This window comes from Catenulispora yoronensis (assembly GCF_039531695.1).
Classification (GTDB): domain Bacteria; phylum Actinomycetota; class Actinomycetes; order Streptomycetales; family Catenulisporaceae; genus Catenulispora; species Catenulispora yoronensis.
The window spans coordinates 1-57,671 of record NZ_BAAAQN010000060.1; the positions used below are offsets into that span (position 1 = coordinate 1).

Here is a 57,671-nt window from a genome sequence, read left to right on the forward strand (position 1 = left end):
CCCACAGAACGACATGGCTACGACCCGACTTGCCGGCGTGCACGCCGCCAGCGCCAACCGGGTCCGACCGGCCGCCGGGCTGCCACCCGGCGCGGCGGCCCTGACCCGGGCCAACGGCGCCGCGCTGGCCGCGCACGCCGGCTGCCGCGATCTGTCCGCGCGCGAGATCGAGGTCCTGCGCCTGGTCGCCGACGGCCGGTCCAACAAGGCCATCGGCCAGGCCATGGGCCTGTCCGCGCTGACCGTGAAAAGCCATCTGGCCCGGATCGCGCGCAAGCTCGGCACCGGCGACCGGGCAGGGATGGTCGCGGTCGCGCTGCGCGGCGGGACCATTCACTGACAGCGGTCGTTACTGTAAGGACGTGACGAGTTCCAGTACGCCGGGCGGACCGGCCAGCCCCGAGCCGACAACGACGGGCGCCGAACCGCCCCGCGCCCTGGTCCCGCTGCTGGATCCGCGCGAGGGTCTGCCGGCCGTCACGAACACCGCCGAGGCGCTGGCCGCCGCGGTGGAGCGGCTGGCGGCCGGCACCGGACCGGTCGCCGTCGACGCCGAGCGCGCCAGCGGCTACAAGTACAGCCAGCGGGCCTACCTGGTGCAGATACGCCGCCAGGGCGCCGGCACGTTCCTCATCGACCCGATCGCCTGCCCGGACCTGTCGGCCCTGGCCGGCGACGGTCCGGTGCTGGCCGGTGCCGAGTGGGTGCTGCACGCCGCCAGCCAGGACCTGGTGTGCCTGGCCGAGGTGGGCATGGTCCCGCCGGCCCGCCGCGCCGACGGCACCGGCGGCCTGTTCGACACCGAGCTCGGCGCCCGCCTCGGCGGCCACGAGCGCGTCGGCCTGGGCCCGCTGGTGGCCGAGGTGCTGGGCCTGGAGCTGGAGAAGGGCCACTCGGCCTCGGACTGGTCCACCCGGCCGCTGCCGGACGCCTGGCTGCGCTACGCCGCGCTCGACGTCGAGGTGCTGGTGGAGGTGCGCGACATCCTGGAGGGCGAGCTGCGCACCGCCGGCAAGCTCGACTGGGCCCGGCAGGAGTTCGACGCCGTGGTCGCCGCGCCGCCGCCGAAGCCCCGCGCCGAGCCCTGGCGCCGCACCTCCGGCCTGCACAAAGTGCGCCGCCCGCGGCAGCTGGCCGTGGTGCGCGCGCTGTGGGAGTCCCGCGACGAGCTGGCCCGCCGCCGCGACATGACGCCGACCCGGGTGCTGCCGGACCAGGCCATCATCGACACCGCCCTGACGCTGCCGACCAGCACCGCGCAGCTGCGCACCATCCCCGGCTTCAGCGGCCGGATGCGCTCCGGCGACGTGCCCCGCTACTTCGACGCGCTGACCAAGGCCCGGCAGCTCAAGGAGAGCGAGCTGCCGCGGCCCGGCGCCGCGCCCAGCGACGGGCCGCCGCCGGTGCGCGCCTGGGCGGACAAGGACCCGGCGGCGGCCGACGGGCTGAGCGCGGCGCGCGAGGCGGTCGCGGGCCTGGCCGAGCACTACGTGCTGCCGGTGGAGAACCTGCTCGCGCCGGACTCGCTGCGGCGGCTGTGCTGGTCACCGCCGGTGCCGGAGCCGGACCCCGCGCAGGTGGCGGTGTTCCTGACGGGGACCGGGGCGCGATCCTGGCAGGTCGAGCTGACGGCGCGCACGATCTCCGAGGCGCTGCACAAGGCGGCGACGAACGCGGCGACGAATGCGGCGCAGGGGGTTGAGAACGGGTAGGGCTGCCGGTGGTCTGCTGCTCGGTGGCCTGCTACCCGGTACCTGCTAGCCGGTGCCTGCTACCCGGCGGCCTGCTACCCGGTCGGGCACTTCATGCCGACCGGGACGGTCACGTGGTGGACCACGGGATCGCCGGCGATGGCGACGTCGAGCGGCAGGCACGCGGTGGTGCGGCGGTCGAGGAGGTTGTAGCCGCCGACGTACCAGCAGTCCCAGGTCTTCTCGGCCTCGATGCGGGGCTTGCCGGTATAGGTCACGGCGGTCGCGCCGAGCGGGCCGATGAAGTCCTCGGTGGCGATGCGGGCGTAGGGGAGAGCCGCGGCGCCGATGCTGATGGTGACGCTTGGCTGGTCGGCGTGGACGGCGATGCCGCCTTTGTAGAAGGTGACGCCGTCGTCGCCGGGCTCCGGATTGGGGCCGTACGCCGCCAGGTCGGGCATGGAGGGCAGCACCACCTTGCCGATGGTGATCTGGTCGGCAGAGGGCGGTACGGGTTCCGAGGTGCGGCAGTGGGCCGTGACGAACGGGGGATCGGCCTTCGCCTCCGGTGTCTTGGAGACGTCGGCCTTATGGGCGCCGGAACGCGTGCATCCGGCGACGGCCGGACACACGACCAGGACCGCTGCCAGTCCCAGGGCGAGCGGCGACGTTTTCGAGGCTCTCATGCCCTCCCTACACCGCTGTCGGCTCGGCGGTTCCCTTCACCGTGGCGGTCTTGAGCTCGTCGGTCTTGAGGTCTTCGGCCTTGAGCTCGTCGGCCTTGAGCTCGCCGGTCTTGAGATCTCCGAGTTCCCCGGCCTGCTCCGCGTCGTACGCCTCGCGGTGGGCGCGCACCTGGTCGGCGTTGTCCGCGACCCAGTTGACCAGCTGCAACACCGGCGTCAGCAGGCCGTGCGCCAGCTCCGTGAGCTCGTACTCGACCCGGGGCGGCACCTCGGCGTAGACGGTCCGCGTCACCAGGCCGTCGCGCTGGAGCTGGCGCAGGTTCAGCGTCAGCATCCGCTGCGAGATCCCACCGACCTCGTGCTGGATCGCGCTGAACCGCAGCGGCCCCAGGTGCAGCGCCCCGATGATCATCAGGCTCCACTTGTCGCCGATCCGGCCCAGCAGATCCCGCACCAGCTCGTTCTCTTCGCCACGCTCCTGGCACACCGACGGCGGCCCCAGCGTCTTCACCTCTGTCACCTGCGCTCCTTCCCGATGTTCCCGATGTCCCCGATGTCGCCGACCTGCCCGGCTGACCTGGACAGGCACATCGATGTGCCTGGCAGCACGTGCGTGTGCCTTTTGTAGACCTTCCTATAGTCATCCATCATGTGGTCACGCACAAATAGTAACCAATCCAAAAGGAGCAATCCGGCCATGGCCACGCTGCTGCACATCGACGCCTCCCTCTTCCCCGACGGCGCCAGCGCCTCCCGCGCCGTCACCACCGCCTTCTCCGACGCCTGGCGCGCCGCCCACCCCGAGGGCACCGTCGTCCACCGCGACCTGGCCGCCGCGCCGCTGCCCCACCTCGACGCCACGACCTTCACCGCGGCCGTCACCGACCCCGCCACCCACACCGAGGCCCAGGCCGCCGCCTATGCGGCCCGCGTGGCCCTGGTCGAGGAGGCGGAGAACGCCGACGTCATCCTGATCGCGGCGCCCATGTACAACTTCGGCGTGGCCTCCTCCCTGAAGGCCTGGCTCGACCACATCATCTTCCCGGGGCGCACCCTGGGCGAGGGCACCCAGAGCCTGGCCGGCAAGCGCGTCGTCGTCGTGGCCTCCCGCGGCGGCTCCTACGAGCCCGGCACCCCCCGCGAGGAGATGGAGTTCGTCAAGAACTACCTCGCCGCGGTCCTCGCCGCCCACCTCGGCATCACCCCCGAATTCATCACCATCGAGCTCACCCTCGCCCCCACGACGCCCGCCATGGCCGACCTGATCCCGCTGGCCGACGCCTCCCGCGCCAGCGCCCTGGCCACCGCCGCCGAGAAGGCGCGCGAGCTGGCCGAGGAGCTCGGCGGCAAGCTGCCGGCGGCGGTCTGACCCGAGGCCCGAAGCGCTGCCCCCGCCGCCGAAGTCGGACCGGAGACCCGGCACCGATATCGGATACCTTCGTAGCAGTGGACGAAGGAGGCGGGGGCAGTGCTGCGACGCGGCGACGTGTGGTGGGCCGACTTCGGCGAACGACGCCCCGTCCTCCTCCTGGGCGAGGCCGCCGACGGCCAGTTCCGCTGCGTCCAGATCGTGGAGCCGGCCGGCGTCGACCTGACCGGCATCGGGCTGGAGGTGCCGCTGGGCGCCGAGGACGGCCTGCCGCTGGAAGGCGTCGTGCGTGTCGCGTACGCCCGCCCCGGGTTGGTTCCGTGCACCTGGCTGGCGACCGTCACGGAAGAAGACGTGCTTGAACACGCCGGCACGGTGTCCCAGGCCAAACTCGACCAGGTCGAGGAAATCTTGCGCCTCGGCGAGCTTCCGCCGCCCCGACCTTCCCGCCCCGACCTCCCCTCTCCGCCCCGTGACCCTCCGTACGCCACCCCGTGACCCCCCTCACGCCGCACCACGCTCGCCGATCCTTGTTACCCGCGAGTAGCATGGTCCCCAGAATCGTTCCGCGTGGAGGAGAGCCAACGTGCCTCAGACCCAGAGGGCCGTGCGACAGGTGGTCTTTGTCGACGGCGTCCGCACCCCCTTCGGCAAGGCCGGCCCGAAGGGCGTCTATGCCGAGACCCGGGCGGATGACCTGGTCATCCGCTGCATCCGCGAGTTGCTGCGCCGCAATCCGGGGCTGCCGGCCGAGCGCGTGGACGACGTGGCGATCGCCGCCACCACCCAGATCGGCGACCAGGGCCTGACCCTGGGCCGGGTCGCGGCGCTGCTGGCCGGCCTGCCCAAGACCGTCCCCGGCTACTCGATCGACCGGATGTGCGCCGGCGCGATGACCGCCGTCACCACCACCGCCGGCGGCATCGCCTTCGGCGCCTACGACGTCGTCGTGGCCGGCGGCGTCGAGCACATGGGCCGCCACCCGATGGGCGAGGGCGTGGACCCCAACCCGCGGATCGTCGCCGAGAAGCTCGTCGACCCCTCGGCGCTGGTCATGGGCTCCACCGCGGAGAACCTCCACGACCGCTACCCCGAGCTCACCAAGGAGCGCTGCGACGCCTTCGCCGCCGCCTCCCAGGAGAAGTACGCCAAGGCCCTGGCCGACGGCAAGTTCCACGACGTCCTGGTCCCCATGTCGGCCCGGCACGCCGAGCAGGGCTACAGCCTGGTCACCGCCGACGAGCCGCCGCGCCCCGGCACCACCGTCGAGGACCTCGCCGCGCTGAAGACCCCGTTCCGGGTCCGCGGCCGCGTCACCGCCGGCAACGCCGCCGGCCTCAACGACGGCGCCACCGCCTGCCTCCTGGCCGCCGAGGACGTCGCCGAGGAGCTCGGCCTGCCGGTCCGCATGCGCCTGGTCTCCTACGCCTACGTCGGCGTCGAGCCCGAGGTCATGGGCATCGGCCCGGTCCCGGCCACCGAGAAGGCCCTGGCCAAGGCCGGCCTCACCATCGACGACATCGGCCTGTTCGAGCTGAACGAGGCCTTCGCCGTCCAGGTCGTCGCCTTCCTGGACCACTTCGGCATCGCCGACGACGACCCCCGCGTGAACCCCTACGGCGGCGCCATCGCGATGGGCCACCCCCTGGCCTCCTCCGGCGTGCGCCTGATGACCCAGCTCGCGCAGCACTTCGAGGAGCATCCCGAGGTCCGCTACGGCATCACCAGCATGTGCGTGGGCATCGGCATGGGCGGCACGGTCATCTGGGAGAACCCCCACTGGAACGGAGAGAACAAGTGACTCAGGACCTCACGGCTCTGGCCGCCGATCTCTTCCCCGACGAGGTCGTCACCAACGCCCCCGTCCAGGTCTTCGATCTGCCCGGCGGTTCCGGCCGCTTCGCGCTGATCACCCTGGACAACGGCTTCGACCACACCAAGCCCAACACCTTCGGCCCCGGCGGCCTGGTCCGCCTCGGCGCGGCCCTGGACCAGGTCGAGGCCGCCGCGGCGAACGGCGAGATCGTCGGCGTCGGCGTCACCGGCAAGCCGTTCATCTTCGCCGTCGGCGCCGACCTCAAGGGCGTCGAGGTGGTCCGGAACCGCGAGCAGGCCCTGGCCATCGCCCGGGCCGGCCACGACACCTTCAAGCGGCTGTCCGCGCTGCCGGTCCCGTCCTTCGCCTTCGTCAACGGCGCGGCCATGGGCGGCGGCGTCGAGGTCGCCCTGGCCTGCACCTACCGCACCATCTCCTCCGGCGTCCCGGCGCTGGCCTTCCCCGAGTGCTTCCTGGGCCTGGTGCCCGGCTGGGGCGGCTGCACCCTGCTGCCCAAGCTGATCGGCCCGGACGCCGCGGTCACCGTCATCATCGAGAACGCGCTGTCCCAGAACCGCATGCTCAAGGGCCCCAAGGCCTACGAGCTCGGCATCGCCGACGCCATGTTCGAGCCCGTCGACTTCCTGGAGCAGTCGATCGCCTGGGCCGAGCAGGTCATCGCCGGCGAGACCGCGGTGGAGCGCAAGACCTACTCCGCCGAGGACTACGCCGCCGCCGTCGCCCGCGGCCGCCAGGTCGCCGACTCCAAGGTGCACGGCGCCGCCCCGGCCCCGTACCGCGCGCTGGACATCATCGAGCGGATGGCCACCGGCTCCGACGACGAGGGCTTCGCCCTGGAGGACGCCGCGCTCGCCGATCTGATCATGACCGACGAGCTGCGGGCCGGCCTGTACGCCTTCAACCTCAACCAGAAGCGGGCCAAGAAGCCGTTCGGAGCGCCGGACAAGGCGCTGGCGCGCCCGGTGACGAAGGTCGGCGTGGTCGGCGCGGGCCTGATGGCCTCGCAGTTCGCCCTGCTGTTCGTGCAGCGCCTCCAGGTGCCGGTCGTGATGACCGACATCGACCAGGCGCGGGTGGACAAGGGCGTCGGCTACGTCCACGAGCAGATCGGCTTGCTCCAGCTCAAGGGCCGGCTCGACCAGGACCAGGCGAACCGCCTCAAGGCCCTGGTCTCCGGCTCGCTGACCAAGGACGCCTTCGCCGACGCCGACCTGGTCATCGAGGCCGTCTTCGAGGAGATGTCGGTCAAGCAGCAGGTGTTCGCCGAGGTCGAGGCCGTGGTCCGGGAGGATTGCGTGCTGGCCACCAACACCTCCTCGCTGTCGGTCACCGAGATGGCGTCCAAGCTGCGCCACCCCGAGCGGGTCGTGGGCTTCCACTTCTTCAACCCGGTCGCGGTGCTGCCGCTGCTGGAGATCGTGCGCGCCGAGCAGACCGACGACGCCTCGCTGGCCACCGCCTTCGCGGTCGGCAAGACGCTGCGCAAGTCCTGCGTGCTGGTCAAGGACGCCCCGGCGTTCGTCGTGAACCGGCTGCTGACCCGCTTCCTGGGCGAGGTCACCGCGGCGGTGGACGAGGGCACCCCGATCGAGGTCGCCGACCGCGCCCTGGAGCCGCTGGGCCTGCCGATGTCGCCGTTCGTGTTGCTGGAGCTGGTCGGCCCGGCGGTGGCGCTGCACGTTGCCGAGACCCTGCACGCCGCGTTCCCGGACCGGTACGCCGTCTCCCCGAACCTGGCCAAGCTGGTCGAGGCCGGCAAGAAGGCCATCTACCGCTGGGACACCGGTGTGCCGGTCATCGACCCGGAGGTCCTGGAGCTGTTCCAGCCCGGCGACGCGCCGTCCAGCGAGGAGCAGGTCCGCGACCGCGCGCTGGCGGCGATGGCGCAGGAGATCGACCTGATGCTGACCGAGGGCGTGGTCGGCGAGGCCCAGGACATCGACCTGTGCATGCTGCTCGGCGCCGGCTGGCCGTTCCACCTCGGCGGCATCACGCCGTACCTGGACCGCACCGGCGTGTCCGAGAAGGTGGCCGGCCACCGCTTCCTCGCGCCGGGGGTGGCTTCCCTCCCTGAGTAAGGGTGCTTATTGTGTAGGTCGCCCCTGTCCCCCGCCGGGCAGGGGCACCTCGCGTTCACCGGACCCCGCCGTGAGGTCGCGTGCGAGGGTCCACGCTCTGATATAACGTTCGTGCTCTGCTATAAGCGGCGCGAACAGCAGCTGTTCGGCGGCGGCGCGCACCCGCTCGGCCATCCGGTCGGCCACCCGCCCGCGCAGCGCGGCCGCGGCCCGGCGCGCGGCCGGCCGGCACAACAGGTCCAGCACCGCTCCGGCCGCGATCGCCGCCAGCGTCACCACCAGCGGGAACGGCACCGCGCCGGTGTCCGGCAGGCTGGTGTCCTTCGCCCCGCCGGCCGCCGCCAGCGCGATCGCCCCGCCCGCCCCGACCAGCGCGGCCGTCAGCAGCATCCAGTGCAGCACCTGCACGGCCGTCCACCAGCGCGGCACCAGTCGCGGCCCGACCTCGGTGCCGGACAGCGTGGCGTCCAGCGTGTCGGCGAGCGTCTGCACGCAGCGGTCGCCGATCCGGCGCATCTCCCGCGCCCAGGGCCGCGGCAGCGTCCCCGCGACGCGCTCCACGGCCGTGGCGACGGCGGCCTCGACGTCGTCGTGCTGCACCGGGGGCGGGGCCGGCTCGGCGGCCACCGGGGCCGTCCAGGGGGCGTAGCGGGACTCCTCGTCGCCGCGGGTGCGGGATATCAGGGTCATGACGGCGTGGCGCAGCGGCCAGCCGGTGACGGCGGAGGCGCGGCGGCGGTAGGTGGCCTCCAGCAGGTCGGAGAGGGCGCGCATGCTGGTGCTGTCGCGGATGGCGGCGAGGGTGGCGTTCTTGGCCTGGTCGGTGAGGCCTGGTTCGAGGGCTGTTGTGGTGGTGGTCGTGATGGTTGCTGCTGCGCTGGGCGTGGCGCTCGTTCCTCCGCTTGCTGCGCTGCTTACCGTGCTATTCGCCGCGCTGCGGGGTGCCAGTTCGGCGGCCACGAGCGCGGCGGCCCGATCCACGTCCGCGGCACTGCGGGTCAGCGCCGCCTGCTTGCGCCACACCCGCTCGGCGATCAGGTCCCTGAGTTCCTGGAGACCTTCCCCGGTCCGCGTCGACGTGACGAGCAGCGGCACATCATCGAGCCCTGACTCGCCCAGCAGCCGGCGCAGATCGCCCGCGACCGCCTGCACGTCGTCGGCTCCCAGCTCGTCGCTCTTGTTGAGCACCACCACCAGGGCCTGCTGATGGTGGTCGAGCTGCTTGAGATACCGCTCGTGCCACGAGGCGTCGGCGTACTTCTGCGGATCGGTGACGAACAGCAGCAGGTCCGCCGCGGCCGCCGCCCGATCGGTCTCCTCCCGGTGCGCCCGCACCGCCGAGTCGTGGTCCGGCAGGTCGATCAGCACCAGCGGCGCCAACTCCGGCTCGGCCCGCCGATGCGCGCCGTCGAGCAGCGAGCCCCGCAGAGTCCTGTTGTGCGGCCCCACCCCGATCCGGTCGAGCAGGGCCCCGGCCCCGTCCGCGCGGTCCGGATCCCACACGCAGGCCAGGCCGGTGGTCGTGGTGGGCCGGATGGCCCCCACCGGGGCCAGGTCGAAGCGGATCAGGGCATTGAAAAGCGACGACTTGCCGCTCCCGGTCGCACCGGCGATGGCGGTGACGACGTGATCGGGCGACAGCGCGATGCGCTCGTGGACGCGCAGGAGGATCCGCCCGACCTCCTCGGCGACGGCGGGAGTCAGGCGGTCCTCGGTGTCCTTCAGGAGGCCCTCCAGGGCCGCCAGGCGGGTGGTGAGGGTGCGGGGGTCGGCCGACGCGGCGGCTTGGGAGCGGGGGGACGCGGCGGCCGGCGGTGCCGGAGCCGGCGGGGGGATCGGTGCTGCCGGTGCTGCCGGTGCCGCGTCGCCCTCAAGGCCCTCAGCTACGCCAACTCCCTCAGCTACCTCAAATCCCTCAAGCCCCTTAACTCCCTCATCGCGTTCATCGCGCTCGTCATGCTTGTCGCGCGCATCACGCTCGTCGCGCGCATCACGCTCATCGGGCTCGTCACGCTCGTCACCCGGCAGGTCGATTGCTCCCGCCGGGATCCGCGTGTCGGCCGCCTGTTCGGTGTTGAGATCCATTCCTAGTTTTCCTTGCTGCGTGCGGTGGCCACGGCCGCCCGTGCGTCGTTCAGCGCCTGCATCTCGGCCGGGTCGACGGCGTACGCGGCCAACTGCCGCCGATGCACGTCGGCCGCCTGGTCGAGCAGCCGGGCGTTGCCGTCCTTGAGTCCTGACACGGCGGTGGCCAACAGTCGTTCGGCATCCTCGGCCCCGAACATAGTGCGCAACAGGCCCAGAGCGGCACCAGCGGCCGGCTCCCTGAGCTTGCCGGGATTGTCAGCTTCCGCCGCCGCTCCAGTGCTCGAATTCCCCGCACCGCTGGGACTTTCCAAGGCCCTCGTGCCTCCCGCGCCGCCCACGCCCCCCACCGCTCCCGCGCCACCGGCCAGCGCGGCCACTCCCAGCACCAGCGCCGCACTGCGAATACCCGCCCCCGCCGGGCCGATCGTCCGCGTCGTACGGCGCGACCGGGCCTGATCACGAATCGCGCCCGGCAGACTGTCGAGCCACGCGGCCGCGGCGCGCGCCGGATCGGTCGCCTTCCGGGTGGCCTCGTCCGGCGCCGCCGGCTCCGGCGCCCCGGGCGTCAACTCCCACTGATCCGCCGTCTTGCGCGCGGCCCGCTCCAACGCGGCCCGATACGCACGCGCGACCGTCTCCACCAACGCGGCCCGCAACGGCGCGGTCGCGGCATCATGCCCGGCCTGGTTGTGGAACCGAGCACTCCAGTCCCCGCCCTTGCCCGCCTTCCCCGCCGCCGCCTCGGCCCCGAACAGAGCACTGACCCGCCCGGACCCCAACACCTCCTGCCACCGGATCCGCACCTCACCCCCGAACAACTCCCCCCCATCCACCAACCCCCGAAACCTCACCCGTTCAGCGGTATGCACCCTCTCCAAACCCTGATGCAATACCTCAAGAGCCAACCGCTGCCCCTCCCAAGCACCGGCCACCTCCGCACAAAGCCTGTCCACGACATCAAGCCGCCCGGCCACCCCGAGCCGCCCGATGCGTACCCTCCCCGCGGTGTCCGCCCCCGCATCCCTGAGCCACCCCCACAACCCGGCCACCACCCCGCCGGGCAACAACCCCCCACCCCCCGCCGGCCCCCCCGCACGCCCCAGCCCGCCGTCCCCATAACCAACCTCCTCCACCACGAACAAAGGAGCCGCCCCCAACCCATTCACCCGCAACAACTCCGCAAACGCCCCCCCGACCTCCGCCACCACCCCCGGCACCACCCGCCCCAACACCACCGCCACCGGCACCCCCCGCCCCCCAACCCCCCGCAAAACCCGCCACACAGCAGCATCCGCATACCGCTCCGCACTGACCACCGCCACCACCAGATCCGCCGCACCCACCACCCCCGCCGGATCACTGTCCACCGTGTCCAGAATCGCCACACCACGAGGGAGGGAGGGGGAGGGGAGGGGAGAAGAAAGCAGAGGCGCAAGCGCCCCCGGAATCCGATCAGCGAGCGACGCCGCACGGCCGACGCCGGCGAGCGACGCCGTCGGGCTGCCGCTGCCGCCAACGTTGCCGCTGTCGCCAACGCTGCCGCTGTCGCCAACGCTGCCGCTGCCGCTGTCGCCAACGCCAACGCCAACGCTGCCGCCGCTGCTGTCGCCAACGCCAACGCCAACGCCAACGCTGCCGCCGCTGCTGTCGCCAACGCCAACGCCAACGCCAACGCCAACGCTGCCGCCGCTGCTGTCGCCAACGCCAACGCCAACGCCAACGCCAACGCTGCCGCCGCTGCTGTCGCCAACGCCAACGCCAACGCTGTCGCTGTCGCTGTCGTCAACGCCAACGCTTTCGCTGCCGCGCGCCGCCGGAGTCCGATCGGCGAGTGACGCCGCGCTGCCGCCGCCGACGACCGACGCCGTCGGGTTGCTGCCAACGCTGTTGCCGCCGCCAACGCCAAGGCCGCCGCCAACGCCGCCGCCGCTATCGCTATCGCTATCGCTGCTGTCGCTGTCGCCAGCAATGTTGCTGCCGTCGCTCGCCGCCGGAGTCCGACCGGCGAGTGACGCCGCGCTGCCGCCGCCGACGACCGACGCCGTGGGGTTGCCGCCGACGTTGCTGCTGTCGCTATCGCTGGCGAGCGACGCGGCCACGTGACCGGTGCCGGTGCCGACGGCCTGTACGGTCGGCGGCCGGTCGATACTGGCGGCGATATGCGGGCTGGCGCTGCCACTTGAGTCGCTACTGGCCAACGTCGCTGGGCGATCGGCCCCGTCGGCGAGCGACGCCGCCGGGTGGTTGCTGGCGTCAGTGAGCGACGCTGCCGAGTGGCCGGTGCCGGCGAGCGAGGAAGTCGTGTGGTCGGCGTCGGCGTCGGCAGCGTCGTCGGCGGCGTGCAGGCCCGCGTTGCCGCTTGGGCCAGCGCTGGCCAACGCCGCTGCACGGTCTGCGCCGGTGGCGAGTGACGCTGCCGAGTAGTCGGCGTCGGCGAGCAGCGCGGTCGGGTTGTCGCTGGTGCTGGCGAGCGATGTTGCCACGTGGTCGGTGCTGTCGGCGAGCGATGCCGTTGCGCGGTCGGTCGCCTCGGGGGTGCGCGGGCTGGCGATGCCACTTGGGCCGGCCGCGGCATGGGTTGCCGCGAGTTCGGTAGCAGTGGCCTGGCTTGGGCCGCTGCGGCTGCTTGCATCGGCGTCTGCGAATGCTGCCATCTGCCCGCTGTCCCCGATGCCGCCGCGCGTGCCGACGAGAGCGGCGACGGAGGCGCCATCGTCCGCCAAGTCCTCCGGGTGGCAGACCAGTACCGGGGTCCGCGTCGTTGGGCGGAGTGGGCCGGTTGCCGACAAGTGGGCGCCTGCCAGGGCGTTGAGCAGCGTTGACTTGCCGACGCCGGTGGGGCCGGCGAGGGCGGCGAGCAGGGGGGCGGTGGGGGTGTGGAGGCGGGGGAGGACGGCGGTGGTGAGGATGTGTTGGATTTCGGTGCGGGCGTGGCGGGCTGGGGGTGCGGTGGGGAGGTCGAGGGGGAGGGTGATGGCGGTTGTTGCGGTGAGGAGGGCTTCCGTTGCTGCTGTGAGGGGGTCTGGGACCACGGGGTCTGGGACGCTCGTGGGAGCGGGGGCGGCAAAGGACGTACCGGCATGAGAGGCCGCGGGAATCGGGGCGCCGGTGTTCGATACGCCAGCATCCGCAGTCCCGGAACCCGCAGCCTCGGCCTCGCCGCTCCACGCATTCGCAGCGCCATCACCGGCGGCGCGACCATCCGCAACGCCGCCGTTCCCACCACCCCCCTCCGCCGTCGTTGCCGCGTCCCCAGAGCCAGAATCCGACGTCGAATATCGAGCGGGCTGCGCAGGGTGGTCGGGTTCGTCTGTCACCTTGTTGTCTGTGGCCGCCACAGCGCGAAGCATGCCGGATGTGGCGTGGCGGGGGAACCGGGTTGGCGAAATCCTGTGTGGGTGGGGGTGATGTCGGGGGCGAGTTGTGATCGTGGGGGGAGGGGTCAGGGGGTTCGGGCCTCGGTCTGGAGGGAGGTGAGGCGCAGTTGGAGGCCGTCGAGGACGGCGGTCAGGCCTACTTCGAAGGCTCGCTCGTCGATCTCGCGTTGGTGCTCGGCCAGGAGGTGGGCCTGGTCGAGGTGGGGGTAGACGCCGGCGTAGACGGAGGCGTCGGCGGGGAAGCTGCCGGCGAAGGAGCCGAGGGCTGAGCCGATCACCAGGGAGCGCATCAGGGCGCCGATGCTGGTGGCTTCGCGGCGGGGCCAGCCGGCGTCGACCAGGCCGCCGAAGACGGCGTCCGCCATGCGGAGTTGGGCCGGGCGGCGGCCGGTGCCTTGGGCCAGGGCCGGGACGACGTTGGGGTGCGCCGCCAGGGCCGCGCGGTAGGAACGTGCCCAGGTGGCGAGGGCTGAGCGCCATGGGGGAGGGGTGGAATCGGATGGTGCCGGCGCCGAACTTAAACCCGCGGAAGTCGCCGAAGGCACCGAAGCCGTGTCCTCGGACGGCGCCGAAGCCAGAGCCGCCCGAGCCGCCGGAGCTGGAGCCGCCGGAGCGGCCGAAGCCGCCCGAGCCGCCGAACCCACTCTCCCCGCAGCCGCCGAACCCAGCTGTTCAAAAGGCGAACCCAACCCCTCAAAAGCCGAGACATCGACATCCGCCACCACACTGTCCACCACAGCGTCGATCAGCTCATCCTTCGTCGCCACGTGGTTGTACAGCGACGGCCCGCTGACCCCCAGTTCCGCCGCCAGCCGCCGCGTCGAGAGCGCGTCCAGTCCCTCAGCGTCGACCAGCGTCAGCGCCGCGCGGACGATGCCGTCCCGGCTGAGCAGCGGCGTACGTGGTCGAGCCATCGGTCACTCCTCTCCCTGTAGTCCTGCGCCCCTGTACTCCTGCGCCCCTGTGGACCTGCGCGCCCTGTACTCCTGCGCCCCCGCACCCGATTCCGAAGAAGGCCAGTAAATCCCGTCCGGGAAACCTTGCGACGCTAGTTTTTCCAGGTTAGCCTCAAGGAAACTCCCGCCGCTAGTTTTAGCCGCGTCCCGCATCCGGCCCCGAACCCTCCCAAAGGTGACCGATGGACCTGTCCCTCACCGACGAGCAGCAGGCGGTTCGCGCCCTCGCCGCCGACTTCGTCGACCGCGACGTCATCCCGTACGCCACCGCCTGGGACCGCGCCGAGTCCGTCGACCGCGCCATCGTCAAGCGGCTCGGCGACCTGGGTTTTCTCGGCATGACGATCCCGGAGGAGTACGGCGGCTCAGCGGGGGACCACGTCGCCTACTGCCTCGTCATGGAGGAGTTGGGCCGCGGCGACACGGCCGTGCGCGGCATCGTCTCGGTGTCGCTCGGCCTGGTGACGAAGCCACTGCTCGCCCACGGCACCGAGGCCCAGAAGCGCGAGTGGATCCCGAAGCTCGTCGCGGGCGAGGCCCTGGGCTGTTTCGGCCTCACCGAGCCCGGCAACGGCTCCGACGCCGGTCACCTGAAGACGAAAGCGGTCCGCGACGGCGACGACTGGCTCATCTCCGGCACCAAGATCTTCATCACCAACGGCACGTGGGCCGACCTCGCCCTCGTCTTCGCCCGCACCGGCACGAACGAAGCTGCTCAGGGGAGTAGCGACGGCCCCCGAGGCATCACCGCCTTCCTCGTCCCCACCACCGCCCCCGGCTTCCAAGCCCGCGAGATCAAGGGCAAGCTCGGCCTCCGCGGCCAAGCCACCGCCGAACTCGTCCTCGACAACGTGCGCGTTCCCGCCTCCAGCGTTCTCGGCGACGTCGGCCAAGGCTTCAAAATCGCCATGTCCACGCTCGACAAGGGCCGCATGTCCGTCGCCGCCGGCTGCGTCGGCCTGATGCAGGCCTGCCTGGACGCCTCCGTCACCTACGCCCGACAACGCGACCAGTTCGGCAAGTCCATCGCGCACTACCAACTCGTCCAGGAGATGCTCGCCGACATCTCCGTCGACCTGGACGCCGCCCGCATGCTCGTCTGGCGCGTCGCAGACCTCGTAGAGCGCGGCCAGCCCTACGCTACCGCCGCCTCCACCGCCAAGCTGTTCTGCTCCGAGGCCGCAGTCCGCGCCGCGAACAACGCCATCCAGGTTTTCGGCGGTTACGGCTACGTCGACGAGTACCCGGTCGGCAAATACCTGCGAGACGCCAGGGTCCTGACTCTCTACGAAGGCACCTCCCAGATCCAGAAGCTGCTGATCGGCCGTGCGCTGACCGGCGTCAACGCCTTCTGAGCCGGAGACAGAGCCAGAGCAGAGCCGGAGACAAAGCCAGCGCCGGAGACAGAGCCAGCGCCAGCGCCACGCGACAGAAAGCGAACAACACCCATGGACTTCGGCCTCACCGACGAACAACAAGCCGTCAAAGACACCGCCCGCGCCTTCGTAACCAAAGAACTCCTCCCGCTGGAGCAGGAAGTCCTCCGCCGCGAACGCGCCCACCACCCCGGCCTGGACCCCGCCGAACTCCGCGAACTCCAGCTCAAAGCCAAGAAGTTCGGCTTCTGGGGCCTGTCCACGCCCGAGCAGTACGGCGGCATGGACCTGCCCGCCGTCATGCAGTCCCTGATCTGGCAGGAACTCGGCCGTACCTGGGTCCCGTTCCGTTTCGGCGGCGAGGCCGACAACATCCTCTACTACGCCAACGAGCAGCAGCAGGCCGAGTACCTCCTCCCCACCATCGCCGGCGACCGCGTCAGCTGCTTCGCCATCACCGAACCCGGCGCCGGCTCCGACGCCGCGAACATCAAGTTCTCCGCCCGCCGCGACGACACCACCGGCGACTGGATCCTCAACGGCGAGAAGACGTTCATCACCAACGGCAACGACGCCGACTTCGTGATCGTCGTCGCCGTCACCGACAAGGAGAAGGGCGTCCGCGGCGGCGGCACCACCGCCTTCCTCGTCGACCGCGCCATGGGCTGGAAATCCGAGTTCATCCAGACCATGGGCGAAGGCGGCCCGGCCGCCCTGGTCTTCGAGGACGTCCGCGTCCCGGCCCGCAACATCCTCGGCGAGATCGGCCAGGGCTTCGAACTGGGCATGAAGTGGATCGGCAAAGGCCGCTACATCATCCCCTCCAACGCCATCGGCATCGCCGAGCGCGCGCTGGAGATGGGTATCGAGTACGCCAACACCCGCCACACCTTCGGCCAGCCCATCGGCGCCAACCAGGCCATCCAATGGATGATCGCCGACTCCGAGGTCGAGCTGGAAGCCGCCCGCCTGCTCGTGCTGCGCGCCGCGTGGGCGATCGATCAGGGCCTGGACCCCCGCCACAGCTCGTCGATGGCGAAGCTGTACGGCGCGGACATGGTGAACCGCGTCGTCGACCGCGTCCTGCAGATTCACGGCGGCATGGGCTACACCCGCGAACTGCCGATCGAGCGCTGGTACCGTGCGGTGCGGTTGTACCGGATCTTCGAGGGGACCGATGAGATGCAGAGGCTGATCATCTCGCGCGACCTCCTCAAGGGCTATACGAAGGTCGGCAAGCTTTAGACGAGGTCGGCAAGCTCTCGACGCAGCGCCGCCCCATCACCCCGGCCCCCATCAGGAAGCGAGCAGCAATGACCACCCTCTCGCTGGCGAGCGTCCTCGCCGAGCCGGCCTGGCGCTGGCCCGCCAAGACCGCCTTGGTCGAAGGCGAGCAGCGCCTCACCTTCGCCGAGCTCTGGCACCAGGTGCGCCGGCAAGCCGCCGCCCTCGTCGACCTCGGCGTCAGACCGGGCGACCCGGTGGCGCTGATGTGCCCCAACACCACCGAGTTTCCTCGCGCGTACTACGCGATCCTCGCCGCCGGCGGAGTTGTCGTCCCGGTCCACCTTCTGCTCACCGCCGACGAAGTCGCGACCGTGCTGAAGGACAGCGGCGCTCGCCTCGTCATCGCCCACGCGATGTGCGCCCCGACCGCCACCGCTGCCGCCGAGCAGGCCAGCGCCGAGCAGCCCACCACCGACCTCCCAGTCGTCACCGTCGGCCCCGGCGGCCGCCTCGAAGAACTCACCGAGCGCGCCGCCCCGCTTCCGACATTCATCACCCGCAAGCCCGAGGACCCGGCGGTCATCTTCTACACCTCCGGGACCACCGGCACGCCCAAAGGCGCCGTCCTGTCCCACCTCAACCTCGTGCTGAACGCCACCGTCGACGCCTACGACGCCCGCGACGAGGTCCGCCGCGACGACGTCGTCCTGGCCTCGCTCCCGCTGTTCCACACCTTCGGCCAGACCGTCAGCATGAACGCCACCTGGCGGCTCGGCGCGACCGTCGTCCTGCTCCCGCGCTTCGACGCCGACGCCGCCATCGCGCTGATGGCCAAGGAGAACGTCACCACCTTCCACGGCGTCCCCACGATGTACCTGACGCTGGTCGAGGCCGCGGCGCGCGCCGAGCGCCTGCCGCGCCTGCGCCGCTGCGTCTCCGGCGGCGCCTCGCTTCCGGTGCCGGTCCTCGAACGCTTCGAGGCGGCGTTCGGGGCGAGGGTGCTGGAGGGCTACGGCCTGTCCGAGACCTCGCCGGTGGCCAGCGTGAACCAGCTCGCCATCGGCACGAAGCCGGGCACCGTCGGCCATCCGTTGTGGGGCGTCGACGTCGAGATCGCCGATCCGGAGGTCGTCGACAGCGTCAAGCTGCTGCCAGCCGGCGAGCTCGGCGAGATCGTGATCCGCGGCCACAACGTCTTCACCGGTTACCTGAACCAGCCGGAGGCCACGGCCGCCGCGGTCGTCGACGGCTGGTTCCGTACCGGTGACCTGGGCCGCAAGGACGACGAGGGCTTCATCTCGATCGTCGACCGGACCAAGGACCTGATCATTCGGGGCGGCTTCAACGTGTATCCGCGCGAGGTGGAGGACGTGCTGGTGCGGATGCCGGGGGTCGGTGCGGTGGCGGTGATCGGGGTGCCGGACGAGCGGCACGGCGAGGAGATCGTCGCGGTGGTGGTGCGCGGCGAGGGGGTGCCGTCGGCGGCGGAGATCCTCGACTACGGCAAGGAGCATCTGGGACGGCACAAGTATCCGCGGCGGGTGGAGTTCGTCGACGCGCTGCCGTTGGGGCCGAGCCACAAGGTGCTCAAGCGTGAGCTGCGGGACCGATTCGGAGGTGCGGAATGAAGGTCGTGACGTTCGAGGAGCTGGCCGGCGCGGTCGGCGAGGAGTTCGCCGGCGAGGAGTGGCTGGAGATCACGCAGGAGCAGATCGACCAGTTCGCCGCCGCCACGGGCGACCACCAGTGGATCCATGTGGACCAGGAGCGGGCGAAGGAGGGTCCTTATGGGCGCACGATCGCGCACGGGTTCCTGACACTGGCGCTGATGGTGCCGTTGAGTAACCAGGTGGTGCAGGTCACCGGGACGCGGATGGGCGTGAACTACGGTCTGGACCGGGTGCGGTTCATCACGCCGGTGCCGGTCGGCTCGCGGGTGCGGGCCAAGGTGAGGTTCACCGAGCTGCGGGAGGTCGAGGGGGGATGGCAGCTGAGCCGGACCGTCACGATCGAGTTGGAGGGGGCTGAGAAGCCCGCTTGCGTCGCGGAGAGTTTGGTGCGGCTTTATCCGTGAGCAGCTAGGTCACAGTGTCGCCGGCGCCTTGCCGCCGATCGCGATCATGGTCATGGTCATGGTCGCAATCACGGTCACGGTCGCGATCACGGTCGCTCACGGGCTGACGGCCAGCACCAGATAGCTGAAACACACCGCGAGGTGCACGCCGCCCTGCACCAGCGTCGCCCGGCCGCGGACGAACGTCAGCGAACCGGCGGCCACGGTCAGGGCGAGCAGCACCATGTGGCTGGCGTCGAGGCCGAGGATCAGCGGCGAGGACAGCCAGATGGTGGCCACGGCGATGGTCGGGATGGTCAGCCCGATGCTGGCCATCGCCGAGCCCAGGGCCAGGTTCAGGCTGGTCTGGAGCTCGTCGCGGTGCGCGGCGCGGACGGCGGCGATCGACTCCGGCAGCAGAACCAGCAGCGCGATCGCCACGCCGACCACCGAGTGGGGCAGCCCGGCGCGGTCGACGCCGCGTTCGAGCGTCGGGGAGACGCCCTTGCCCAGGCCGACGACCGTGATCAGGGCGAGCACGAGGAGGACGAGGCTGGTGAGGGCCTGGCGCGAGGTGGGGCGGTCGCCCTCGTAGCCGTGTTCGTCGTAGCCGGGAGCTGGATTCTTGGCAGAACCGGCGGCCGGGCCCGTCTCGCGCGGGTCTTCGTAGTCCGCGTCGTCGTAGTCGGCGGCCGGATGCGCCGCGTCGACCGGGAGGAAGTCCGGCCGGTGCCGCACGGTCATCGCCACGATGAAGAGGCCATAGAGCACGATCGAGTCCAGCGCGGCGTTGGTCAGCTGCGTGGTGTTGAACTCCGGGCCCGGCTGCGAAGTGGTGAACGTCGGTAGGACCAGCGTCAACCCGGCGAGTGTGATGATCGCACCGAAGACCGTGGCCGCGCCGTCGGCATTGAATCGCGCCAACCCCCGCTTCAACGCCACCAGCAACAAACACAGCCCCGCGATCCCATTGCAGGTGATCATCACCGCCGCGAACACCGTGTCCCGCGCCAACGTGGCCGACTTCTCCCCATTGGACGACATCATCGTGACGATCAGCGCGACCTCGATCACCGTGACCGCGACCGCCAACACCAACGACCCGAACGGCTCCCCGACCCGATGCGCCACCACCTCCGCATGATGCACAGCGGCCAGCACCGAACCGGCCAGGAACAACGCGACCCCGGACACCACCCACCCCGGCAGATCACGCCCCCAGGTGAAGCCCAGCAGCACGGCCGCGAGGATCGGGACGAGGGTGGACCAGGAGGCCCACGGGGGCACGCGGCGGCTGGACTCAGTGCTCATCGGTGGACACCATCACGCAGCCGGGGGGCGGGGGGCCAGCCGGTTCGGCTGAATGGGTTAGGGGACACCGCCGACCGCTGACCAGTGATGCTCGACTCCGACACTCACCGACACTGACACTCACCGACTGCCGACCGCTTGACTGCTCGACCGCTCGACCGCCGACCGACCGCCGACCGCTCGACCGCCGACTGCTCGACCGCCGACCATCGATCACTGACTCCGACCGCCAGCCTGACCTCGATCGCTGATCCTGACCACCGATTACTCGATGCCAATCGCCAGCATCCTGTGCTCGATGCTCGATGCTCGATGCTCGATGCTCGATGCTCGATGCTCGACTGCCGACTGCCGACTGCCGACTGCCGACTGCCGACTGCCGACTTCGGCTGCTGGCTGCTGGCTGCCGACCGCCGGCACCCTCTGCTCGATGCTGGCTGCACCAGCCGACTGTTCACCGCTCACCGCGACCATCGGCACCGATTCGCCGCCCCCGACTCGCGCCGATCGTCGACCGCCAGTTGCCGACTTCCCGCCAACCCCCGTATCGCGTCCCGCTTATCGGACTAATCGCTCTCGAAGCGCGGTTGAGTGTGGCTATGTCAAAGCTGCAACTTGGTATTTCCCTGCAACCGCGCTGGCCCATCGGGGACGGGGCGGCTGTTCTGCGCGCGGCGCGGTGGGCTGAAGATCTTGGGTTCGATCATGTGGCGGTGGGCAATCGGCTTCTGGACAGTGGTGCCGGGTTGGATGCTGATCCGTTTGTGTTGCTCGCTGCTGTGGCTGGGGCTACTACTCGGCTCAGGTTGCTGACCTCGGTGTTGGTTGTGCCCTATGTGCCGGCGGTGGTGTTGGCGAATCAGGCCGCCACGTTGGATGTCGTCTCCGGGGGGCGTTTGATTCTCGGTGTCGGGACTGGGTGGAATCCGGATGAGTTCGCTGCTGTCGGGATTCCCTCGGGGGAGCGTGGTGCCCGCACCGATGACTACCTTGCCGCTGCTCGGGCGCTGTGGACGACCCGGCCCACCGACTTCGAGGGCCGCTACACCCGTCTCCGGGGTGCCAATCTCGGGGTCCCGCCCCTTACTCCCGGTGGGCCGCCGGTCTGGGTCGGTGGCCATAGCGACGCTGCGCTTCGGCGGGCGTTGCGGTTCGGCGACGGGTGGTTCGGTGCCGGTTCCGATGCCTCGGACATCGTCGATGTCCGTCAGCGCTTGCACAAGCTCGCGGAGACGTCAGGTACCGCGGCCGCGCCCGCCAACCTGACCATTGCCTCAGCCGCCTTCCTCACCCCACCCGGCATCCCGGCCGCCGTTGCCTCGCCCGGGCGTCCGCTCGGCGGGGAGTCGGCCACGGCCGAGAGTGTCGCACGCGGCCTCAACGACCTCGCCGAGGCCGGTCTGGAGGTCTGCACGCTCTGGCTCCCCATCGCCGCCGAACACCTGGAGCCGGCCATGGACTGGATCGCCGACCAGGTCGTCCCGCGCTTGGCCTGACCGCCCGACCCGACCGCCCGACCGCCCGACCCCGCCCACGCCCCGAGAGCGCGAAAAAAGGACCGGGGAGGCTCCAAAGCGCCTCCCCGGTCCCGCCCCCATATAGGGCCGACCCCATAGCCACCTACGAAGCCCGCACCCCATGCAACGACGCATAAACCCCGCCCCGAGCCACCAGCTCGTCATGCGTCCCGCTCTCCACGACCCGCCCGCCGTCCATCACGACGATCCGGTCCGCGTTCCGCACCGTCGACAGCCGGTGCGCCACCACGAACGTGGTGCGCCCCGCCACCAGCCGGCCAAGCGCCTCCTGGATCAGCCGCTCGGACTGCGTGTCGAGTGCCGAGGTGGCCTCGTCCAGGATCAGCACCCGCGGATCGCGGACCAGCGCCCGGGCGATCGCCAGCCGTTGCTTCTGGCCGCCGGACAGGCGGGCGCCCTTCTCGCCGACGCGGGTGTCGAGGCCGTCGGGCAGCCGTTCGACGAACTCCAGCGCGTTCGCGTCGCGCAGGGCCGCGCGCAGTTCGTCGTCGCCGACGTCGGTGAGGCCGTACAGCACGTTGTCGCGGATCGTGCCGTCGAACAGGGTCGTCTCCTGCGGCACGATCGACAGGTGCTTGCGGTAGGTGCGCAGGTCCAGCCCGGCCATGTCGCGGCCGTCGAGCAGGATGCGGCCGCCGGTCGGGCGGATGAAGCCGATCACCAGGTTCAGGATCGTCGACTTGCCGGCTCCCGAGGCGCCGACGAACGCCACCGTCTCCCCGGGCCGCACCGTCAGGTCGACGTCGGCCACCGAGGCGCGGTCGGCGTCCGGGTAGGCGAAGGTCACGCCGTCGAAGGTGAACTCGCCGCGCACCCGCTCGACGGTCTCCCGGCCCTCGTTCTCCTCGATGTCCGGTGCCTGCAGCACCTCGCCGACCGACCGCACCGAGGCCAGGCCCTTGGTGATGACCGGCGTCAGGTTCATCAGGGCCCCGACGGCGCCGATCAGCGTCGTGAAGAACGCGCTGAGCATCACCACGTCGCCGGGCGAGGTGCCCAGGGTGCCGGTGTACGCCGCGTACGCCGCGCCGGTCAGGCACGCCACGCCCATGCAGTTCAGCGCGATCCAGGCCATCGCCCCGAAGGTGCCGTTGATCAGGTCCAGCCGCAGTCCGGCGGCCAGCACCCGGCGCAGCGTGCCGTCGACCCGACGGAAGGCGTCGCGCTCCAGGCCGTGGGCCCGGGTGATGGGAATGAGGTGGGTCATCTCCACCACCCGCGTGGACAGCTGCTCCACCTCGGTGCGGAACGTCTCGTTGTCCTGCTTCATCGGCTTGCGCAGCGCCATCGCCAGCAGCACCGTCATCGGCACCATGACGGCGAACACCGGCAGCCACACCGGATCGCGCACCGCGATGATCGTGGTCGCCCCGACCAGCGTCACCACCGCGGCCAGACCGCTGTCCGCGGTCTGCTGCGCGGCCTGCTCGATGGCCTCCACGTCCCGGATCACCTTGGCCTGCAGCACCCCGGCGCTGACCCGCGCGTGGTAGCCGATGGTCAGGTGCTGCAACCGCCAGACCAGGGCCGAGCGCAGCCGCACCCCCATCCGCCGGATCGAGTGGCTGAAGCAGCGGACGTAGAGCAGGTGCCCCGGCAGGTTGAGCATCAGCAGCGCCATCAACAGGCCCGAATCCAGCCAAAGGCCGGATATCGGGCGGTGCTTCACCACGATGTCGATGACGTCGGCGGTGACCAGCGGCAGCAGGAACGTGGGGCTGTGCTTGACGAAATACGCGAGGACGCCCACGGCCAGCCGGCCCCGGTCCTCGCGGAAGAGATAGGCGAGCGTCCGGATCGGATGCTCTCCCCGATAGTGGTGGTCGAGTGGGTGGGCGGATGGCAAAGCCATGGACGCACTCCGCGAGATCTTGCGGGCGGACGAGAAAACGGATCAAGTTTCCCAGACCTGATCGGGACCTGTCACACGGCTTTCAACAGGCATACCCGTACCCGCGAAGTGACTAGCACCGGCCACCGACAAGTGCCGCGCGCCGATATCGGCGCCAATGACGGCAATCCGGACGGCCCCGGTGCGCACTCATGATCAACCACTGGCGACCGCGGGCCGGGAACCCGGCCCCCACCTGCGCCGCCGTCCCACTTTCGCGGACTTTCTTTTCCCCCTCCCCCGTAAGGGCTATGGTGGTCCGGACGTTTCGGTGAAGCGGAGGCAATAAAAATGGTGACGTCGCCCAAGGAAGCGGCCCATCGCGCGCCCAAGAAGTACGTTCCGGTGTCCCGGACGGCGGTGACGGTGACGCTGGCGACGGCGGCTGCCGGTTCGGTGGCGCTGCTGCCGACGGCCAACGCCGATCCGAACGAGAACGTCAACGATGTCAAGGCGCAGGTGGACAAGCTCCACGAGCAGGCCGAGCAGGCCAGCGAGGCGTACAACGACGCCAGCGCCCGCCTCAACGACCTGCAGCACAAGGTCGATCAGCTCCAGGCCCGGATCACGGCCGAGCAGAACTCGCTCAACGGGGCCCGCAGCTCCCTCGGCGGCCTGGCCGCCGCGCAGTACGAGGGCGGCGGCGTGGACACCACGCTCCAGCTGATGCTGATGCAGTCCCCTGACAGCTACCTGCAGCAGGCCACCATGCTGTCGCGGATCACCGACGACAAGATGGCGACCATGCGCAACGCCGCGGAGTTGCAGCGGCAGCTGAACCAGGACAAGACCACCGCCTCCGACGGCCTGGCCGAACTGGCCAAGACCCGGAACCTGATGGCGCAGCAGAAGGCTGACATCGACGCCAAGGAGAAGGCGGCCAAGGACCTGCTCGGCCGGCTCACCGCCGCCCAGCGCCTGCAGTACAACCGCATGGTGGCCACCACCTCGGTGCCGGCCGCCACGGTCAAGAACCTCCCGGTGCCGACCGACGCCCGCGCCGCGATAGCGGTCGCGTTCGCCAAGGCCCAGCTCGGCAAGCCCTACGTCTGGGGCGCCTCGGGCCCGAACGCCTACGACTGCTCCGGCCTGACCATGGCCGCCTGGGCCAAGGCCGGCGTGAAGATGGAGCACGGCTCCCGCGCCCAGTACGCCGACTTCCCGAAGGTCAGCCGCTCCCAGCTCCAGCCCGGCGACCTCGTCCTGTACTACAGCGACATGCACCACGTCGGCATCTACGTCGGGAACAACACGATCATCCACGCCGCGAACCCCAGCAGCCCGATCGAGTACGCCTCGGTCGACCTGATGCCGATCGCCGGGTACGTCCGCCCGTAGCCCGCTCCTCTCCGGGGACGGGCACGGACGCCGATGGCGACCGAGGACACCGCCCCCGGAACCGGGGACGCCGCCCCGCGGCACCGGACCAGCACGACACCGCCGGTCGCGATCCACCCCTTCCGGGGCGCGGCCGGCGTTTCCTTCGGCGCCGGACGCGCCGACGTTCGCCAACGCCTGGGCGCACCGGCCGCGTCCTACCGCGCCCCCGCCTGGCAGGACCAGCTCTCCGACCACTACCCCGGCCTCGGCCTGGTCATCGGCTACGGCGACGCCGGCACCGTCGACCGGATCGAACTGTCCGCGCCGGCCCGCGCCGAGATCGACGGCGTCGCCCTGCTCGACGCGAGCTCCCGCGCCGTGCTCACAGCACTCGCCGGCGTCGGGCTCGAAGTACGCGCGATCCAAGGGCAATGGGAAGTGCCGTCCTGGGGCGTGGCCCTGTCCGTACAAGGCGATCGCGCCGGCGACCGGCCGTTCAGAACGGTGGCGGCCTTCGCCCACGGCCCGGCCCCGGAACCGGCCTATTTCGGAACGCTCACCGACGAATCGCAGACCTCTTCAACCGGATACCCGACGCCCGTCGAAGTGGATCCCCGCGGCGCCGGACCCGTCCGCCTCGGCCTGCCGCGCCCCCGAATCAGGGCCCTGCTCGGCGAAGGACTGGCCTCCGCCCTCCCCGGCCGCGACACCGTCGACTTCCACTACGACGCCAACATCGCCGTCACCTACGACGCCGCCGAGGCCGCCCGCCGCATCTGCGTCATGACCGCCGACGCCACCATCGCGAACCTCCCCAGCACCATCAGAGTCGGCGCCGGCTACCGCGACTGCGTCACGGCCCTGCGCGAAGCCGACCTGCCGCACGAGGAACACGAAGCCGAGATCCTGCTCACCGACCTCGGAATCCGACTACTGACCTCGCGCGCCGGCGACCGGACACTGCCGATAACCGGCATCGCCGTCCAACGCGCCCCCGCCCTGTGACACAGAACCCTGCGTCAGACCGCTTCGCCCTTGCGCAGGTCGATCCACTCGTCCCGCAGAACGGACCACACCTGCACATCCTGGCGCTCGCCGTTCACCACGTACGCCGACCGCAGCACCCCCTCGACGGTCATCCCCATCCGCTTGGCGACCGCCCAGCTCCGCTCGTTCGCCGGGCTGCAGTGCCACTCCGCCCGGGTCAGACCCCGCGCGATCAGCGCATAGTCCAGCAAGTGCCGCACCGCCGCGCTCACCAGGCCGCGCCCCTGCCCGGCCGGCTCGGTCCACACCCCGATCTCGCAGACCCCGCTCTCCGCGTCGAAGGCCGGGAACATGCACCCGCCGACCAGCGTCCGCCGGTCCCAGATGCCGAACAGCCGCCCGGAGTCCACCGCCTGCTTGTCCGCGTACCGCTGCAACATCGTGTGCGCGGACACCAGGTCCGGGGCCGCCGCCGCGAACCGGATCCACGGGTCCACCAGCTCCCGCGCCCGCTCGATGTGCGCGAAGAACTCGCCCACCTGCCAGGGCTCCAGCGGACGCAGTTCGGCGTCGGCGGTCAGCGATATGGCGAACACGGCGCTCCTCCTGGTGGCTGAAGTCCTTGACCATAAGGACTGTAGACCTCCGGCTCCCCTTACGTCCGCGTCATGACCGCACCTGGCGATCAAGATTTGGTGACGGTCACCACATCACCGGTCTGTGACGACGCGTTCACCGCGATCGTCACGCCGGTCGCCGGGTCGTGGAACGCCTGCCCCGGCTTGTAGGCGCCCCAGTCCACCGGCTGGTCGCAGGCCCTGGTGGTGGGCGTGCCGGGGGAGGAGTTCTGGACCCGGATCGGGCCGTCACCGGTGGCGGTCGCGGAGTCCACTTTGTAGACCACCACGCCGCTCTTGCAGATCGCCTTGTCCACGCCGTACGGCTTGCGCGACTCCGCGACGATCGCCGACGTCGGGCCGGTGCGCACCACCGCGATCTTCGTCCCGCCGAGGGACTCCACCTCGCTGAGCCGCACCGAGAACCGGCCCGGCGCGTTCAGGCACGCCACCTGCCGGTCGGCCAGCCACCCCACCTTCCAGTCCTCCCACCCGAAGTGGTGCGGCGCGTCGCCGATGATGTTCCCCATCAGGTCGAAGCCGCCCACGTAGTTGTGCACGCTGGGGTCGGAGAACGAGTACAGGTCCGGCAGCCCGAAGGTGTGCCCGGTCTCGTGCAGCGCCACCTTCGGGCCCCAGTGGTACATGTCCTGGCCGAAGGTGACGCCCCACTTCACCTCCTTGCCGTGCACCACCAGGTTCGGCTTCGCCGGATCGTAGAGGTAGGCCGGGGAGAAAGTGATCGCGTAGGCGTTCTTCGTCGGGACGATGTACACCATGTCGTACTGCGACAGGTCGGCGTACCGCGCCGCCAGCTCCCCGGCCTGCCGCACGTACAGCGCCTGCTGCGGCCAGCTGATCCCGCGCTCGAACCGGTAGGACGCCGACCGCTGCGGCATCCGCAGCCAGTGCGGCACCGGCGTGATCTTCAGCTGCACGGCCCCGGCCGAGAACTGCGTCATCAGGTCCTGGGCCGGCGCCAGGAAGTCGTAGTAGCCGTCGGTCGGCTCCTTGGCCGGCGCGTCCGGGAAGTCCACGAACAATATCGCCGCCGTCGTCACGCCCTGCGGGCGCTGGAACTGTGCGTAGTCGGTGGTGTGCCCCTCGTCGGTCCAGCCCGACACGTTCGGCAGCTCGCACTCCGCGCTCGGGTCGCGGCGGTCCGCCGCCGCCGGACCGCCGCCCAGCAGCGGCACGGCCGCGGCCGCCAGCGCCGCGGCGATCGCGAGCCCGGCCAGCCGGACGAACCGGCCGGAAAGGGACGGCCGTGGGATGGTGCGCATATCGAAAAAGGCCCTTCGGTGGGGGGAACGGAACCATGAGAAAACGCCATAGCGTGCGGTGGCCAGACGCCACGCCGTCACCGGGTAACAAATCGCCCGGTCGAGTCCACGTCCCACTTGAGAACGTGGCCGTAAGGGGTAACCTGCCCGCATGCTCAACACGCACCGCCTCCGCATCCTGGCCGAGATCCATCGGACGGGCAGCATCGCGGGTGCGGCGCGCGAGCTGAAGCTGTCGCCCTCGGCGGTGTCGCACCAGCTGTCCCAGCTGGAGAAGGAAGCCGGCGTGGGCCTCGTCGAGCGCGGCGCCCAGAGCCTGCGGCTCACCGCCGCCGGACGCCGCCTGTCGTTGCGCGGTCAGGAGATCCTGGCGTTGCTGGACGCCGCCGAGAAGGACCTGCTGGCCCACTCCCGCGCCGACTCCGGCCACCTGTGCATCGGGTTCTTCGCCTCCGCCGGCCACCGGCTGGTCCCGCAGGCCCTGTCGCGGTTCGCGCACCGTTACCCGTCGGTCCAGCTGGAACTGGTCGAGGGCCAGCCCCACGAGCTGGCGCCGGCCGTCCAGCAGGGCGAGATCGACGTCCTGGTGGTCTTCGAGCACGCGCTGGACCCGTGGACGCCCCCGGAGGGCGTGGAGGTCCGCGAGCTGTTCCACGACCCGCAGCTGCTCGTCGTGCCGACCGGGCACCCGGCCGGGCGGCGCGGGCAGGTCCGGCTCGACGAGCTGGCTGGGGAGCAGTGGATCACGTCGTACGGGACCGGGTCGCCGGTGCTGTCGGTCCTGGAACGCGCCTGCGCGCTCGAAGGATTCGTGCCGAACGTCCGCTGCCGTAGCGACCACTACGAGGTCATCATCGGGCTGGTCCGCGCCGGCCTCGGCATAGCCCTGATACCGAGCCTCGGAATCAACGACACCAGCGGGGTGGAGACGACGCGGATCTCCGGCCCGCGCCTGTATCGCAAGATCGGGGTCGCGTCGCGGCCCGCGAACCCGAACCCGGTGCTGCCGTCGTTCCTGGCGTATCTGGCCTCGACGGCGGCGAACCTGCGGGCGTCACACTACTGAGTCGATCACTGAACCACTGGCGCGGGTCCTACTGGCTCAGCACGCGCCCCGGCCGCGCTGCGAGCACCTCCTCGTCACGCACCACCACTGTTCCGCCGACGACCACCAGCCGCACGCCCTCCGGCCCGGCCAGCGGATCGGCGAACGTTGCCCGGTCCGCCACCCGCTCCGGATCGAAGACCACGACATCGGCATATGCTCCGTCGCGCAGCACGCCGCGGCCGGTCAGCCCGAACCGCGCCGCCGTGGCCCCCGTCATCTTCCGCACCGCTTCCGGCAGCCCGAACAACCCCGCCTCGCGCGCATAATGCCCCAGCACCCGGCTGAACGTTCCCGCCCAGCGCGGATGCGGCAGACCAGGCTTCGGAACACCGTCCGATCCGATCATCGAATACGGCGCGGACAACACCCGCCGCACGTCGTCCTCCCGCATGGAGTGGCTGATGATCGACACGTCGCCGTCCTCGGCCACCAGCAGTTCCGCGACCAGATCGAGCGGGTCCGTCCCGAACCCGGCCGCGATCTCGGCGACGGTCCGGCCCTGGTGCTGTGGATGCCGGCGCGCGGACGCCACTGAGATCCGGTCCCAGCCGCCGTTTCCCACAGTGTTTTCCCAGCCTGGCACACCGTCCAGGATCGCCGTCCGCATCAGCTCTCTTTGCGCGGGGTCCCTCAGACGCTCCAGAAGGCGTGCTGGCCCACCGTCATGCGCCCACGGCGGCAGCATCGCGGCGAGCCCTGTGCTGCCAGCCGTATAGGGATAGACGTCGCAGGTGATGTCCATCCCGGAGGCGCGCAGTTCCTCAAACGTCACCAGGGTCGTCTCGGTACGTCCCCAGGCGTACTTACCGGCGGTCTTATGGTGCGACACGTGTAGTGCCGCACCGCTGTCACGGGCAATAGCGACCGCCTCTGTCAAAGCACCTTCCACACCTGACATCTCATCGCGCAGATGCGTCACATATGGCTTCCCATGCTGTGCGGCGACGCGCGCTAATGCAGTGACCTCCGCAGTGCTCGCATATGCGCCAGGCGTATAGATCAGACCCGTGGACAATCCCACAGCTCCGGCCGCGAGCGCTTCGTCGAGAGCCGCGGCCATCTGGGCGAGCTCTACCTCGGTGGCGGCGCGGGCATAATGCCCCACCACCGCGGCGCGCAGCGAACCATGGCCTACCAAGGACACAAGATGGTTGGCCCGCCCGACGGCAGCATGTGCTCGTCCCAGCGCCGCGAGCCCGGAGAAGTCGCCCGGGAAAGCGCTGCTCCCGCAGTTCCCGGCGATCTCGACGGTCACTCCCTGCCGCACCGCCGCGAACGCCTGCTCAGCCTCCAGCTCCCCGGCCGCAGCGGCCAGCGCGGTCGTGTCTGAATGCGTGTGTGCGTCAATGAATCCCGGCGCGACCACCAGCCCCGAGACGTCGACCACCTCGTCCGCCGTGACCGCCGCGTCCCGGTCGACCAGGGCGATCCGGCGTCCGACCACCGCCACATCGCGCGCGGCCAGCGGTGCCCCGGTCCCGTCGGCGACCAGGCCGCCGCGCAACAGGAGCGAGAAGCCCGTCACAGCGTCCCGCTCCGAGCGACCAACTCGTCGAGGGTCTCGGCCCGGCGGAACACGCGGAACGACACCACCTCGGTGTCGGAGCCGTCGGCGCCGTCGGAGCCATCGGCGATCTCGAACCCGAACACCGGCGGCATCGGCAGGCTGTTGTACTGGAACGGCGAGGAGAAGTAGTACGCCCCGGTGTCCGGCACCACCACCACGTCCTCCGTCCCCAGCTTCGGCAGCTTCCGCTCCCGCGCCAGCAGGTCCCCGGCGAAGCAGCACGGCCCGGCCACGTCCTGCACCTCCAACTCCGCGCCGCTCGGCAGTCCGTGCCGGTCGTACGCCAGCACCCGCAGCGGCCACGCGTCCGGGGCGAACACCGTCCGGGCAGCCACTTGCGCCCCGGCATGCGTCAGCGCGATCGCTCGGCCGCCGGTGTACTTGGTGTACTCCACGCGGGAGGCGATGAAACCGTTCTTCGCCAAGATCGAACGCCCGTACTCGGTCACCACGCGGAACGCCCCGGAGAACAGCTCCGGAGCCGCGCGGCGCAGCACCGCCACATGATCGGCGAACGTCGGCGTGTCCTCGTCGCCGGTGAAGTCCACCGGCAGCCCGCCGCCGATGTCGACGCCCTCGACCTGCCCCGGCCGCAGCGCGTTCACCTGCTGCGCGAAGGCCACCGCCTCGGCGACGCCGTCCGCGTTCAGCTCCAGCGGGATGCCCTGTGAGCCGACGTGCACATGGACCCACCGCAGCCACGGCCGCGCGGCGTAGGCCCGCAGCAGCCGGTCGCGGTTCCCCGGGTCGGCCAGCGCGATCCCGAACTTCGTGGTCCGGCCGGCCGTCGACATCGCCTCGATCGACCCGATCCCGACCTGCGGGTTGATCCGCACCCCGAGCCGCCGCGCCGGCAGCCCGTCGGCGATCAGCCGGTCGACCCGCTCCAGCTCCTCGAAGTTGTCGATGTTCAGCGCGATGCCGCTGGTCAGCGCGTCCACCAGCTCCCGCCGCGACTTCGCCGGCGAGTCCAGCACCGTGCGCCCGGCCGGGAAGCCGGCGGCCCGGGCCTGCGCCAGCTCCCCGGGGCTGCTCACCTCGCAGCCCAGGCCGTGCTCCAGGAGCAGCGCCAGGACCGGCACCAGCGGGTTCGCCTTGGCGGCGAAGGAATGCAGCACGTCGAGCTCCGCGGGCCACGCGGCCCGCAGCTCCCGCGCGGTCTCGGCGATCCCGGTGACGTCGACGAACGCCGCCACCGGAGTCTCGTCCGGATCAAGAAGTCCCTGGCTCACCGCGGCGTGGACGGCACGGTCTCGGCGCACTCTGCGGGCATGATGATCGGGCATGGCGGGTTCCTCGCTCGGTCTCGGTCGGACTCCCGGTCGACGCACGTCGACGCACCTTCCGACGACCTAGCCTCCAAGCGCTTGAGGGCGACCGGAGCGAAGCCTCGAAAACCTCGCCGCTGACACTCGACATCATGCGGCGGGGGTTGCCGATCGACGGGCAGCGGCCACGATGACGGCTCAAGCCGTCGTGCCGCCCCGGACCCGCCCGACCCGCCCGACCCGCCCGATCCGCCCGATCCGACCGACCCGACCCAGCCGAGGAGACCCCGTGACAAAGGTCGAACACTCGTACGGCGCCTGGCCGTCGCCCATCACGCCGGAGGCCGCCGCGGCCGTGCCCGGGGCGCCGCAGTGGCCGACGGTGGTGGGCCCGGAGACGTGGTGGTGCGCGCCCGACCCGGCGACGGCGACCGTCGGACTGACGCGGCGGGGCGCCGACGGCCAGACACGTCCGGTGCTGGGTCCGGAGTGGCCGGTCGGGAACAAGGCCATCGGCTACGGCGGGCGGCCGTATCTGGCCACACCGGACGTCGTGGTGTTCTCCTGCTCGCGGGACCAGCGGCTCTACGCGATCGGCGGCGGCGACGGCCCGCTGAGCGCCGCGGACCTGCCCGGCGGCGAGCCGAAGGCGCTCACCCCGGCGGACGCCGAAGGCACCGTCACCAACTACTCCGACCCGATCCTCGACCCCACCGGCACCGAGGTCTGGGTGATCCGGGAGGCCACCCGCCTGGACGCGGCCGGCGCCCTGACCGACCCGGCGCCCCGCACGACGCGGGACATCGTTGCGGTCCCGCTGAGCGGCGCCGCGGCCCAGGACCCCGGCGCGCTGCGCGTCGTCGCCCGGTCGCACCAGTTCCTGTCCACGATCCGGCTGAGCCCGGACGGCACCCGCCTGTCCTGGCTCGGATGGGACCACCCGGTGATGCCGTGGGAGACCACCGACCTGATGGTCGCCACGATCGTCGACGGCGTCGCCACCGCCGCGGGGCGCGTCCTCGGCGGCGACGACGTTGCCGTCTGCCAGGCAGAGTGGGCCGACGACCACAACCTCTACGCCCTGGCCGACCCCGACGGCTGGTGGAACCTTTTCCGCGTCGACCTCGCCGCCGACAAGCCGACCGCGACCTGCGTCCTGCCGACGGAGACCGAGTGCGGACACGCGATCTGGCGGGTCGGATCGACGTCGTTCGCCGTCACCGAACAGGGGGTCGTGCTGCGGCGCAGCCTCGGCGAGGAAGCGCTGATCCTGTGGGACCCGGAGACCGGGACGGTCAGCGACCTCGCGCTGGAATGGAACGAGTTCGCGACCTCCGTCGCCGGCTCCGCCGACGGCCGCACCGTCGCCGTGGTGGCCAGCAGCCCGACGGAATCGTCCACCCCGCTGCGGATCGACCTCGGGCACCGCGCCGCCGTCCGGTGCGTCGAACGGCCGGAGTACGAGCACGAGGCCTGGGTCTCGGTGCCCCAGCGCCGGCACGCGGAGGTCGAGGGTGGATGGCAGGTCCCTTATATCTACTACCCGCCGACCAACCCCGAGTATCAGGGGCCTGCTGGCGAACTGCCGCCGCTGCTGATCGACGTCCACGGCGGCCCCACGAGCAGCACGGTCACATCGCGCTCCCTGGGATTCGCGCTGTTCACCTCGCGCGGCTACGCCGTCGCGTCGGTCGACTACGGCGGTTCCACCGGCTACGGACGCGCCTACCGCGACCGGCTCCGGCACACCTGGGGCGTGACCGAGGTGGACGACTCCGTGGCGGTGGCGCGCGCCCTGGCGGCGGCGGGGCTGGCAGATCCGGCGCGCACCGCGATCCGCGGTGGCTCGGCCGGCGGCTGGGCGACGTTGGCGGCGCTCGCGCACAGCGACTACTTCGCGTGCGGGACGGTGTACTACCCGATCAGCGACCCGGCGACGTGGTACGACGAGCAGACGCACGACTTCGAGAGCCGGTACATCCACTACCTGGTCGGCGACCCGGTGAAGGACGCCGAACGGTTCGCCCGGGTGTCGCCGCTCGCCCACGCCGAGAAGATCACCGCGCCGTTCCTCATGTTGCAGGGGCTGGACGACGTGATCTGTAGGCCGGACCAGGCCCGGCGGATGGTGGAGGCGGTCGAGGCGGTGCGGCCCGGGCTGTGCCGGGGGCATCTGGAGTTCCCGGGGGAGGGACACGGGTTCCGGAAGGACGAAACGATGGCGGTCTGCCTGCAAGCTGAGCTTGACCTCTACGCCAGCGTCTTCGGAGCCTGATATGAGTGATTTTGCTAAGAATGCTGATGGTGCTCGTGCTGTGCCGACCGGTGCGGCTGCGGCTGCGGCTGCTGCCGGGGCCGGGGCCGGGGCTGAGGCCGCGCCTGGCGTCGCCGCGGCGCGTTCCTTGCGGCCGAGCGCGGCGGACGCGGAGAAGCTGGCCGCGGACGCCGTCGCCGCGTGTTCCCGGTTGATCCAGTTCGACACCAGCAACTTCGGGGCCGGCGAGAGCCGCGGCGAGCGGCAGTGCGCCGAGTGGGTGGCCGAGCAGATCTCCGACGCGGGGTTCGATCCGCTGGTCCTGGAGTCGGCGCCGACCCGGGCCAACACCGTCGTCCGGATCCCCGGCACCGATCCGACCGCGCCGGCGCTGCTGGTGCACGGGCATCTGGACGTCGTCCCCGCCGAGCCGGCCGACTGGAAGTCCTACCCGTTCTCGGGAGAGGTCCGCGACGGCGCGGTCTGGGGCCGTGGCGCGCTGGACATGAAGGACATGGACTCGATGATGCTCGCGTTCGTGAAGCATCTGGCCCGGACCGGTCAGCGTCCGCCGCGCGATCTGGTGCTGGCGTTCACAGCCGACGAGGAGGACACCGGGGACTTCGGCGCCGGATTCCTGGTGCGTGAGCATCCTGATTTGTTCGAGGGCGTGACGGCCGGGATCAGCGAGTCCGGCGGGCATTCGGTGCACCTGACCGACGGCAGTCGCCTTTATCCGATCGCGGCGGGGGAGCGCGGCAGCGCGTGGATGACGGTCACCGTCCGTGGGACGGCCGGTCACGGCTCACGGCGCAATGACGACAATGCCATTGCCAAGGCCGCCGCGATGATTACACGCTTTGCGGAGTACCAGTGGCCGGTGCGTGTCGTGCCGATCGTGAAGGCGCTGCTCGACGGGCTGTCCGAGCACTTGGGCCGGGAGATCAGCCCCGAGGACTTGAGCGGCCTCGGAGACGCCGCGCCGTTGCTGGCTGACACGCTTCGCTGCTCGGTCAATCCGACAATGCTGCGGGCCGGGTATAAGCACAATGTGATTCCGAGCGAAGCGAACGTCGCTTTGGACGGCCGGTTGTTGCCCGGTACCGAAGCCGAGTTCTTCGCGACGGTCGACGAGCTGCTCGGACCGGACGCGACACGAAGCGGGGATCAGAGCTTTCCGGTGAGCGCGGATTTCACCGCTCCGGACTTCGTCGCCATGGCGGCGGCGATCAAGGCTCACGATCCGGCGGCGTTGGTGCTGCCGTACTGCATGACGGGTGGCACGGACGCCAAGGCCTTTGCGAAGCTGGGCATTCCGGGCTTCGGGTTCGTGCCGGGGCGCACGCCGGTCGGGTTCGATGCCTGGGAGTACGTGCACGGGGTCGACGAGCACGTGCTGGTCGACAGTCTGGCGTTCGGGGTGAGCGTGTTGACGACGTATTTGATGTCCTGACGTCTTGCACCACCCCGGGGTCGGTCCTCATCCGGACCGGCCCCGCGGTGGTGCGACAGTGCGGCACCACCCCACCCGCCACCCCACGCCACCACACCCGTCCCCGCGCCGACCCCAGCGCGGACCCTCGCAGCACCTTGCGTCACCCCTCCCGCCCCCAGCGGCGAGCCTCCGAGCCCCGGCGCCACTGGCGCGCCTGACGGTGTCGTCCTAGATTCGACCTCGGATGGTTAGATCGCCACAGCGGTTGAGCCCTTCCCAACGGAACAGCGTCACACGGCTCTGCCACCTCCCGTCCCTGTTTCGCAGGAAAGGAAAGCTCCGTGACTGCTGCTACTCCGCTGCGCCCTCGTGCGCGCCGAAGCCGTGGCCGCGGTGAGCTGCTCGTGGGTCAGTTCGGTGCGCGGGCCGTGTTGGTGGTCACCGTGTTGGCGATCGTGTCGGCGGCTTGCGGCGCTGTCGCCCTGGCCTCCTCGGCCGTGGCCCCGGGCGGGTCGGTCGCGGTGGATTCCGGGGTGGGGCTGGTGTCGGGGCAGGTGTTCCGCGATCCGCCCGACGCCGAGGTGGAGGACGGGATCGACCGGGCGTTGACCATCACCCTGGACACCGCTGACATGCGCTACGAGCTCGGGCCCGGGAAGTGGGCTTGGGGCCAGGCGTATGACGGTTCTTATACGGTGCCGACCCTGCGGGTGCTGCCGGGGGCGCAGGTGACCGTGCGCTTGGTGAACAACCTCGCGGTGGCCACGAAGGTGCGCTTCCACGGGCTGCGGCTGGCTTCGGCCCCGTCCGACAGCACGCCGATGTGCGTCGCGGCGGGCACGACGATGACGTACCAGATGGCGATTCCGGATGATCATCCGCTGGGCACGTACTGGTACCACACGCATGTGCTGACCACGCCCTGTCCGGCGGCCTCGGGCCAGGACCAGAGCGGCGCGGAGGGCGACAACAAGGTCTACGCCGGACTCTCCGGAGCGCTGATTGTGGGCGATGACCGGACCCTGCTGCCCCCGGCGTACCGCGGGATCGCGGCGCACACGTTCGTGTTGCAGGACCCGGCGGCCGCCACCAGCGGGGCGCCGGCGCCGGAGGACTGCCTGGTCAACGGCGAACTGCGACCGGTGCTGGCGATGCGGCCGAACGAGACGCAGCTGTGGCGGCTGGTCAACGCCACCATGGGTGTCTCCTACCAGCTGCGGCTGGACAACTCCAGCTTCACCGTGGTGGGCGAGGACGGCGCGCCGGTGAAGACCGTCACGACCGCCGACACGCTGCTGCTGCGTCCGGGCAAGCGCTACGACGTGCTGGTGACGGCGGGCGGCTGGCCGGGCGACGCCTGGCTGCGGACCACGGCGCTGGGCAAGGGAGCCGATCCGGACGACGATCAGTACTCGAATACGCTGCTGGTGCGGCTGGCCGTGTTCGGGATGTCGGTCAGACGCCTGCCGCCGCTGGGAAGCCAGTGACTGCTCCGGACCGGACCGCTCCAGACCAGACCGCTGCGGACTGCTCCGGCCTGCTCCGGGCCGGACCGCTCCAGACCGAACTGCTCCGGACCAGGCCGGACTGCGCCGAACTGCTCCGGCCCGCTCGGCTCCAGACCGAACCGCTCCAAGCCGGGCCGCCGGCCGGCGCGGCCGGTCGACGCGGCCGGTCGACGCGGCCAGGTGCGGCTGATCAATCAGCCGTTTCGCACCGCCCCTCCCAGGCGCCGATCGTCTACGCCCGATCCGCGTCGGCGATCAGGTCCCGTCCCAGCCGCGTCACCTGATGCCGCACCGCCTGTCCGTCCCGCATGGTGTCGATCAGCCCCGCGCCCCGCAGCACCGTCGCGTGCCGCGAGGCGGTGGCGGGCGACAGGCCCAGGGAGTCGGCCAGGTCGCCGGTGGTGATGGCGGGCGACCAGGCGATGGTGGTCAGCGTCGCGGCGCGTGAGCTTCCAAGCAGCGCGGTCAGGGCGATGCTGGGGCCGCGCAGGACCAGGTCGGGGGAGTTGAGCGCGTAGGGCGTCGGGTAGCCGATGGTGACCAGGTCCGGGTCGGCGTCGTCGATCAGCAGCACGCCGGTGGCCAGGGTCAGCGGACGCAGGACCAGGGTCCGGCCGGCCAGTTCGCAGTCGTGGTCGGAGACGGTGTCCAGGGTGAGGGTCGAGCCGGCCCAGTGGATCTTCGGATGGACGGCCGACAGCGCGGACCCGATGCCGGTGGCGGCGGCCCGCGCGCCGGCCCGGGCGGCGGTGCGGGCGACGGCGGCCGAGATGCGGCGGCGGTAGGGCTCGATGGCGGTGGTGCGGAAATCGGTCACGGCCGCCTGCAGGCGCTCGTGCGCGGCGTCGTCGCCGTCGGCCAGCGCGCGGTTGAAGCGGGTCAGACCGTTCTGCGGCGCTATGTGCTCCAGGTAGTCGACCACGTCGGTGATCAGCGGTCCGTCCGGGCGGCTCAGCAGGCCGGGCAGGCTGCGGACCGTGTACAGGCCGGTGACGGCGCTCAGCGAATCAGTGGCCTGACGGCGCGCGACGTCGTCGCGCCAGCGGGTCAGGCGCGGGACCGCGGCCCGGTCCCCGTCGGCGGCCAGGGCCCCGCCGCTCATCAGCTCCAGGCCGAAGTCGGGCGTGGAGGCGATGCGGACCCGGGCCACGTCGTCGCTGGACATGCGGATGCGGATCACCGGTGCCCCCTCCCCGTCGCAGCGCATTTGCGCCTGATTGCAAGAGCGTAGCCCGGTGCCGCGCCGATGATCGAGCATTTATGCGTTCGAGCACTGATTTCCGGATTCGTAGTCGCAGCGTTGTCCAGAAGGGGGACCGTGATCCAGACGGACTGCAACGTTTCGTGACCCACTGGTCGTCGGGACCGGGCCGCGGGGCCCGGCAACATCGGACGGTCGGCACCTGTCCCGCCCGGCGGTGCTACCGTTTTCGGTGCGTCCAGCGCGACGCCGCCGATGCCGAGAGGCGCTGCAACGGATCCTCGCGATCCGCCACGCTCGGTCTCGATGTCTTTCCCAAGGGCGCCTCCCTCGCGGAGGCGCCCTTGGTGCTTCCCGGGTTCCATCACCTCATGCGAAGACGGGAAAGCAAGCATGAATCACAGCGTGCAGACTCTGCACACCCCCGATCCCCGCTGGTTCCACGAGACCGACGGCTTGCAGTTCGCGGTCGCCGATCTGGAGCTGGCCGAGTACGGCCGCCGGCAGATCCGCCTGGCCGAGCACGAGATGCCGGGCCTGATGGCCCTGCGCGCCGAGTACGCCGCGGCCCAGCCGCTGCGCGGCGCCCGGGTGGCCGGCTCGCTGCACATGACCGTGCAGACCGCGGTCCTCATCGAGACCCTCGCCGCGCTCGGCGCGGAGGTCCGATGGGTGTCCTGCAACATCTTCTCGACCCAGGACGAGGCCGCCGCGGCCGTGGTCGTCGGGCCGGACGGCACGCCGGCCAAGCCCACCGGCTCCTCGGTGTTCGCCTGGAAGGGCGAGACGCCGGCCGAATACTGGTGGTGCACCCGCCGCCTGTTCGACTTCGGCGACGGTCAGGGTCCTGACCTGCTCGTCGACGACGGCGGCGACGCCACCCTGCTGGTGCACCTCGGGGCCGAGTACGAGACCGCGGGTCGGGTGCCCGAGCCGGAGGCCGGCGACCACGAGGAGCGCCGCCTGATGCTGCGGACGCTGGCCGAGAGCCTGGCCGAGGACGACCGCCGGTTCACCCGGATCGCGGCCGGGATCCGCGGGGTGTCCGAGGAGACGACCGCCGGCGTCGCGCGGCTCTACCGGCTGGCCCGCGAGGGCCGCCTGCTGTTCCCGGCGATCAACGTCAACGACTCGGTCACCAAGTCCAAGTTCGACAACAAGTACGGCATCCGGCACTCGCTGCTGGACGGCCTCAACCGCGCCACGGACGTCATGCTCGGCGGCAAGCTGGCCGTGGTGTGCGGCTACGGCGACGTCGGGAAGGGCGCCGCCGAGGCGCTGCGCGGCCAGGGCGCCCGGGTGGCGGTGACCGAGGTGGACCCGATCAACGCGCTCCAGGCGGCGATGTCCGGCTTCCCGGTTGTCCGGCTGGAGGAGGTGGTCGCGACCGCGGACGTGTTCATCACCGCCACCGGCGGCACCGGCGCCGTGCGGGCCGAGCACCTGGTGCGGATGAAGCACAACGCGATCGTCGGCAACGTCGGCCACTTCGACACCGAGATCGACATGGCCGGTCTGGCGGACGTGGCCGGCGTGGTGAAGACCGAGATCAAGCCGCAGGTGCACGAGTGGGCGTTCCCCGACGGCCACTCGGTGCTGGTGCTCTCCGAGGGCCGGCTGTTCAACCTGGGCAACGCCACCGGGCATCCGAGCTTCGTGATGTCGGCGTCGTTCGCCAACCAGGTGCTGGCCCAGATCGAGCTGTACACGCATCAGGACCGGTACACCGAGGATGTCCACCGGCTTCCGAAGCACCTCGACGAGAAGGTCGCGCGCCTCCATCTCGACGCGCTCGACGTCCACCTGACCGAGTTGTCGGAGGAGCAGGCGGATTATCTCGGGGTACCGATTGAAGGTCCTTACAAGGCGGATCACTACCGGTACTGAGCACAGCCGGTAGGTTCGTTGCGTACCGGGCGTCCGGCGGCCGTTCGTCGGGCGCCCGGTACATGGGTTCAGCGGTTGGTCAGCGGCCCCTCAGCTGCCGGTCAGCGCGTCCACGGTCGGCACCACGACCCCGAACAGGTCCCCGATCGTCGTCAGCGCGGCCGTGTGCAGCGTGGCGGCGGGCACCGCGGTGCCGTCCGGGGCGGTCAGCGAGCGGGTGGCGGTGGCCTCGGCGACGACCGTCGGCCGGTAGCCGAGGTTGAAGGCGCCCTGGGCCGTGAACGTGACGCACATGTGCGTCATGAACCCGGCGAGCACGAGCTCCTCGCCGGCGCCGAGGTCGCGGAGGGTCTTCTCCAGCTCGGTGTGGTGGAACGAGTTCGGGAACTGCTTCACCACCACCGGCTCGCCGTCGATCGGGGCGACCTCCGGGCTGATGGCGCCGATCTCGGCGCGGATGTCGTAGGGCGTGCCCTCGCCGCCGTCGTTGATGACGTGGACGATCCGGGCTCCGGCCGTCCGGGCCGCCGCCAGCAGCCGCGCCCCGGCCGCCAGCGCCTCCTCGGCGCCCTCCAGCGCCATCACGCCGGAGCGGTACGTGTTCTGGTAGTCGATCAGCACGAGCGTGGCGTCGGCGAGCCGGGGCGGGGTGCCGTCGAGGCCGATAACGGTACGAAGTGTCGCGGAAGTAGACACAGTGTCTCCTAAAATGGGTTGGGGGTTGTCGGAACGGACGATCGGACGATCGGACGGCCGGATGGACCGCCGGTTTCGGATCAGGCGTGGACGCGGAACCGCCGTCGGTACGCGGCGGGTGTCGTCCCGATCTGCTTGCGCAGCGCCCGGTGCAGGGTTTCCACCGAGCCCAGGCCGCTGCCCACCGCGACCTGCTCCAGCGGCTGGTCGGTGCTCTCCAGCAGGCGCCGGGCGGCCTCCACGCGTGCGGCTTCCACGTAAGCGGCCGGCGTGGTGCCGGTCTCCCGGCGGAAGATCCGGGCGAAGTGCCGTTCGCTCAGGCACATCCGGGCCGCCAGCGCCGCCGCCGACAGGTCGGCGTCCAGGTGGTCGGCGATGTACATGCGCAGCTCGTCGATGTCGCGGCGGGTCGCGGGCGGCGCGCTGAGCGGGACCGAGAACTGGCTCTGGCCGCCCTGCCGCTTCAGGTAGATCACCAGCTGTCGTGCCACCGCCAGCGCGACTTCCTCGCCGAGGTCCTCGGTGACGAGCGCCAGGGCCAGGTCCATGCAGGCGCTGATCCCGGCCCCGGTCCACACGTTGCCCGAGCGCACGAAGATCGGGTCCGGATCCACGGTGATGTTCGGATGCTCGGCCGCCAGCTGCGCCGCGGTCGACCAGTGGGTGGTGGCGGTCCGGCCGTCGAGCAGCCCGGCGGCGGCCAGCACGTGCGCGCCCACGCAGACCGACGCCACCCGCCGGGCCAGCGGCGCCACCCGCTCCACCCAGGCCACGACGTCCGGGTCGACCAGGGCGACCGGGCCCTGCGCCGTGAGATCCACCGCCCCGGGCACCAGCAGCGTGTCGAGCACCCCGTCCACCGCGTCGAACGCGAGGTCGGTGAGCAGCCGTATCCCGGCCGACGTGGTCACCGCGCCCGGCGCGCCGCCGGCCAGCTGCACGGCGTAGCCGGCCGTGCCCGCGGTCTCCCGGTTGGCCAGCGCGAAGACCTCCGCGGGGCCGGTGACGTCGAGCAGGTCGACGCCGGGGAAGACCGCGATCACCACGCGGCGGGTGCCGGTGGAGGAGGCGGAGAGGGCCGACGTGGTGGACATGGCTCCATCCTCGCCCGGGGGCGGGATGGCCGCAATGACGGTGTTCTGTCGGATCCGGACATCGGATCGGACATCGGATCGGACCTCGGGTGCGGAAGTCGGGTGCGGACTGCGGATGCGGACTGCGGACTGCGGATCCGGACCTCGGGTTCGGACCTCGGGTTCGGCGTCGCGGCCGATGGCGACGCGGGTTCGCCCCCTCTTACCGAGGCCGGATCCCTTTGCTAGCATCCGCGCTGATCAGCGTTCTGATGGAGGAAACCATGTCCTTCTCGACCGCGCTCACCACGCTCGTCGGCGTGCTGGGACTGGCCAATCTGGTGCTCACCACGCGGTGGCGGGACGCCGGTGAGCGCGCGTCCCCGGAGCCGCCGCCGACCGCTGCCGGGCCGGAGAACCTGCCGGCCGCCGGTGTGGCGCCCGAGTCCCGGAGCTGATGGACCGCGAAACGCGACAGCCGCCCGGGGGACCTTCCAGTTCCCGGGCGGCTGTCGCGTCTTGTGTTCAGCCGAAAGCCGTTTTCTCCGTTAGCCGTTAGCCGTTAGCCGTTAGCCGTTGGCCGATTGCCGTGGGCCGCTCAGTTCGTGACCACACTCAGCCGCCGCTGCCCCGTGGCGGGCCGGGCCGCCGGGACCGGCGCCGGGGCGGCGTCGTGCTCGTTGAAGACAGCACCCTGCGAAGGCCGGTCCAGCTGGGTCGCCGAGAACACCGCGGTCTGCCCGTCCGGGCTGGTGACCAGCACTTCCGGTCCGGTGCCGACGAACGTGCCGAGCACCGGGGCCGCGGCCGGGGCCGGCAGCTGGAGCTTGAGCGCGCCGTCCGGCTCCACGACCTTCACGAACCCGCGCTCGGCGTCGAAGGCGAAGGTCGCGGTGGCCCCGGTCGCGTCGACCGTCAGCAGCTGGTCCGTGCCGTCGGCGACGGCCTCGGTGAGGATCGTCGGCGCCGCCCCGAGCTGCGGATCCACCGACAGGCCCCCGGTCTTGGCGGTCTTGCCGGCCGCGTCCACCGTGATCAGCTGCGCGTGGCCGTCCTTGTCGATGCCGACCAGCCAGGAGCCGCCGTCCTTGGTGAACCGCCCGGCGACCAGCCGGGTGTAGGAGGCCCAGTCCGGACCGGTGATCGTGCCCTGATCCACCAGGCCGCCGCCGGCGTCGACCGCGTAGACGTGCGCGCTGCCGTCGCGGAGCACGGCGAGCAGCTGCACCGCGGTGCCGTCGCCGACGAAGTGGCCGGCCGCCAGCGCCTTGGCGCCGTCGAAGCCGGCCGACAGCTGCTGCGGCGTGCCGAAGGTGGCGTCCGCGCGCCACGGGTAGCGCACGAGCTGGCCGCCGGTGGTGACGGCGACCAGGTCGTTGTGCCCGGGGGTGAGCGAGGGCAGCACCGTGCGGGCCCCGGTGGCGGCGCCGGTGACGGTGACCGTGACCGGGCCCCAGGTCGCGCTCTGGCCCTCCTTGTTCGTCACCGCGATGCTCACCGCGTGCAGGCCGGCGGTCAGCGTCGTGGTGTCCAGGTTGATCGCGCCGTTGGCGACCGCGGGCTGGGCCGGCGCCGGCGTGCCGTCCACGACCAGCGTCAGCTTGTCCAGGTCGGCGGCCGGGGCGGCGCCCACGGGGATCTGCACGGTGCCGGTCAGCAGCGGCGCGGCCGGGGCCGCCACGGCCAGCGTGAGCTGGTGGTTGGTGACGGTCACGGTGATCGGCGCGGACAGCGCCGAGATGGCGCCGGCGGCGCTGATGCCCTGCGCGGCGAGCTGGTGCGCGCCGTCGGTGAGCAGCGAGGTGTCCAGCTGCCAGCTCGCCAGGCCGGCGGCGGAGTTCGCCGACTCGGCCGGCTTGCCGTCGATCCAGAGCCGGACCCGGGCCGAGCCGCGCAGCGGGTCGGTGTCGGCGGCGTGCACCCCGACCACGCCGGAGGCCAGACCGTTGACCGTGTCGGTGCTCAGGGCCGGGGCCGCGGGAGCCGTCAGGAGCGCCGCGGCGGCCGCGGCGGACAACGAGGATCCGGTGCCGCCCGTGGGAGCCTTGGCGGGGCCCGTGGAGGCGTTCTTGAGCCCGGCGGCCACCCGCGCGGCGCTGCCCTCGGTCACCGCGCCCAGCCGCCAGAACTTCGCGGCCGCCGGCGGGGTCCAGTCGTGCACGCCGACCAGCTCCGGCGTGGCGGGCTGGCCGACCCAGTTGGAGTCGACCACCGTGAAGGCGCCGTTGCCCTTGTTGACCAGCACGATCGCGGTGTGCAGCGGCGAGGAGCTGTCGTAGTCGCCGATCTGGATGATGTCGCCCACGGTGGCGTCGCCGGCGGCCACCGGCACCGCGCCGGCGTTGGCGAAGCTGGCCTGGTAGTTGCCGCCGCCGTCGACCGGCCAGATCTTGCCGCCGGTGGCCAGGTACACGACGCAGTTCACGAACTCGCGGCACTGCCCGGTGGCGTCCTGGTGCGCGTCCAGGCAGGCCTGCCCGCCCCAGCGGCCGACGTAGGTCAGCGCGGTGGTGGCGATCAGCGCGTTGTCGAACTTCCCGGCCCCGGCCTTGGGGTGCGACGGCGGCGCGGGCACCGGGCCCGGCGCGGGCGCGGGCTTGCCGCCGGTCGGCGGCGCCGGGGTCACCGGCGTGACCGGCGAGATCGGCGCGACCGGGGTGATCGGGGCGATCGGCGACACCGGCGTGATCGGGGTGATCGGCGCGATCGGGTCGGTCCACGGCGCGGTGACCGGGGAGGTCGGGCCCGGGCTCGGGCTGGAGGTCGGGTCGGACGTCGGGGAGGAGGCCGGAGCGGAGGCCGGGGCGGCGGTCGGAGTGGGCGGGCTGGTCGGGGAGGCGGTGGGCGTTCCGGTGTCCGCGACGGCGGCGGTCGCCGAACCGGCGCTGACGACGGTGGTCAACGCCACTCCGGCGATGAGACGGCGGCGGACTCGTCGGGCCCTGGCATTCTTCGGCATGACCAAACTTTCTACCAGCGTTTGGGCGACAACACGACGTACAAACCGGGTCCAGGACGCATCAGAACAGTGACGGCTGCCCTGCGGCCGGATGTCGATCGCGTTGACGGCGCACGTCACAGCGATGTCCGGCGGACTTCGGGGATCGCGGACCCGCACCCGCCGGTGTCCGCTACGCTACCCGGCGTGGCCGACGCGCTTCATCAGCCCTCGAATACAAAGACCGGAATGCGGATCACCGACCCTGAGATCGATACCGAGACCGAGAACACGACCGAGACCGAGACGGACACCGAAGGCGACGCCGCTGTTGAAGGCGACGCTGGCGCCGACGCCGTGCGCCCCGACCCCGCCCCGCTGGCCCCCGGCTGGGTCCCGCCGGAACTGGACACCACCCGGGCCCACTCGGCCCGGATCTACGAGTACCTGCTCGGTGGAATGCACTACTTCGACGTGGACCGCGAAGCCGCCGAAACCGCGCTGCGCCACATACCGCAGGCCCGCGCGATGGTGCACGAGAACCGCGCCTTCCTGGCCCGCGCGATCCGCCTGCTCGCCGAGTCCGGCCTGACCCAGTTCCTGGATCTGGGCAGCGGCCTGCCGGGCACCGGCAACATCGGGGAGGTGGCCCGCGCGGTGCATCCCCAAGCCCGCATCGTCCTCGTCGACTACGACCCGATGGTCGCCGTGCACGCCCGCGCCCTGGTGGCCGACGGCGAGCCGGAGCACACCGCCGTGGTGCTGGCCGACGTCCGCCGCCCGGCGGAGGTGCTGGCCGATCCGGAGCTGCGCCGCGTCCTGGACCTCGACCGCCCGGTGGCCGTGGTGATGTCGGCGCTGCTGCACTTCATCTCGCCGGAGGAAGGGCCGCACGCCATCGTGCGCGAGTACCTGGCCGCGGTCCCTCCCGGCAGTGCACTGGTCCTGACCCACGTCACCGACGGCGGCCACCCGGTCCAGGCCGAGGCCGCCCGCCAGGCCTGGGGCCGCACGACGGCACAGATGTACGTCCGCACGGACGACGAGATCAGGGCCCTGTTCGACGGGACGGAGATCGTGGCGCCGGGACTGGTGCCGCGGCCGCTGTGGCGGCCGGACGGCGAGGTGCGGGGCGACTGGGAGGAGATCTGGGGCTTGGGCGGTGTCGGGATCAAGCGGTGAGGACTCGCAGGTGCATGATGAGGCGGCGGGCGGCAGTGCGCTTTAGCGCTGCTTCGCGGTCGTGCGCTTTCGCGTGACTTCGCGGTCGGGCGGGACTTCGAGGTCGCGCGGGACTCGCTCGACTTCGCGGTCGCGCGGGACTTCGCGGCCGGGCGCGCCTTCGCGGTCGCGCGGGACCTGCTCAGGGATTCAGCTCGACCAGCTGCTGCCCGACCGGCGTGAGCTCGTGGCGCACGCTCTTGCCGTCCCGGGTCGTGGCGACCAGGCCGGCGTTGCGCAGCAGTGCGGCGTGGGTCGAGGCCATCGGGACCGAGATCGCCAGGCGGCGGGCCAGGCCCGAGGTCGAGGACGGGGTCCGCAGGGCTCGGAGCGCGGCGGCGCGGCCCGGGCCGAGCAGGGCGGCGAGGTGGTCGTCGGCCGGACCGCCGGGTCCGCCGGGGTCGGGTTCGGCGGCCGGGTAGATCACCACGCGGCTGCCGTCGCTGCCGGGGCCGGCGTGGGCGCGCTGTTGGCCGAACAGGCAGGGGGACAGGATCAGGCTGCCGAGGGCCGGTTCGCCGACTGCGCGCCAGGCTATGTCAGGGTGCAGATTCGTCAGCATCGCCTGCGTCCCGGTGCGTTGCTCCTGCCGTTGGTGTGCCGCGACGTCGCGGTGCAGGCGCTGCGAGATCTCCGGCCAGTCCGGCATCAAGGCGGCCCGGTAGAGGGCGAGCAGGCCGTCGACGACGGCGCGCATCGCGGCGTCCTCCTGGTTGCGCAGGCCCCGGATCAGGCGGTCGGCATCGTCGGTCCTGGCCGCGGCGGTGGCCAGCCGGAAGCCGAGCAGGTGCGGCGGGGTGGCGCGCAGCTGGTCCAGCTCCTGCTCGAAGGCCGGGGCCGGGTCCGGGCCGGCGATCGCGAGCGGCAGGAAGGCCGGGGCGTCGGGATGCGCGCGGTTGATCAGCGGTATCAGGCGGCCGGAGGAGGCGCTGACCTGGCGACGGGCCCGCGTCCACCAGCGCCGGCGCCAGGGCGAGTGCCGACTGCACGGGCCGTCGTGCACGCCGTGGATCAGATGGCCGAGCGGCGACACCACGAACCGCGCGTCGGACAGGTCCTCCGCACGGTAATCGATGGTCTCCACCACGGCTCCTCCGCCTGCCTCTGCCTGCCTGCCTCCGCCGGCCCGTCCGACCCGCACACCGCGCGGCACGGCGCCGAGCCCCTGTCAATCCTTTGTACACAGCGCGCAAAGCAGTGACAGTACCCCCACCGCTGCCGCATGATCAGGGATTCCGGGAAGTCGGCCCCTCGCCGCCCCGGAAGGGGGAGCGGCGTCGCGGCCGGAACCGGCCGAGGGGGACGGCCTCCGGCGAGCGCGGTCCGCTCGCGGTGGGAAACGGGGGGCGGCGCCCGGGTCGCGAACGGTCCACTTCCGGCGCCGCGCTCACCGCGTCGGGCGGGCGGTGAGGGTTGCACCGCGCCGCCGGCCTGTCCCGCGAAATCCGGACCAGACCGCCGGCGCGGCGGTTCGTTCACTCCCTCAGATCACCGGCAGCCCCGCCTGCGCTGCCTGTGCACGCTGCGCGGTCGCGTCCAGCTGCCGTGCGTCGCGGACGAAGTCGCCGTCGATCGCGGTCTTCACCGTGTAGCGCAGTGTCTGCGTGGCGGTGGCCTCCAGGGTGTCGGCGGCGCGGCCGGCTGCGCGGCATTCCAGGGTCGCGGACACGGCCGAGGCGCTCTCGCGGCGGGCCAGGGCTTCCTGCTCCCGGCACAGCATGCAGGCGGCGTAGAGCACCAGCGCTCCGGGGCGGGTCATCGGATGTTCCAGGCGGTAGGCGACCTGTCCGGCCACCCGGCCCAGGGGCTCGCCCGGATAGCGGTCGGCCAGATGGCGGCAGGTCTTCGCCGCCGCGGCCAGATCCTCGGTGCCGACCGGGATCGCCGCCGGGAGCCGTTCGGCGTCCTCGGCCGGCAGCAGCACGGCGAGTTGGGCGGCGAAGTCGTCGCGGTGGATGCGCCGGTCGGCGTAGCCGTAGCGACCCGCGGTGAGGACTTCCGTACCGGTCATCTCGACCTCCTGAATACCTCGCGACTAAGGAGTCATCCCCATCATCGCGCCGCCGCGCGGACGGCGCCCCCGGGTGTGCGGGGTGACCTGGACGTGCCCGCCCCCGCAGCGCACGCAGCGGCCCTGGGTCAGCGGGGAGGGGGTGCGGTGCCCGTCCAGGAAGAACGCGGACTGCACCAGGCCCCGGCTGTCGTGGACGCGGCGGATCTCATAGCCCGCGCTCCACGCGTGGTCGCAGCCCCGGCACAGGAAGGAATAGGCCTGCTCGATCGGCGAATCGTCCATGCCGGCGCCTCTCCGCAGTGCGTGGTCGTCAACCCTTGCATTATGCAATGGTTCGATCCATGGCGGCAATCCGGATCATACGGTAGCTTCGCGACCGTGCAGACCAACAGCCGTCCGGACCGGGAGGTGCGCCTTCCGGCCGCGGACGCCGCTGCCGCCGCTGCCGGAGCTGCCGACGTGCGGGAAGTGACGGCCTCGCTGCTGGCCGCCTCCCGCCTGATAGTCGCGCTGTCGGCGCGGGCGCTCGCCGACGTCGACGAGACCCTGACCCTGCCGCAGCTGCGCACGCTGGTGGTGCTCGCCGACCGGCCGCCGCTGAAGCTCTCGGACCTGGCCGCCGAGCTCGGCGTGAACCCGTCCACGGCGGTGCGCATGGCCGACCGGCTGGCGGCGGCCGGGCTGCTGGCCCGCAGGCCGAACCCGGACAGCCGCCGCGAGCAGCTGCTGCTCCTCACACCGGACGGCCGTGACCTGGTCCGCACCGTGATGGACCGCCGGCAGGCCGAGATAGCCGAACTGGTGGGGCACCTGCCCGCCGCCGACCGCGCGGGACTGGTCCAGGCTCTGCGCTCGCTCACCGCGGCGGCGCGGCACACCTACCCGGATTCGCCGGACCATCCTGGGCTGCGCCTCGGCTGACGGGGAGTGCGACGCTGATCGCGCCGGCCCCGCAAACTGTGCCGGTTCGCCAGTCCGCCGATCCGCCAGTTTTGCCAGCTCGCCGGTCGCGCCGGACCTGCCATTCCAACCTCGCCGACTGTGCCGCGCCGGTCGGTTGATTTGCCGTTCGCCGATCGCGCCGGACCTGCCGACCCGAAACCCAAGCCCCGCAACCGCAACCGCAACCGCAACCGCAACCCGATCCGCCTTCCTCAGGACTCGGATTCCGCCCGCACCAGCGGCCCCAGCCGGCGCACCGCCTCGTCGACGTCCGCCGCCGAGGGTGCGGACACGTAGCTGATGCGCACGTGCGGAACTCCGTTGTCTCCCGCGTAGTAGTTCGTGCCGGGGGTCACCAGTACTCCGCCGGCCAGTGCTGAGGCTGTGAACTGCTCGTCGTCCAGGTGGCCCGGCAGTGTCACCCACAGGTGGTAGCCCCCGCGCGGTCGGAGGGCCAGCGCGTCGGCGCCGAACGCGGCCTCGACCGCCGTCGTCGCCACCTCGCGGCGGTGTCGCAGCGCCTCGGACAGGGTCCGCAGGCCGCGTCGCCAGCTCGCCGCCGTCACCACTTCCAGCGCCGTCAGCTGCAACGGGGCCGGTACCAGCATCGTGTCGACGATCTGGGCGGAGCGCAGCCGGGCCAGTACCGGGCCGCGCGCGGCCAGCGCCGCCACCCGGAGGTTCGGCGACGTCGCCTTGGTCAGGGACCTGATATGGACCACGGTGCCGTCCGGGTCGTCGGCCACCATCGGGGCCGGTACCGGTCCGGCGTCGGCGTGCGCCAGCAGGCGGACGAAGTCGTCCTCGATCACGAACGCCTGGTGCCGGCGCGCCAGCTCGCGGATCTCCCGCTGCCGGGCCGGGGTCATGCTCGCGCCGGTCGGGTTCTGGAACAGGGGCTGCGCCACCACCAGTCGGGCCCCGCTGCGCGCCAGCGCCGGTTCGAGGTAGTCCGGGCGCATCCCCTCGTGGTCCACCGGCACCGGTACCGGACGCAGCCCGGCGGCGTGCGCGGCGGCGATCGTGCCTGGGTAGGTCGGGGACTCGATCAGCACCCGGTCGCCGGGCTGGGCCAGGGCCCGCAGCGCGGTGGCCAGCGCGCTCTGCCCGGCGCCGCAGATCAACACGTCGTGCCGGCCCAGGCCGCCGCCGATGTCGGCGGCGAACCAGTCCCGCAGCTCCGGGACGCCGCCCACCGGCGGCCGCGCCCACGCCGCCGGGTGCTTGGCGGCCCGGGCCAGGGCGGTGGTCAGCGCTGCCATCGGTTGCAGCTCCGGATGCAGGTAGCCGCCGTTGAGGTCGACGACGTCCGGACCCGGCGAGGTCAGCATCCCCAGCAGCGCCGAGGCCTTGAACCCGCGCACCGTCCCGGTGGCCGCCGCGTCCTGTGCCGACTGTTCCAGGGTCGTCTCCTGCCACGCCGTGTCGCCGGCCGGTATCAGGGGACGGACATCGGTGCGGAACGTCCCGGCGCCGGGCCGCGAGCTGATCAGGCCCCGCTGGGTCAGCAGCGCGAGCGCGGCCGAGACCGTGGTGCCGCTGGCGTTGAAGCGCCGCACCAGGGTGCGGTGGGTGGCGATCCGGGTGCCGGACGGCAGCGGCGCTATCTCCCGGGCGAGGACCTCGGCCAGTTCGCGCCAACTGCTATCGTTTTTCATGGAAGACAAGCGTAGCGCTATCGTTTCGGAGCGGATATCGCCACTGCCGAATCGAAACCCGAACCCGGACCGGAACCCGAGTCCGACCTCGGAGGCCGGTCCGGACACGAGACCGACCCCGGACGCCACCCCGCCCCCCGCCCGCATCCCCAACGCCCGCCTCTGGTCGGCCAGCTCCAACGGCACCCTGCTCGCCGCCCTCGGCGTCCTCAGCTTCTCTTTCAGCTTCCCCGGCACCGCCTGGGCGCTCGAAGGCTTCGGCCCGTGGAGCGTCACCGGCATCCGCGGCGCTCTGGCCGCCGCCATCGCCGTCGTCGCGCTCGTCGTCACCCGCGCACCTCGGCCCCGGCGTGCGGACCGGACCGCGCTGATCGTCGTCGCCGTCGGCTGCGTGATCGGCTTCCCGTTGCTCACCACCCTGGCGTTGCAGACCTCGTCGACCGCGCACTCCGCGGTCGTGATCGGTGTGCTGCCGATGGCCACCGCGACGATCGGGGCGCTGCGCACCGGACGCCATCCGTCCAAGGTCTTCTGGGCCGCCGCCGCGACCGGTGCCGCTGCCGTCATCACTTTCACCCTCGCGCAGAACCACGGTCGGCCGACCGTCGCAGACCTCTACCTCTTCTGCGGGCTGCTGGTCTGCGCCGCCGGCTACGCCGAGGGCGGGCGGCTGTCCGCGCGGCTGCCGGGCTGGCAGGTGATCGCCTGGGGCGTGGTGCTCGCCGCGCCGGTCAGCCTCGCGGTCTGCGCGATCGCGCTGCCGGTCGAGCCGGTGCACCTCGGCGCCAAGGCCGTGACCGGGATGCTGTACGTCTCCGCCGTCTCGCAGTTCGGCGGATTCGTGGTCTGGTACCGCGGCATGGGGCTGATCGGGGTGGCCCGGGCCAGCCAGTTGCAGCTCGCGCAGCCGCTGCTGACGCTGGTGTGGGCGGTGCTGCTGCTCGGCGAGCGCATGACCGCCGCGGTTCCGCTGACGGCCGTGGTGGTGCTCGGCTGCATCGTCGTCACCCAGCGGGCCCGTGCCGCCTGACGGCCCGGGCCCGGAATTCGCTGCCGCGACCGCGGGCCGCCGACGGCCGCCGACAGGCCGCGGCGCCGGCCGCTGGCCACCCCTCAATGGCCGTCGACCGGCGCCGCAGTGCCGGGAAGATCTGGTCGCTCCACCTCGGGGGCGGCGGGAGCGGGCCGGCGTGCTGCCGGATGGTGCTGCGAGCGGGTCGTGCTGCGAGCGGGTAGTGCTGGTGCTGCGAGCGGATGGTGCTTCGAACGAGTCCGGTTCCGGTACCTCGTACGCCGTGGGGCGCGGACGCGGTCACCTCATCAGAGCCCTGCCGTGCTCAGACCGGCAGCCGCTTCACCGACTCCGGGGTGACGTCCAGTCCCGGATCGCCGCACAGGATGGCCTGCTGGAGCCGCTGCACCCGGGCCGAGGGCTCGATGCCCAGTTCCTCGGTCAGGGTCTTGCGCAGCGTGTGGAACACCTCCAGGGCCCGCGAGCCGTTGCCGGAGCGGTAGAGCGCCAGCATCAGCTGCATGCACAGGTTCTCCTGCATCGGGTGCCGGGCTGTCAGGACCCTGAGCTCGCCGATCAGCTCGCTGTGCCGGCCCAGGCGCAGGTCCGCCTCGATCCGCAGTTCCAGCGCGCTCATCCGGGTCTCCTCCAGGCCCAGGACCTCCAGCTCCAGCAGCCGGCCGAGCTGGATGTCGACCAGCGCCGCGCCGCGCCACAGCTCCAGGGCCCGGCCCATGAGGTGGCTGGCCGAGCGGTCGTCGCCCAGCTCGAAGGCCCGGCGGCCGGCCTCGACCAGCCGGTTGAACTCCATCACGTCGCTCCAGCCCGGCTGCACCTCCAGCAGGTAGCCGCCGTGATGGGTGACCAGCACGTCCTTGGCCTGCCGGTCCGGGTCGTTGTGCAGCGCGGCCTCGATCATCCTGCGGACCTGGAGGATGTAGGTCTGCAGCGTGGTCGCGGCGCTGCGGGGCGCGGAGTCGCCCCAGACCTCCTCCATCAGCATCGGGACGGTCACGATGCGGTCCGCGTGCAGGGCGAGCAGGGCCAGGACCTTGCGCGGTTTGTGGGCGCTGGGGACGACCGACATCCCTTGTTCCTCGACTACCAGCGGGCCGAGCAGTCCGACTTCCACTGTCTTCCCCCTTTCGTGCGTTCGCGGTTTCCGATCGTTCGCTTGCGGCCTGATGCCGGCAAGAGTTTGGCTAGAGCATGCCCCGGTGCCGGTGGTGTGCCTAGTGACCGCGTCACGAGCCCGGTTGTGAAGATCTCACCCCGGCGGGGTGAGTCCGCCACCGCGGACCCCCGTTGATGGCCCTTGACATCAGTGTTTTGGGAATCCCGTGTCAATGTCACGCCGCCCCTCTCATCCGCTCACCGCCCCTGTCAGGACGCGCCGGACAGCGCGTCGATCAGTGCCTGGTCGAGCATCGTCTCGGCGGCGATGTCGACGGTCTGGCCGAATCCGGAGTCGCACAGCGCGACGCTGATCGTGTACTGCCGGTTCACCAGCCAGGTCCCGAACCGCCATTCGTCGCCGGTGCCGGGCGAGCCGTCCGGCCGCAGCACCCGGGCCCGGGGGTCGCCGAGCCGGAACCCGAACTCGGTGAACCGGAAGCGCAGCCCCTGGCCGATGGCCTTGCTGTAGGCCTCCTTCAGGGTCCACAGCCGCACCATGGCGCCGTTGCGCCGGGCCTGGGCGATGGTCTCCAGCATGGCCAGCTCGTGCGGGGTGCAGACCTGGGCCTCGATGCCCAGGCCGAGCATCGGGCGGTCGGCGGTCTCCACGTCCACCCCGATCCGGCCGTTCCGGGTCACCCCGACCACCAGCATGTCGTCGGTGTGGCTCAGGCTGATGTCGATCTGGTCGCAGCCGCGCAGGTAGGGCCGTCCGCCGGGCCGGTAGGCCAGGTCGATCAGCTCCGGGCGGCTGGCGATCACCGCCGCCGCCACGTGCTTGAGCAGCAGCCGGCTGGCCACGAAGCGGGAGCGGGCCATCGCGTGCTTGAACGTGATGTAGCGCTCCCAGTCGTGCCCGATCAGGGCTTTGAGCCGATCCTCGGGCAGGTCCTTGGGCTCCCAGTCCGGGAGCAGTCCGTAGGTCACCACCGCGCCGTGCTCGGCGAGCGTTCCGAGCACCGCGTCCCACGGGCCGTCGGGCCCGGGCACCTCGACCGGTCGGCCGGCCAGCGCGCCGGTCGCCGCGGTCCCGCGTGCGATCATGGGAGGGCGGGCGCCGCGGCCAGCTGCAGACGCAGGAAGTCGGCGACGACGCCCGGCGTCACCAAGTACTCCAGCATGTCCCGCAGCGCGATCTTGCCGACCTCGGGGATCCGTTGCTCCAGCCTGAACTTCAGCCGCATCAGCATCACCGAGTCGAAGCCCAGGTCGTTGCGCAGCGCGGCGTCCAGGCCGATCGGCGCGCCGGGTTCGGCCAGCACCTCGGCGACCGCGTCCAGCACGATCCGGGTGATCGGATCGTCGCCCTTGCGGCCCAGGCCCACCCGCTCCAGCACCTCGTAGAGCGCCGCGGCCGGCGCGTCCAGCGAGCGGCACACCGGCAGGCACACCGCGCGGCCGTCGCCGAGCGCCTCGATCAGGGCGCTGAGCATCGGCCGCGGGCCGATCTCCACCACCGTCGCCGGCTCCTCCAGCAGCAGCAGGTCGGCCAGCGCCGGCTCGAAGCGCTCCGGACTGGTGCGCAGCTCGATCCAGTAGCCGCCGTCCAACAGCTCGCCGGACAGCCGGCGGCCGCGGGCGCTGGAGTAGAACGGGGTCTGCGGCACGCCGGCCGGAGCCCGGGCGGCCAGCGCGGCGAACCGCTCGCAGCTGACCGTGCCGAACCCGGCCACCAGCGGCGCCGCGTGGCCCAGCGGCAGCGCGCCGGCCGCCACCGCGGCCGCGAACTCGCCCAGGCCGTGGCCCAGCACCGCGCACGGCGCCAGCCCGAACTCCTGCAGGGTGCGGGCCAGCGCGTACTGCACGGCGAACAGCGCCGGCTCGGCCAGCCCGGGCCGGCCGATCCGCTCGTCGCCGGCCACGATCAGGTCCAGCAGCTGCACCTCGGTGTGCGGTTCCAGCGCCGCCGAGGCGGCCTGCAGATGCGCGCCGTAGCGCTGGCTCTCCAGCACCAGACGGGAGGTCATCGCAGGGTACTGCGCCCCCTGTCCGGGGAAGACGAAGGCGGCCGAAGGCGGCGCGCCGGATGGCAGGGTGCCGGTCACGGGCGGTTCCTCTCGTCGTACGCCGGTTCGTGGTCGACGGCGGCCCGGTACCGCGTCCCCGGGTCCGGACCGGCCGCCTCCAGCCGGTCGGCCAGGTACGCGGCCAGGTCGCCGATGGTCGGGTGGTCGAAGGCGACGGTGGCCGCCACCGGCAGCCCGAACCGCGCCTCGATGTCCCCGCACAGGCCGAGCGCGGCCACCGAGTCCAGGCCGAGCTCGAACAGCACCGCGTCGTGGGCGATGGCCGGATGCCGCAGATGCCGGCCCAGCCGGGTGCCCAGCCAGGTGCGCAGCGCCGCCTCGCGCCGTTCGCGCGGGACGCCGGGAGTGAGCATGGTGTCCTCCGAGCGATGGGCCGGCGCCCGCATCGCCGAACCGCGGCGCGGGCCCTTGGCCCGGGCCCGGACCAGCGCCTGCACCGGCGGGTCGACGAGTTCGTAGAGCGCCTCGATCCGGCCGCCCAGGAACAGGTTGCGCACCGCGATCCGCTCCAGCTTGCCGCTGGTGGTGCGGCGCACCGTCCCGGGCCGGACCAGCACCACGCCGCCGGTGCGCACCGCGAAGTCCTCCGCGACCCGCTCCCGGATGGCGGTGGCCAGCTGCGCGAAGTTCGGCGAGGCCTCGCCGCGGCGGCGGCCCACGGCCCGCACCTCCTGCACCACCACGATCTGCTCGGGCTCCTCCTCCGGCTCCACGGCGAAGGCCACGCCGGCGCCGAAGGCCGCGCTGACCCGCTGCACCGAGCGCTCCACGTCCAGCGGATGCAGGTTGCGGCCGGCCACGATGATCAGCTCGCTGAGCCGGCCGGTGACGTAGAGCTCGCCGTCGTGCAGCAGCCCCAGGTCCCCGGTGCGCAGCCAGTCCGCGCCGCCGGCGTCGACCGTGCCGTGGAAGGTGCCGGTGGTCCCCGGCGGGCGGCGCCAGTAGTCGGCCCCGATGCTCGGGCCGCGCAGCCAGACCTCGCCCACCGCGCCGTCCTCGACCGGCTGCTCGGCCTCCGGATCGACGATCCGCACCTGCAGGTCCCGGACCGGGCCGACACTGGACAGGCCACGTTTGGCCTTGCCCGGCGCTGCCGGGCGCACCCGCCCCCGCTCCAGCTCGCCGCGATCCACGTCCAAGGTGGCCTGCGCGCCGCCCGGGCCGCTCACCGAGACCATCAGCGTGGCCTCGGCCAGGCCGTAGGCCGAGCGCAGCGCGCCGGGCCGCAGCCCGTGCCGGCCGAACCGGTCCTGGAAGGCGCGCATCGTCGAGGCCCGCACCGGCTCCCCGCCGTTGACCGCGATCTCCCAGCCGCTCAGGTCCAGCCCGGCCAGATCCCGGTCCCGGACCCGGTCCACCACCAGCTGGTAGCCGAAGTTCGGGGCCCCGGAGACCTGCACGCCGTGCTCGGCGACCATCCGCGGCCAGCGCCCGGGATCGCGCACGAACGCCTCCGGCGTCATCACCACCGCGGTGGCGCCCAGGAACAGCGGATGCAGCAGCTGGCCGATCAGGCCCATGTCGTGGTGCAGCGGCAGCCAGCCGCCGAACACCGAGTCCGGGCCGGTGCCCAGGGCCCGCCGGATCGCGGCCTGGTTGGCCAGCAGGTGCCGGTGCTGGATCACCACCCCGCGCGGGACCTGGGTCGAGCCCGACGTGTACTGCAGCAGCGCGGGGTCGTGGCCGTGCACCGCCGGCGGCCGCCAGTCCCCGGCGTCCGGGGTGTGGCCCTGCTCCAGCAGGGTGTCCACGGCGACGCAGTCGACGTGGCCGTAGCCGCCCAGGGCCAGGACCTTGCTGGCCTCCCCGGCGTCCTCGGCGCCGGTGAGCACCGCGCACACCGCGGCGTCCCGGCCCAGGGCCAGGACTCTGCGTTCGACGTTGGCCGCGCCCCCCAGCGCCGGAGCGGGGACCGCGGTGAGGCCGGCATAAAGAGAGCCCAGGAGCGACACCGCGAACAGCCGCGCGTCCCGCTGCTGGACCAGAACCCGTTCCCCGACCCCGTACCGGTCCCCGAGCCAGCCGGCCATCCGCCGCGCGTCCCGGTCGAGCTCCCCGTACTGGACCCGCCGCGTCCCCTCGCCGCCGACGACCACCAACGCGCAACGGTCCGCTCGCTCCGCTCCCCAACGTGCGATGACCTCGGTAAGGTTTCCGTATCCAGACATGTCAATTCCCCTCGAGCCCCGCCGACCGCTCATCCGTGAACAATTCGGGGAACCACTTGATCCGCAGTCTGCTCGCGGCGGCTCGAACGCGCCTCGAACAGATCTTGCGGACAGGACGAGCGCGGCTGGACGGCCCCGGGGCGCGCCCGGATGCGCTCCCCTGGCCAGGGCGGGTGCGGCGCCGAGCCTGATATCAAGGCACCGTTATGAGGTTTTCACGACTTCGGTCCCGCCCTTCTTCCCCCTCTTCCCGATCAGTAGGATGGCCGGTCCTGCCCATGATCGCGGGCGGGTGCGCGGGCGGCACCGCCCGATTCAGCGCCGCCGGACTCGGCCGGCGCTCGGGCCGCGGCTGACACCGGGTGCAGCGGGCCGCGCCGGGCCACCGCGGCCCGCCCGAACCGGCCCATCGCGGCCCGCCCGAACCGGGCCAGACCCACTTCAGACCGCTACAGACAGTCACGTTCAGTCGATCAACACCATCTCGCGGTCAGCAATTGAGCGCCGCCATTCGAGCCCTGATTTGTTCAGCTTCAGGGGAACTGGGGTCCAGACCTTGAAGCACGGCAGCCAACTGTGAGCAGAGCACGGGGTAGGAACCCACAACCCCGCTGGGCCTGGCGGCGCTCGCACTGCCACTCGACGCGACAGCCACCGGCAGAGTCAACACAATCGCTGCGACGGATCCCACGATTCCCACAACTGTGGGCCGCTTCATCCGATGCGTTGTGGGCGGCGCGAGCGCCCCGCCACGGGTGCCGTTCCTGTCATCCACTGAGGTCATGGGTGCCTCCGGTCGTCTCGAGTGATGTCCTCACCGGATGGAGCACCGG

At 71.7% G+C, this 57,671-nt stretch carries 44 protein-coding genes, 1 pseudogene and 1 riboswitch; of the genes and pseudogenes, 21 read left to right on the forward strand and 24 right to left on the reverse strand.

The genetic code is table 11. The features are described 5' to 3' along the window. Positions 1-362: 362 nt before the first annotated feature. Positions 363-1,712, forward strand: coding sequence for an HRDC domain-containing protein (locus ABD481_RS36200; RefSeq protein ID WP_344670366.1), 1,350 nt, complete (start codon positions 363-365; stop codon positions 1,710-1,712). A 74-nt stretch (positions 1,713-1,786) separates the two neighbouring features. Here ABD481_RS36200 and ABD481_RS36205 read toward each other — a convergent pair whose 3' ends face one another. Beyond that, complete coding sequence (locus ABD481_RS36205; RefSeq protein WP_344670367.1) at positions 1,787-2,377, reverse strand: hypothetical protein; 591 nt, start codon at positions 2,375-2,377, stop codon at positions 1,787-1,789. Positions 2,378-2,384: 7 nt separating this feature from the next. After that, the gene (locus ABD481_RS36210; protein ID WP_344670368.1) at positions 2,385-2,897 is read right to left on the reverse strand and encodes a winged helix-turn-helix transcriptional regulator; all 513 of its coding nucleotides are present in this window, start codon (positions 2,895-2,897) and stop codon (positions 2,385-2,387) included. Positions 2,898-3,074: 177 nt separating this feature from the next. Between ABD481_RS36210 and ABD481_RS36215 the strand changes: the two genes are divergently transcribed. From ABD481_RS36215 to ABD481_RS36230, 4 genes are all read left to right on the forward strand, one after another. Beyond that, positions 3,075-3,746 carry an FMN-dependent NADH-azoreductase gene (locus tag ABD481_RS36215; protein ID WP_344670369.1) on the forward strand — a complete coding sequence of 224 codons (672 nt, stop codon included), beginning with the start codon at positions 3,075-3,077 and terminating at the stop codon, positions 3,744-3,746. A gap of 99 nt (positions 3,747-3,845) precedes the next feature. Continuing rightward, a complete protein-coding gene (locus ABD481_RS36220; protein ID WP_344670370.1) occupies positions 3,846-4,244 on the forward strand; it encodes a type II toxin-antitoxin system PemK/MazF family toxin in 399 nt (132 codons plus the stop codon). A gap of 88 nt (positions 4,245-4,332) precedes the next feature. After that, positions 4,333-5,547: a thiolase family protein gene (locus ABD481_RS36225; RefSeq protein ID WP_344670371.1), complete on the forward strand. Its 1,215-nt coding sequence runs from the start codon at positions 4,333-4,335 to the stop codon at positions 5,545-5,547. Then, positions 5,544-7,661 (forward strand): 3-hydroxyacyl-CoA dehydrogenase NAD-binding domain-containing protein, encoded by a 2,118-nt coding sequence (locus ABD481_RS36230; RefSeq protein WP_344670372.1) that lies wholly within the window; start codon positions 5,544-5,546, stop codon positions 7,659-7,661. The genes ABD481_RS36225 and ABD481_RS36230 overlap by 4 nt, the downstream gene beginning before the upstream one ends. A 6-nt stretch (positions 7,662-7,667) precedes the next feature. On the opposite strand, the gene ABD481_RS36235 is transcribed toward ABD481_RS36230, so the two are convergent. The 4 genes and pseudogenes from ABD481_RS36235 to ABD481_RS36245 form a co-directional block, all read right to left on the reverse strand. After that, the gene (locus ABD481_RS36235; protein ID WP_344670373.1) at positions 7,668-9,746 is read right to left on the reverse strand and encodes a GTPase; all 2,079 of its coding nucleotides are present in this window, start codon (positions 9,744-9,746) and stop codon (positions 7,668-7,670) included. A 2-nt stretch (positions 9,747-9,748) separates the two neighbouring features. Then, positions 9,749-12,472, reverse strand: a complete 2,724-nt coding sequence (locus ABD481_RS36240; RefSeq protein WP_344670374.1) for a hypothetical protein — start codon at positions 12,470-12,472, stop codon at positions 9,749-9,751. A gap of 27 nt (positions 12,473-12,499) precedes the next feature. After that, positions 12,500-13,099, reverse strand: a pseudogene (locus ABD481_RS47530) (GTPase); the annotation flags it as partial. Positions 13,100-13,191: 92 nt separating this feature from the next. Beyond that, positions 13,192-14,040 (reverse strand): TetR/AcrR family transcriptional regulator, encoded by an 849-nt coding sequence (locus ABD481_RS36245; protein WP_344670375.1) that lies wholly within the window; start codon positions 14,038-14,040, stop codon positions 13,192-13,194. 224 nt (positions 14,041-14,264) lie between these two features. On the opposite strand from ABD481_RS36245, the gene ABD481_RS36250 reads away from it, so the two are divergent. From ABD481_RS36250 to ABD481_RS36265, 4 genes are all read left to right on the forward strand, one after another. Beyond that, the gene (locus tag ABD481_RS36250; RefSeq protein ID WP_344670376.1) at positions 14,265-15,437 is read left to right on the forward strand and encodes an acyl-CoA dehydrogenase family protein; all 1,173 of its coding nucleotides are present in this window, start codon (positions 14,265-14,267) and stop codon (positions 15,435-15,437) included. A 93-nt stretch (positions 15,438-15,530) separates the two neighbouring features. Beyond that, positions 15,531-16,703: an acyl-CoA dehydrogenase family protein gene (locus tag ABD481_RS36255; protein ID WP_344670377.1), complete on the forward strand. Its 1,173-nt coding sequence runs from the start codon at positions 15,531-15,533 to the stop codon at positions 16,701-16,703. Positions 16,704-16,771: 68 nt separating this feature from the next. Next, positions 16,772-18,313, forward strand: coding sequence for a long-chain-fatty-acid--CoA ligase (locus ABD481_RS36260; protein WP_344670378.1), 1,542 nt, complete (start codon positions 16,772-16,774; stop codon positions 18,311-18,313). After that, entirely contained in the window at positions 18,310-18,759 is a 450-nt protein-coding gene (locus ABD481_RS36265) for a MaoC family dehydratase (protein ID WP_344670379.1), read from the forward strand. Before ABD481_RS36260 ends, ABD481_RS36265 begins: the two co-directional genes overlap by 4 nt. 96 nt (positions 18,760-18,855) lie before the next feature. On the opposite strand, the gene ABD481_RS36270 is transcribed toward ABD481_RS36265, so the two are convergent. After that, on the reverse strand, positions 18,856-20,049 hold the full coding sequence (locus ABD481_RS36270) for a calcium:cation antiporter (RefSeq protein WP_344670380.1): 1,194 nt from the start codon (positions 20,047-20,049) through the stop codon (positions 18,856-18,858). Positions 20,050-20,648: 599 nt separating this feature from the next. Between ABD481_RS36270 and ABD481_RS36275 the strand changes: the two genes are divergently transcribed. After that, positions 20,649-21,545 (forward strand): TIGR03619 family F420-dependent LLM class oxidoreductase, encoded by an 897-nt coding sequence (locus ABD481_RS36275; RefSeq protein WP_344670381.1) that lies wholly within the window; start codon positions 20,649-20,651, stop codon positions 21,543-21,545. A gap of 124 nt (positions 21,546-21,669) precedes the next feature. Here the strand turns inward: ABD481_RS36275 and ABD481_RS36280 are convergent, their stop codons facing one another. Further along, complete coding sequence (locus ABD481_RS36280) at positions 21,670-23,439, reverse strand: ABC transporter ATP-binding protein (RefSeq protein ID WP_344670382.1); 1,770 nt, start codon at positions 23,437-23,439, stop codon at positions 21,670-21,672. Positions 23,440-23,769: 330 nt separating this feature from the next. Here ABD481_RS36280 and ABD481_RS36285 point away from each other — a divergent pair, with 330 nt between their 5' ends. Together ABD481_RS36285 and ABD481_RS36290 are read left to right on the forward strand one after the other, a co-directional pair. Continuing rightward, complete coding sequence (locus tag ABD481_RS36285) at positions 23,770-24,816, forward strand: C40 family peptidase (protein WP_344670383.1); 1,047 nt, start codon at positions 23,770-23,772, stop codon at positions 24,814-24,816. 33 nt (positions 24,817-24,849) lie between these two features. Next, entirely contained in the window at positions 24,850-25,803 is a 954-nt protein-coding gene (locus ABD481_RS36290) for a hypothetical protein (RefSeq protein WP_344670384.1), read from the forward strand. 14 nt (positions 25,804-25,817) lie between these two features. Here ABD481_RS36290 and ABD481_RS36295 read toward each other — a convergent pair whose 3' ends face one another. Together ABD481_RS36295 and ABD481_RS36300 are read right to left on the reverse strand one after the other, a co-directional pair. Continuing rightward, positions 25,818-26,381 carry a GNAT family N-acetyltransferase gene (locus ABD481_RS36295; protein ID WP_344670385.1) on the reverse strand — a complete coding sequence of 188 codons (564 nt, stop codon included), beginning with the start codon at positions 26,379-26,381 and terminating at the stop codon, positions 25,818-25,820. An 89-nt stretch (positions 26,382-26,470) separates the two neighbouring features. Then, positions 26,471-27,685, reverse strand: a complete 1,215-nt coding sequence (locus ABD481_RS36300) for a metallopeptidase domain-containing protein (protein ID WP_344670386.1) — start codon at positions 27,683-27,685, stop codon at positions 26,471-26,473. Between the two features lie 151 nt (positions 27,686-27,836). On the opposite strand from ABD481_RS36300, the gene ABD481_RS36305 reads away from it, so the two are divergent. Next, the gene (locus tag ABD481_RS36305; RefSeq protein WP_344670387.1) at positions 27,837-28,751 is read left to right on the forward strand and encodes a LysR family transcriptional regulator; all 915 of its coding nucleotides are present in this window, start codon (positions 27,837-27,839) and stop codon (positions 28,749-28,751) included. Between the two features lie 28 nt (positions 28,752-28,779). On the opposite strand, the gene ABD481_RS36310 is transcribed toward ABD481_RS36305, so the two are convergent. Beyond that, positions 28,780-30,318, reverse strand: coding sequence for an N-acyl-D-amino-acid deacylase family protein (locus tag ABD481_RS36310; RefSeq protein ID WP_344670388.1), 1,539 nt, complete (start codon positions 30,316-30,318; stop codon positions 28,780-28,782). After that, a complete protein-coding gene (locus tag ABD481_RS36315; RefSeq protein ID WP_344670389.1) occupies positions 30,315-31,646 on the reverse strand; it encodes a type III PLP-dependent enzyme domain-containing protein in 1,332 nt (443 codons plus the stop codon). The genes ABD481_RS36310 and ABD481_RS36315 overlap by 4 nt, the downstream gene beginning before the upstream one ends. 271 nt (positions 31,647-31,917) lie before the next feature. Between ABD481_RS36315 and ABD481_RS36320 the strand changes: the two genes are divergently transcribed. The 3 genes from ABD481_RS36320 to ABD481_RS36330 all read left to right on the forward strand — a co-directional run bounded on the left by ABD481_RS36320 (position 31,918) and on the right by ABD481_RS36330 (position 36,804). After that, positions 31,918-33,903 (forward strand): prolyl oligopeptidase family serine peptidase, encoded by a 1,986-nt coding sequence (locus ABD481_RS36320; RefSeq protein ID WP_344670390.1) that lies wholly within the window; start codon positions 31,918-31,920, stop codon positions 33,901-33,903. A gap of 1 nt (position 33,904) precedes the next feature. After that, positions 33,905-35,335 carry a M20/M25/M40 family metallo-hydrolase gene (locus tag ABD481_RS36325; protein ID WP_344670391.1) on the forward strand — a complete coding sequence of 477 codons (1,431 nt, stop codon included), beginning with the start codon at positions 33,905-33,907 and terminating at the stop codon, positions 35,333-35,335. A 386-nt stretch (positions 35,336-35,721) separates the two neighbouring features. Further along, positions 35,722-36,804 (forward strand): multicopper oxidase family protein, encoded by a 1,083-nt coding sequence (locus ABD481_RS36330; protein WP_344670392.1) that lies wholly within the window; start codon positions 35,722-35,724, stop codon positions 36,802-36,804. 253 nt (positions 36,805-37,057) lie between these two features. Here ABD481_RS36330 and ABD481_RS36335 read toward each other — a convergent pair whose 3' ends face one another. Then, complete coding sequence (locus ABD481_RS36335) at positions 37,058-38,005, reverse strand: ArsR/SmtB family transcription factor (RefSeq protein ID WP_344670393.1); 948 nt, start codon at positions 38,003-38,005, stop codon at positions 37,058-37,060. 275 nt (positions 38,006-38,280) lie between these two features. Next, a riboswitch (S-adenosyl-L-homocysteine riboswitch) is annotated at positions 38,281-38,360 on the forward strand. 59 nt (positions 38,361-38,419) lie between these two features. On the opposite strand from ABD481_RS36335, the gene ahcY reads away from it, so the two are divergent. After that, complete coding sequence (gene ahcY, locus ABD481_RS36340; RefSeq protein WP_344670394.1) at positions 38,420-39,913, forward strand: adenosylhomocysteinase; 1,494 nt, start codon at positions 38,420-38,422, stop codon at positions 39,911-39,913. A 90-nt stretch (positions 39,914-40,003) separates the two neighbouring features. On the opposite strand, the gene ABD481_RS36345 is transcribed toward ahcY, so the two are convergent. After that, complete coding sequence (locus ABD481_RS36345) at positions 40,004-40,609, reverse strand: isochorismatase family protein (RefSeq protein ID WP_344670395.1); 606 nt, start codon at positions 40,607-40,609, stop codon at positions 40,004-40,006. A gap of 80 nt (positions 40,610-40,689) precedes the next feature. Continuing rightward, positions 40,690-41,703 (reverse strand): GlxA family transcriptional regulator, encoded by a 1,014-nt coding sequence (locus ABD481_RS36350; RefSeq protein ID WP_344670396.1) that lies wholly within the window; start codon positions 41,701-41,703, stop codon positions 40,690-40,692. 263 nt (positions 41,704-41,966) lie between these two features. On the opposite strand from ABD481_RS36350, the gene ABD481_RS36355 reads away from it, so the two are divergent. Next, positions 41,967-42,140 (forward strand): hypothetical protein, encoded by a 174-nt coding sequence (locus ABD481_RS36355; protein WP_344670397.1) that lies wholly within the window; start codon positions 41,967-41,969, stop codon positions 42,138-42,140. 140 nt (positions 42,141-42,280) lie between these two features. Here the strand turns inward: ABD481_RS36355 and ABD481_RS36360 are convergent, their stop codons facing one another. Further along, positions 42,281-44,641, reverse strand: coding sequence for a hypothetical protein (locus ABD481_RS36360; protein WP_344670398.1), 2,361 nt, complete (start codon positions 44,639-44,641; stop codon positions 42,281-42,283). A 186-nt stretch (positions 44,642-44,827) separates the two neighbouring features. Between ABD481_RS36360 and ABD481_RS36365 the strand changes: the two genes are divergently transcribed. Further along, positions 44,828-45,802: an SAM-dependent methyltransferase gene (locus ABD481_RS36365; protein WP_344670399.1), complete on the forward strand. Its 975-nt coding sequence runs from the start codon at positions 44,828-44,830 to the stop codon at positions 45,800-45,802. 181 nt (positions 45,803-45,983) lie between these two features. On the opposite strand, the gene ABD481_RS36370 is transcribed toward ABD481_RS36365, so the two are convergent. The 3 genes from ABD481_RS36370 to ABD481_RS36380 form a co-directional block, all read right to left on the reverse strand. Then, positions 45,984-46,925 (reverse strand): ArsR/SmtB family transcription factor, encoded by a 942-nt coding sequence (locus tag ABD481_RS36370; protein ID WP_344670400.1) that lies wholly within the window; start codon positions 46,923-46,925, stop codon positions 45,984-45,986. Between the two features lie 399 nt (positions 46,926-47,324). Continuing rightward, entirely contained in the window at positions 47,325-47,852 is a 528-nt protein-coding gene (locus ABD481_RS36375; RefSeq protein ID WP_344670401.1) for a hypothetical protein, read from the reverse strand. 24 nt (positions 47,853-47,876) lie between these two features. Then, entirely contained in the window at positions 47,877-48,137 is a 261-nt protein-coding gene (locus tag ABD481_RS36380; protein WP_344670402.1) for a hypothetical protein, read from the reverse strand. A 96-nt stretch (positions 48,138-48,233) separates the two neighbouring features. Between ABD481_RS36380 and ABD481_RS36385 the strand changes: the two genes are divergently transcribed. Continuing rightward, complete coding sequence (locus ABD481_RS36385) at positions 48,234-48,776, forward strand: MarR family winged helix-turn-helix transcriptional regulator (protein WP_344670403.1); 543 nt, start codon at positions 48,234-48,236, stop codon at positions 48,774-48,776. Between the two features lie 233 nt (positions 48,777-49,009). Here ABD481_RS36385 and ABD481_RS36390 read toward each other — a convergent pair whose 3' ends face one another. Then, complete coding sequence (locus ABD481_RS36390; protein ID WP_425559377.1) at positions 49,010-50,455, reverse strand: aminotransferase-like domain-containing protein; 1,446 nt, start codon at positions 50,453-50,455, stop codon at positions 49,010-49,012. Between the two features lie 187 nt (positions 50,456-50,642). On the opposite strand from ABD481_RS36390, the gene ABD481_RS36395 reads away from it, so the two are divergent. Next, the gene (locus ABD481_RS36395) at positions 50,643-51,485 is read left to right on the forward strand and encodes a DMT family transporter (protein WP_425559378.1); all 843 of its coding nucleotides are present in this window, start codon (positions 50,643-50,645) and stop codon (positions 51,483-51,485) included. 307 nt (positions 51,486-51,792) lie between these two features. Here ABD481_RS36395 and ABD481_RS36400 read toward each other — a convergent pair whose 3' ends face one another. From ABD481_RS36400 to ABD481_RS36415, 4 genes are all read right to left on the reverse strand, one after another. After that, positions 51,793-52,599: an AfsR/SARP family transcriptional regulator gene (locus ABD481_RS36400; protein ID WP_344670405.1), complete on the reverse strand. Its 807-nt coding sequence runs from the start codon at positions 52,597-52,599 to the stop codon at positions 51,793-51,795. Between the two features lie 251 nt (positions 52,600-52,850). Continuing rightward, complete coding sequence (locus ABD481_RS36405) at positions 52,851-53,687, reverse strand: 4'-phosphopantetheinyl transferase family protein (RefSeq protein ID WP_344670406.1); 837 nt, start codon at positions 53,685-53,687, stop codon at positions 52,851-52,853. Then, positions 53,684-54,688: an acyl carrier protein gene (locus tag ABD481_RS36410; RefSeq protein WP_344670407.1), complete on the reverse strand. Its 1,005-nt coding sequence runs from the start codon at positions 54,686-54,688 to the stop codon at positions 53,684-53,686. The genes ABD481_RS36405 and ABD481_RS36410 overlap by 4 nt, the downstream gene beginning before the upstream one ends. After that, on the reverse strand, positions 54,685-56,838 hold the full coding sequence (locus tag ABD481_RS36415) for an AMP-binding protein (RefSeq protein WP_344670408.1): 2,154 nt from the start codon (positions 56,836-56,838) through the stop codon (positions 54,685-54,687). Before ABD481_RS36415 ends, ABD481_RS36410 begins: the two co-directional genes overlap by 4 nt. Positions 56,839-57,671 lie beyond the last annotated feature (833 nt).

Excerpts from the sequence above, each read along its gene's own strand:
- ABD481_RS36205 (WP_344670367.1), bottom strand. The coding sequence starts at position 2,377 with ATGAGAGCCTCGAAAACGTCGCCGCTCGCCCTGGGACTGGCAGCGGTC.
- ABD481_RS36215 (WP_344670369.1), top strand. The coding sequence starts at position 3,075 with ATGGCCACGCTGCTGCACATCGACGCCTCCCTCTTCCCCGACGGCGCC.
- ABD481_RS36235 (WP_344670373.1), bottom strand. The coding sequence starts at position 9,746 with ATGGATCTCAACACCGAACAGGCGGCCGACACGCGGATCCCGGCGGGA.
- ABD481_RS36245 (WP_344670375.1), bottom strand. The coding sequence starts at position 14,040 with ATGGCTCGACCACGTACGCCGCTGCTCAGCCGGGACGGCATCGTCCGC.
- ABD481_RS36250 (WP_344670376.1), top strand. The coding sequence starts at position 14,265 with ATGGACCTGTCCCTCACCGACGAGCAGCAGGCGGTTCGCGCCCTCGCC.
- ABD481_RS36255 (WP_344670377.1), top strand. The coding sequence starts at position 15,531 with ATGGACTTCGGCCTCACCGACGAACAACAAGCCGTCAAAGACACCGCC.
- ABD481_RS36260 (WP_344670378.1), top strand. The coding sequence starts at position 16,772 with ATGACCACCCTCTCGCTGGCGAGCGTCCTCGCCGAGCCGGCCTGGCGC.
- ABD481_RS36265 (WP_344670379.1), top strand. The coding sequence starts at position 18,310 with ATGAAGGTCGTGACGTTCGAGGAGCTGGCCGGCGCGGTCGGCGAGGAG.
- ABD481_RS36270 (WP_344670380.1), bottom strand. The coding sequence starts at position 20,049 with ATGAGCACTGAGTCCAGCCGCCGCGTGCCCCCGTGGGCCTCCTGGTCC.
- ABD481_RS36275 (WP_344670381.1), top strand. The coding sequence starts at position 20,649 with ATGTCAAAGCTGCAACTTGGTATTTCCCTGCAACCGCGCTGGCCCATC.
- ABD481_RS36280 (WP_344670382.1), bottom strand. The coding sequence starts at position 23,439 with ATGGCTTTGCCATCCGCCCACCCACTCGACCACCACTATCGGGGAGAG.
- ABD481_RS36285 (WP_344670383.1), top strand. The coding sequence starts at position 23,770 with ATGGTGACGTCGCCCAAGGAAGCGGCCCATCGCGCGCCCAAGAAGTAC.
- ABD481_RS36290 (WP_344670384.1), top strand. The coding sequence starts at position 24,850 with ATGGCGACCGAGGACACCGCCCCCGGAACCGGGGACGCCGCCCCGCGG.
- ABD481_RS36300 (WP_344670386.1), bottom strand. The coding sequence starts at position 27,685 with ATGCGCACCATCCCACGGCCGTCCCTTTCCGGCCGGTTCGTCCGGCTG.
- ABD481_RS36305 (WP_344670387.1), top strand. The coding sequence starts at position 27,837 with ATGCTCAACACGCACCGCCTCCGCATCCTGGCCGAGATCCATCGGACG.
- ABD481_RS36315 (WP_344670389.1), bottom strand. The coding sequence starts at position 31,646 with ATGCCCGATCATCATGCCCGCAGAGTGCGCCGAGACCGTGCCGTCCAC.
- ABD481_RS36325 (WP_344670391.1), top strand. The coding sequence starts at position 33,905 with ATGAGTGATTTTGCTAAGAATGCTGATGGTGCTCGTGCTGTGCCGACC.
- ahcY (WP_344670394.1), top strand. The coding sequence starts at position 38,420 with ATGAATCACAGCGTGCAGACTCTGCACACCCCCGATCCCCGCTGGTTC.
- ABD481_RS36350 (WP_344670396.1), bottom strand. The coding sequence starts at position 41,703 with ATGTCCACCACGTCGGCCCTCTCCGCCTCCTCCACCGGCACCCGCCGC.
- ABD481_RS36355 (WP_344670397.1), top strand. The coding sequence starts at position 41,967 with ATGTCCTTCTCGACCGCGCTCACCACGCTCGTCGGCGTGCTGGGACTG.
- ABD481_RS36360 (WP_344670398.1), bottom strand. The coding sequence starts at position 44,641 with ATGCCGAAGAATGCCAGGGCCCGACGAGTCCGCCGCCGTCTCATCGCC.
- ABD481_RS36375 (WP_344670401.1), bottom strand. The coding sequence starts at position 47,852 with ATGACCGGTACGGAAGTCCTCACCGCGGGTCGCTACGGCTACGCCGAC.
- ABD481_RS36380 (WP_344670402.1), bottom strand. The coding sequence starts at position 48,137 with ATGGACGATTCGCCGATCGAGCAGGCCTATTCCTTCCTGTGCCGGGGC.
- ABD481_RS36390 (WP_425559377.1), bottom strand. The coding sequence starts at position 50,455 with ATGAAAAACGATAGCAGTTGGCGCGAACTGGCCGAGGTCCTCGCCCGG.
- ABD481_RS36405 (WP_344670406.1), bottom strand. The coding sequence starts at position 53,687 with ATGATCGCACGCGGGACCGCGGCGACCGGCGCGCTGGCCGGCCGACCG.
- ABD481_RS36415 (WP_344670408.1), bottom strand. The coding sequence starts at position 56,838 with ATGTCTGGATACGGAAACCTTACCGAGGTCATCGCACGTTGGGGAGCG.